The sequence below is a fragment of the Bradyrhizobium sp. WSM4872 genome, assembly GCF_055811715.1.
In genome coordinates this window covers 1-44119 of record NZ_JBVVPT010000017.1, presented here as the reverse complement: position 1 = coordinate 44119, position 44119 = coordinate 1, and the positions used below count along the sequence as shown (strand labels likewise).

General features: G+C 60.8%; 32 protein-coding genes and 1 pseudogene. 19 read left to right on the top strand and 14 right to left on the bottom strand.

The genetic code is table 11. The features are described from left to right. Positions 1–110 precede the first annotated feature (110 nt). The gene (locus AC0L3C_RS22020; protein WP_473266716.1) at positions 111–467 is read right to left on the bottom strand and encodes a hypothetical protein; all 357 of its coding nucleotides are present in this window, start codon (positions 465–467) and stop codon (positions 111–113) included. A 591-nt stretch (positions 468–1058) separates the two neighbouring features. Here AC0L3C_RS22020 and AC0L3C_RS22015 point away from each other — a divergent pair. Both AC0L3C_RS22015 and AC0L3C_RS22010 read left to right on the top strand, forming a co-directional pair. Beyond that, positions 1059–1244, top strand: coding sequence for a hypothetical protein (locus tag AC0L3C_RS22015; protein ID WP_007612798.1), 186 nt, complete (start codon positions 1059–1061; stop codon positions 1242–1244). A 130-nt stretch (positions 1245–1374) separates the two neighbouring features. Beyond that, complete coding sequence (locus AC0L3C_RS22010; RefSeq protein ID WP_007601491.1) at positions 1375–1716, top strand: phasin; 342 nt, start codon at positions 1375–1377, stop codon at positions 1714–1716. Positions 1717–1903: 187 nt separating this feature from the next. Here the strand turns inward: AC0L3C_RS22010 and AC0L3C_RS22005 are convergent, their stop codons facing one another. From AC0L3C_RS22005 to AC0L3C_RS21995, 3 genes are all read right to left on the bottom strand, one after another. Continuing rightward, positions 1904–2221 (bottom strand): c-type cytochrome, encoded by a 318-nt coding sequence (locus tag AC0L3C_RS22005; RefSeq protein ID WP_007601492.1) that lies wholly within the window; start codon positions 2219–2221, stop codon positions 1904–1906. A gap of 286 nt (positions 2222–2507) precedes the next feature. Beyond that, the gene (locus AC0L3C_RS22000) at positions 2508–3338 is read right to left on the bottom strand and encodes an alpha/beta fold hydrolase (RefSeq protein ID WP_473266714.1); all 831 of its coding nucleotides are present in this window, start codon (positions 3336–3338) and stop codon (positions 2508–2510) included. Positions 3339–3494: 156 nt separating this feature from the next. Continuing rightward, a complete protein-coding gene (locus AC0L3C_RS21995; RefSeq protein WP_473408968.1) occupies positions 3495–5291 on the bottom strand; it encodes a ShlB/FhaC/HecB family hemolysin secretion/activation protein in 1797 nt (598 codons plus the stop codon). 130 nt (positions 5292–5421) lie between these two features. Here AC0L3C_RS21995 and AC0L3C_RS21990 point away from each other — a divergent pair, with 130 nt between their 5' ends. Both AC0L3C_RS21990 and AC0L3C_RS21985 read left to right on the top strand, forming a co-directional pair. Then, positions 5422–6687: a FecR family protein gene (locus AC0L3C_RS21990; protein ID WP_473408967.1), complete on the top strand. Its 1266-nt coding sequence runs from the start codon at positions 5422–5424 to the stop codon at positions 6685–6687. Between the two features lie 60 nt (positions 6688–6747). Further along, entirely contained in the window at positions 6748–9489 is a 2742-nt protein-coding gene (locus AC0L3C_RS21985) for an EAL domain-containing protein (protein WP_473408966.1), read from the top strand. A 16-nt stretch (positions 9490–9505) separates the two neighbouring features. Here the strand turns inward: AC0L3C_RS21985 and AC0L3C_RS21980 are convergent, their stop codons facing one another. Beyond that, the gene (locus tag AC0L3C_RS21980; protein WP_473266705.1) at positions 9506–9790 is read right to left on the bottom strand and encodes a hypothetical protein; all 285 of its coding nucleotides are present in this window, start codon (positions 9788–9790) and stop codon (positions 9506–9508) included. Between the two features lie 244 nt (positions 9791–10034). Between AC0L3C_RS21980 and rocF the strand changes: the two genes are divergently transcribed. The 4 genes from rocF (at position 10035) to AC0L3C_RS21960 (ending at position 13359) form a co-directional block, all read left to right on the top strand. Further along, on the top strand, positions 10035–11012 hold the full coding sequence (rocF, locus tag AC0L3C_RS21975; protein ID WP_473280595.1) for an arginase: 978 nt from the start codon (positions 10035–10037) through the stop codon (positions 11010–11012). Positions 11013–11173: 161 nt separating this feature from the next. Next, positions 11174–12436: a sulfite dehydrogenase gene (gene soxC / locus AC0L3C_RS21970; protein ID WP_473408965.1), complete on the top strand. Its 1263-nt coding sequence runs from the start codon at positions 11174–11176 to the stop codon at positions 12434–12436. Further along, on the top strand, positions 12423–12965 hold the full coding sequence (locus tag AC0L3C_RS21965; RefSeq protein WP_473408964.1) for a c-type cytochrome: 543 nt from the start codon (positions 12423–12425) through the stop codon (positions 12963–12965). Before soxC ends, AC0L3C_RS21965 begins: the two co-directional genes overlap by 14 nt. Before the next feature lie 97 nt (positions 12966–13062). Beyond that, positions 13063–13359 (top strand): hypothetical protein, encoded by a 297-nt coding sequence (locus AC0L3C_RS21960; protein ID WP_007601505.1) that lies wholly within the window; start codon positions 13063–13065, stop codon positions 13357–13359. A gap of 6 nt (positions 13360–13365) precedes the next feature. Here AC0L3C_RS21960 and AC0L3C_RS21955 read toward each other — a convergent pair whose 3' ends face one another. After that, on the bottom strand, positions 13366–14580 hold the full coding sequence (locus AC0L3C_RS21955) for a mandelate racemase/muconate lactonizing enzyme family protein (RefSeq protein WP_473408963.1): 1215 nt from the start codon (positions 14578–14580) through the stop codon (positions 13366–13368). A 174-nt stretch (positions 14581–14754) separates the two neighbouring features. Here AC0L3C_RS21955 and AC0L3C_RS21950 point away from each other — a divergent pair, with 174 nt between their 5' ends. Continuing rightward, a complete protein-coding gene (locus AC0L3C_RS21950) occupies positions 14755–14943 on the top strand; it encodes a hypothetical protein (RefSeq protein WP_473348272.1) in 189 nt (62 codons plus the stop codon). A 154-nt stretch (positions 14944–15097) separates the two neighbouring features. Here the strand turns inward: AC0L3C_RS21950 and AC0L3C_RS21945 are convergent, their stop codons facing one another. Beyond that, on the bottom strand, positions 15098–16384 hold the full coding sequence (locus AC0L3C_RS21945; RefSeq protein WP_473408962.1) for an NRAMP family divalent metal transporter: 1287 nt from the start codon (positions 16382–16384) through the stop codon (positions 15098–15100). Between the two features lie 920 nt (positions 16385–17304). On the opposite strand from AC0L3C_RS21945, the pseudogene AC0L3C_RS21940 reads away from it, so the two are divergent. From AC0L3C_RS21940 to AC0L3C_RS21930, 3 genes and pseudogenes are all read left to right on the top strand, one after another. After that, a pseudogene (locus AC0L3C_RS21940) lies at positions 17305–17601 on the top strand (ABC transporter substrate-binding protein); the annotation flags it as partial. Between the two features lie 50 nt (positions 17602–17651). After that, positions 17652–19112, top strand: a complete 1461-nt coding sequence (locus AC0L3C_RS21935; RefSeq protein ID WP_473408961.1) for a type IV secretory system conjugative DNA transfer family protein — start codon at positions 17652–17654, stop codon at positions 19110–19112. Continuing rightward, on the top strand, positions 19096–20241 hold the full coding sequence (locus AC0L3C_RS21930; protein WP_473408960.1) for an LPD7 domain-containing protein: 1146 nt from the start codon (positions 19096–19098) through the stop codon (positions 20239–20241). The genes AC0L3C_RS21935 and AC0L3C_RS21930 overlap by 17 nt, the downstream gene beginning before the upstream one ends. A 507-nt stretch (positions 20242–20748) precedes the next feature. Here the strand turns inward: AC0L3C_RS21930 and AC0L3C_RS21925 are convergent. Beyond that, positions 20749–21054 (bottom strand): hypothetical protein, encoded by a 306-nt coding sequence (locus AC0L3C_RS21925; RefSeq protein WP_473408959.1) that lies wholly within the window; start codon positions 21052–21054, stop codon positions 20749–20751. Between the two features lie 338 nt (positions 21055–21392). On the opposite strand from AC0L3C_RS21925, the gene AC0L3C_RS21920 reads away from it, so the two are divergent. Together AC0L3C_RS21920 and AC0L3C_RS21915 are read left to right on the top strand one after the other, a co-directional pair. Further along, positions 21393–21605 (top strand): hypothetical protein, encoded by a 213-nt coding sequence (locus AC0L3C_RS21920; RefSeq protein ID WP_473408958.1) that lies wholly within the window; start codon positions 21393–21395, stop codon positions 21603–21605. Between the two features lie 63 nt (positions 21606–21668). Continuing rightward, positions 21669–21875: a hypothetical protein gene (locus AC0L3C_RS21915; RefSeq protein ID WP_106946763.1), complete on the top strand. Its 207-nt coding sequence runs from the start codon at positions 21669–21671 to the stop codon at positions 21873–21875. Here AC0L3C_RS21915 and AC0L3C_RS21910 read toward each other — a convergent pair whose 3' ends face one another. Next, positions 21876–22208 (bottom strand): hypothetical protein, encoded by a 333-nt coding sequence (locus tag AC0L3C_RS21910; protein ID WP_473408957.1) that lies wholly within the window; start codon positions 22206–22208, stop codon positions 21876–21878. It abuts the gene before it with no gap. 2561 nt (positions 22209–24769) lie between these two features. Between AC0L3C_RS21910 and AC0L3C_RS21905 the strand changes: the two genes are divergently transcribed. Further along, a complete protein-coding gene (locus AC0L3C_RS21905; protein ID WP_473408956.1) occupies positions 24770–25075 on the top strand; it encodes a hypothetical protein in 306 nt (101 codons plus the stop codon). A 1221-nt stretch (positions 25076–26296) separates the two neighbouring features. Here the strand turns inward: AC0L3C_RS21905 and AC0L3C_RS21900 are convergent. Genes AC0L3C_RS21900 through AC0L3C_RS21885 form a run of 4 tightly spaced genes read right to left on the bottom strand, consistent with a single transcriptional unit; the run spans position 26297 to position 30942 of the window. Further along, a complete protein-coding gene (locus AC0L3C_RS21900) occupies positions 26297–26890 on the bottom strand; it encodes a DsrE family protein (protein WP_473408955.1) in 594 nt (197 codons plus the stop codon). 37 nt (positions 26891–26927) lie between these two features. Continuing rightward, positions 26928–27554 (bottom strand): hypothetical protein, encoded by a 627-nt coding sequence (locus tag AC0L3C_RS21895; protein ID WP_473408954.1) that lies wholly within the window; start codon positions 27552–27554, stop codon positions 26928–26930. Next, entirely contained in the window at positions 27551–28591 is a 1041-nt protein-coding gene (locus tag AC0L3C_RS21890; protein ID WP_473408953.1) for a TAXI family TRAP transporter solute-binding subunit, read from the bottom strand. Before AC0L3C_RS21890 ends, AC0L3C_RS21895 begins: the two co-directional genes overlap by 4 nt. A 59-nt stretch (positions 28592–28650) precedes the next feature. After that, positions 28651–30942: a hypothetical protein gene (locus tag AC0L3C_RS21885; protein ID WP_473408952.1), complete on the bottom strand. Its 2292-nt coding sequence runs from the start codon at positions 30940–30942 to the stop codon at positions 28651–28653. Between the two features lie 738 nt (positions 30943–31680). On the opposite strand from AC0L3C_RS21885, the gene AC0L3C_RS21880 reads away from it, so the two are divergent. Next, entirely contained in the window at positions 31681–32043 is a 363-nt protein-coding gene (locus AC0L3C_RS21880) for a hypothetical protein (protein WP_473408951.1), read from the top strand. A 333-nt stretch (positions 32044–32376) separates the two neighbouring features. On the opposite strand, the gene AC0L3C_RS21875 is transcribed toward AC0L3C_RS21880, so the two are convergent. Then, positions 32377–33237 carry a LuxR C-terminal-related transcriptional regulator gene (locus tag AC0L3C_RS21875; protein WP_473408950.1) on the bottom strand — a complete coding sequence of 287 codons (861 nt, stop codon included), beginning with the start codon at positions 33235–33237 and terminating at the stop codon, positions 32377–32379. A 549-nt stretch (positions 33238–33786) separates the two neighbouring features. Here AC0L3C_RS21875 and AC0L3C_RS21870 point away from each other — a divergent pair. The 3 genes from AC0L3C_RS21870 to AC0L3C_RS21860 form a co-directional block, all read left to right on the top strand. Next, positions 33787–34464, top strand: a complete 678-nt coding sequence (locus tag AC0L3C_RS21870) for a LuxR C-terminal-related transcriptional regulator (RefSeq protein ID WP_473408949.1) — start codon at positions 33787–33789, stop codon at positions 34462–34464. A 382-nt stretch (positions 34465–34846) separates the two neighbouring features. After that, a complete protein-coding gene (locus AC0L3C_RS21865; RefSeq protein WP_473408948.1) occupies positions 34847–40789 on the top strand; it encodes a hypothetical protein in 5943 nt (1980 codons plus the stop codon). Between the two features lie 140 nt (positions 40790–40929). Next, positions 40930–44119 (top strand): DUF4347 domain-containing protein (locus AC0L3C_RS21860; RefSeq protein WP_473408947.1); only part of this gene is annotated, 3190 nt, incomplete at its 3' end.

Sequence of the window (44119 nt, the reverse complement as noted above, 5' to 3'; positions counted from 1 at the left end):
TGCGCCCCCGCGCCCGCGCCCCCCGCCCCGCCCCCCCCCCCCCGCCCCCCCCCCCCCCCCCCCCCCCCGCCCCCCCCCCCCCCCCCCCCCCCCCCCCACCGGTCTGCTGCTTAGGGATGCGGCAGGATCTGGTAGGTCGTGGCATAGGGCTCGACCCGGAGCGAGGCGTTGGCCAAAAGCCCGATTCTGGCCGTCGGCGCCTGCTGCAATTCGCCGTTCGGACCGCGATGCACGTTGTACTGCCAGACGGTGAGATCGCCCTTCTGCGCCAACGCGTGTGCAACGGCGCTGGCATCGTTGCCGCCGAGCGCCTGAAGCTCCTCCGTCGACAATCCGACGACGATTTCGTCCTTGATGGTGACGATCTTGAACAGGTTCATCCTGGTCTCCTGCGCCCACGCTCCTTGTATCGAGAAGGTGAGAAGCGCGACTGCGGCGCCCTTGATGAGATCGCAGCGAGAAAACATACCGTCGTCCTTTGGTGCTGGGCGCCTGAATCGATCAATGCATCGGCCACGGCGCCCGTGATCTGCGTGACTGTTTCGCCACCGCTTTGTCGTTTGCTCCTCGAAAACGGTTCACGACGCATATTTCGTCGACGATACAACCGCCGACGCCGGACTCAACAATTACGTGTATACGCTCAAGAAGCGCTAGTTCGCGTCCACCAACGTCCATTCACATCCGAAACAACACGAAACGCAGCATCGATTGACGGCGACCGAGGCTGTATGCCTGATCGATGATGCTTCTTGACGCAGGTGGGTGACGGCGGGCCATATTCCTGTTATCCGGAATTGCCGTGGTGCGATGCAGACGAAGCATCGCTGCGCCAACTGTTAGGCTTGCCGGAGGGGTTGTTTCTTGACATAGTTGCAACCTGTTCAGGTGTGCGCGTTTGCACATGTGGCTTGGCGTGCGAACACACGGGCTTCCCCCCGGGCCGAAAGGCGCGCCGTCGCCATAGCATCCGGTTATGGCATCCGGTTATGGCGTTTGGTTGTTAGTTGGGGCCTCGATGTTGGATCACGAAGTCCGATGCTTGTCATAGGTGCGAGATGAAGAACCTCAATTTCGCAGCTGAGCTGCACCTCAAGCTCGGCGCGCCTGCAAGCGGCACCGTCGAAAGCCTGCGCCTGCTCCGCGCGTTTCTGAAGCTTGCGCCCCGGCAGCGTTTCGAGGTCATCAAGCTCGTCGAAGACCTCGCCACCGAAGAAACCCTTCCCGAACACCCCCTGTCCTGAGCCAGCCTGCGCGCCGGCCTTACGTTTTCCTGCCAGAGCCGGCCGTCGGGCTACGTCTTCCCCGGGCTGGACGCTGGCAGGCGATCCGGCAAGTGTGGTATTCAGTTCTGAAAACGGGAGGAGTGCGACCATGATCGAACCGAAGCTCGAAGTTCCGGCCGAACTGCGCGACCTGGCCGAGAAGACGATTGACCAGGCGGAAAAGGCATTCGGGATGTTTTTCGAAGCCGCCACCAAATCGATGACGACCGTTCCGGGCGCGGGGGCGGATGTGTCGAAGCAGGCGCTCGCTTTCACCGAGCAGAACATGAAGTCGGCATTCGAGCATGCCCGCAAGCTCGTCCATGCCACCGACCTTCAGGAGGCGATGCGAATCCAATCGGATTTCTTGCGCAGCCAGTTCACCAGTGCCGGAGACCACATGCGCCAGATGACCGGCAGTCTGATGCAACCGGGGAAGGGCAAGTCCTGATTCTCGGTGTGTTCACGGCGCGTCCACAGATTGGACTTGCAAGGCGTGAATATCCGCCCTGGTACCGGTCGATGATGGGTCGTCGAATGGACCTCATTCGCCGCCCATCATCATTTCCGCTGATCCTTGGCGGTTCTCAGCAGGGATTTGCATCTGTCGCAGGTGTCTTGACGGATCGATCGCTCTGCTAACGCAGCGATGCGATGTAAGCCGCGATATCGCCGGCTTCGATCCGGCTCAAGGGGAAATTCGGCATCTTCGGGTGCGGGTCTAGCAGGAAAAAGGCGAGCCTTTCCGAACTGAAGTCAGGCCTGCGCGCAACGGACACGAAAGAGGGGACGTCGGCGCTCGCCTGGGTTTGGCCGTTCGCCACGACATGGCAGCTGGCGCACCAGCGCCTCGCAAGGTCGGCGCCGTGATCTGCATCGGCGGCGAGAGCGGACGACGTGCCCACGCTCGAGGCCACGGCAACCAGCAGGCAAATTCGTCTCAAATGCCGGTGCATAGAGCAACCCTGTGTGTTGTTTGCTAGCGACGCCGTCCTCATCCGCAGCACGAACCCGGAAACTGCGAGAGATCGATGCGGGCGATGATCGACCGCAGCAGCTTGCGAGCCGAACGATAGAGATGCCGGACGAATCTCGGCGTCCTTGCCGCAGGCAGGGCAAAGCTTGTCGTATCGAGTCTTTCAAGGTTTTCGATGGAGTGCGACACGTGCCTCTCCGAGATGGCGAGGCCCTTTCTATCGTGGCCGGCTCGCGGCAGCCTTGATCTGCCGCAAAGGGGCCGGACTAATAGTCGCCGGGGTTCATGATCATCGGGCTTCGTGTATCGGCCGGGGCGAGCGCGCTGCTGGCGCTGTCCCGCAGGAAGCGGTCGAGTGTCGCCTGGATCTTCTCTTTGACAGCATCGGGACCGCGATCGCTCATCTCGGTATGCTGTGCGCCAGTGTGGACAATGTCGATTCCGCGCGCCTTGGCCTCTTCTGGCGTCGGCAGCACGCCGGGATCGGTTACGAAATGCGGATCCTTCGAGCGGAACGACAGGATCTTCATGTGGTCGCTAAGCACGAAAGGCACCCGCAGATTGTCGAGCGTGATCACTTTCGACACCAGCTCCGGGTGCTGATGGGCGACATACATCGAAACGTCGCCACCGTTGGAATGCCCGACGAGCGTGATGTGGTCGTAGTCGGCGTTCTCCTGCCGCCGCTTCAACTCGCCCAAGGTGAAGAGGATGTTGGCCTCGCAGCGAATATAGACCTCGCGCCGGCCGACATATTGCTGGCCGGCCTTGGTCATCAGCGGCGGATCGCTCGGCAGATCCTGCTGGATGCTGGCGACGAGATAACCACGTGCGGCGAGCACGTTGGCGAGGAAGGAATATTCGGTGGCTTTGACGGTATTGCCGTTGCTGATGATGGCGAGCGGGAGCTTCCAGAGGCCGAGATTGGCCTTGGTCTCGTAATCGCGCCGTACAGCGATTTCGACGGCAATCGGCCGCTGGCGGGCGGCGTCGAACAGGGTCAAGACCTCATGGCGGATCGCGAACCGGCTGACGACGAAATACTGGCCAACGCCGAGGACGCAGAGAAACGCCAGAACTGCAAACACCTTTTTCATGGTTCCGTCTCAAATCACTTTTGACTGAACATGGCCATTGGGAACTCCCGGATCGAGCGATCGTGAGCAGGTTACGGGATTAAATTTAGGCAAGTCTGTGTGGCAAGGCCCAAAAAGGGCCGCATGCCGGGGGCCACAGCGCGAAGGAGAAGGGGTTTACAGACAACCGCCCTTGCCGCGTTCGGAGCAGAGCCGCAACGCGCTTGACAGAGTAAACAGGAAGCGCGGGCTGCGGCGCTCGTTGTCGGGCGCCCGGTAGCTCAGGGGGACGGCCACGCCGAGATCGGCCTGGAAATCGTCCGGCAGGAAGAACCGCACGCCAGCTCCGGCCGAGGTCAGCGACAGGCCCTCGCTCAGGCGGTAACCGTGGTTCCAGACGGCGCCGGCGTCACCGAAGGCATAGAGCTGATAGCCGGTCCAGTAGCGGAAATTGAGCTTCTGGTCGAAGCGCAGTTCGAGGGAGCCGGCAAGACCGTTGTCGCCGCTGATTTCGGCTGCGCCATAGCCGCGCCCGAAGGCAGCGCCGCCGAGATAGAATTGCTGCGAGGTGAACAGCGGCCGTGACGCCGTCTGGCTCGCAGCGGAGAGCTTGAGCGACCAGACGTCGTTGAGCGTCTGGTAGCGCGTGAACCAGAGGTTCAGCACCGAGAAGTTCGATGACGCGCCATCGCGCGACAACAGGTCGTCGTCGAAATGCGAGGCACCGAAGATGTCGAGGCCCTGGCGGTAGGTCAGCGTCGCGAAATTGGTGCCGCCGAAATGATCCTGGAGCCGGTAGTCGGCGGTCAGGCTCGCGGTCCTGATGTGGTCGTTGTACCAGGCGCCGTAAAGGTCATGCTCGGACACGTTGCTGAAGGTCGTCGCCGCGGTCAGGGTCAGCGAGGAGGATTGCGACTGCAATGGGACGACGCTGGCACGCAGCTCGAACGCCTCGGTCGTGGTGATGTCGCTGTCGAGGCGGCGCGCATCGCCCGGCCTGACCGCGCTGTATAGGACGGACCCGCCAAGACGCACGCCGTCGACGCCGACGGGTGCATCGTAGGACAGCCGTGCGAAGCCAAGCTGGCGGGGGTCGTTGGCGATGGTCGACAGGTTGACCGCCAGCGTGTCGCCGGGCGTGAGATAGGAGTTGAACGCGCCGATCGCATAGGTCTGCCACGGACCGACTGATGATGAGCCGAGATTGTCCAGACCGAACGACGAGAAGACGTGCCAGGTCTTCAAATAGACGATGAGGCGGAAGCGGCCGGTTGCACCGCCGATCTCCTCCAGTGCGGTATCGGTGATCCGGACACCAGGTCTGCCGTTGACGAGAAAGAGCTGACGTTCCAGCGTTGCCAGGCGCGACGGTTGCTCAGCCAGAACCGGCCCAAGCATCGGTCTCACGTCGAACTGCTCGGCGCCATCACCTTTCAGCTCGGTCTGCACGATGGCGCCTTCGATCACCTGGATCCGGAGCAGGCCGTCGGCAATGTCCTGCGGCGGCACGATCGCACGGCTCAAGTGAAAACCATCGGCGCGGTAGAGATCGCTGATCGCGCCGGCGATCGCGGCGAGATCCGCCTGCGAAACCTTCTTGCCGACATAGGGCTGGTAGACCGCGGCGATGCGATCGGGGGAAACGGCCCGGGCTCCGCTGACGTTGATGCCGCGCAGCACGAACTGAGGCTTGGTATCGCCGCCGGTGTTGGGCTGACCGACTGTCGGGAGTCTGACCGGAGGACGTCTCAGGGATTCCCGCTCGGTTTGGTTTTCAAAATATTTCTCTGGTTGGCGCGGATCGAAGCCCGGCTGGTTCGCCTGCTGCGCGAAAGCCTGAGGAACTCCGGCAAAAAACGGTGCCAACAGCACCATTGTGGTAACGACATGCCGCTTCCCTACGGGCGCAACGCGCCTGTCCCCGTAGTTTGACGGAGATGTGCCCGTGAAGCGGTAAGGGTTCGTTAGCCACATGATTTTTCATAGTTTTTTATGGTCAATGAACCGTTAACGCGACCGCTCCGCTGGCCGCTTCCCGATAATCCTATGTTGAGTGATTTCGGATACCCCTCAAGGCCGGCTGTAACGCGGACTGAGGATCGTCATGCTCAACAAGATTGGAATGCGGTGCGCCTTCGCGGCTGCGCTGATCGTGGGAACGGCCTCGGGCGCATCCGCCGCGGACGACGGCGTCTGGTCGGTCGGCAAGGCCACCGGCGAGGTCTGGGTGGCCACCAGCGGCGCTCAGCAAGTGTCTTTAAGTCAGCAGGAGGCGCTCAAGCCCGGCGACACCATTCGCACCGGACGTAATGGCCGCGTGCTGCTCGTCCGCGGCGAGGAGACGATCCTGATCTCTCCCAACTCGGTGGTCGGCTTGCCGACCGAGAGCAAGGAGGGCCTCTCGACTACCATCATCCAGCAGGCAGGTTCGATCCTGCTCGAGGTCGAGAAGCGCAACGTCAAGCATTTCGAGGTCGAGACGCCCTATCTCGCCGCCGTGGTCAAGGGGACCCAGTTCAGCGTCACGGTGGGCGCGGGCAGCACCAAGGTCGGCGTGCTTCGCGGCCAGGTCGAGGTCTCCGACTTCAAGACCGGACAGATCGCCCAGGTCCTGCCGGGACAGGCGGCCACCGTCTTCGAGCATGGCAAGCCCGGCCTCTCTCTGAGCGGCTCTGGCACCTTCAATCCGATCGAGCACGGCAAGCCGCGCGCCTCGAGCATCGAGCGCGTCCCCGTGCCGAAATCAGGCCTGTCAGCCCCGCGCAACGCCGCGAACGGCCATGCGATCCATGCGCTCGGTCCAATCGACAAGGGCACCAAGGCGGCCCGCGCGCTCAAGCCATCGCAACAGGCGGCCGGAGCTCACGCGTCCAAGGGCAGTGCTGCAAAGCCTGGCGTCGTGCGGATCTCGAACTCGCTCGGCGAGGTCAAGCTGAACGTCCACAAGGTCACGCACGGGCTCGCCCACGGCGGCGGTGCCGCCGGACAGGTGCGCAACGCGCACGCCAGCACCGAGACGGTTTGGAGCGACTCGAAAGCGAGCACGACGGCGTCCAACAGCACCGTCCAGACTGCGGTCACGACGAGCAGCGGCGTGACGGCTGGCAGCACCAGCTCGTCGGCTGCGAGCACGACAATAGCCGCGACCACGGCCGGTGCGTCCAGCGACGGCTCTGGGGCCGGCAGCGGAGACTCCGGTGGCAAGACCAAACCGGACAAGGGCAACTCCGGTAACGGCAATTCCGGCGAGGGTAACGGCAACAACGGTGCCACCGGTAACGGCAGGGGTAACAACGGTAACGGCAACGGGAATGGCGGCGGCAACGGCAGCAATGGTCACGGCAATGCGTTTGGCCACAACAAGCACTGAGGCGATTTCTTAGGGGATGAGGGGGCGTACCTGCAGAAGCGGGTGCGCGGGAGGATCGGAGTGAAGCGCTATCGTCCGCATATTCTAGTCGTGACCGCGCTGGCGATCGTGCTGTCCACGGGGTGGCATGGTGCGCTTCGCAACGCGCTGACCGACCTGCGGTTCACTTGGCAATCGCGTGCCGCGAGCGGCAACGTCGTTGTGGTAGCCATCGATGCGCCCTCGATCGACCAGATCGGGGTATGGCCCTGGCCGCGCCGGCTGCACGCGGAACTGTTGCACAGATTAGAGGCCGCGGGGGCGCAGGACATCGCTTTCGACGTCGATTTCAGCTCGCCATCCGATCCAGCCTCCGACGAGGCCTTCGTGAACGCATTGCGTGACGTCGGCGGCTCGACGATCCTGCCGTCCTTCAAGCAGCCGGCGCCGAATGGCGGCGCAGCTCACATCAACCGCCCCCTGAAGCCGTTCAGCAACCAGTCGTGGCCGGCGCTGGTCAATGTCGCGATCGAATCCGACGGGCTCGTTCGCCGATATCCGTTCGGCGAGAAGCTGGGCGATGCCTTGATGCCGTCGATGGCCGTCGTATTGGCCGGGCAGGACGCCAATCGGCGGCCGCCGTTCCTGATCGATTTCAGTATTCGGGCGAGCTCCGTTCCGAGTGTCTCCTATGTCGACGTGCTCCGCGGCGAAACCGCCGCTCTCGACAGGCTGAGAGACAAGAAGGTCATCGTTGGTGCGACGGCGCTCGAACTCGGCGACCGCTTCAGCGTTCCAAATGGCCGCATCATCTCCGGACCCATCCTCCAGGCGCTGGCAGCGGAATCGATCCTCCAGAGCCGGATGCTGCGCTGGACCTCCGATACCGGCATGATCCTGGGTCTCGCTGTGGTCTGCCTGCTGATGGTGTATTCGTGGCGCCGCCTCGGACCGGGAATTCGCGTCGCAATCCTGATCTCGGCCGGGGCAGTCTTCGAGCTGGTTGCGGTCCTCGTGCAAGCAAGATGGCCGTTCATCATCGACACATCGCTGTTCCACATCGCGATTGTGGCTTATCTGACGGCGGTTGCACTCGACGAAATCGATTTCCGCGGTCTCTTGGGGCGCATCGCCGAAAGCCGCTTTCATCGTATTGCGATGTCGCTCGGCGATGGCCTCGTCTGCACCGATGAGGGTCAGCTGATCACCGTGTGGAATCCCGGCGCCAGTGCGATCTTCGGCTATATGCCCGCCGAGATCATCGGCCGCCCGTTCGAAACGCTGTGCGCCGTGTCGGTGGACGGTGACGCGAGGCCGTCCATGCGCGACGCCACACGCCAGGCCCTCCTGGTTCCCGGCGGGGCGGTCGTCGTTGAATTCGAAGGACGGCGCAAGAACGGTGAAATTTTTCCGGTCGAGGCGAGCTTCTCAGGCTGGCAGGGAACGGACGGCTTCCAGTACGGAGCGATCCTCCGCGATATCTCGGTCCGCAAGCGCGAGGCCGAACGCGTCAGATACCTCGCCGAGTACGACGCGCTAACCGGTCTTGCCAACCGCAACACGCTGCATGCCGGACTGGTCGACATGATCGCCGATGCGGGGCAACGCCCTTGCGAGGTCGCGCTACTCGTGATCGGGCTCGACGGCTTCCAGAGCATCAACGACATGCTCGGCCATTCCGCCGGAGATCTCGTGCTGCAGGCGGTCGCGGGGCGCCTGAAAACCGAGGCGCGCGACGGCGCTGTCGTTGCCCGGCTTAGCGGAGACGAATTCGCCATTGCGCGCAAAGGCGGCGACGGCGACGAGCCGATCGCAGAGTTCGCCGAGCGCATCGCGCGCGCGTTCGAAGCGCCGCTTGCGACCAGCAAGCGGCAGCACCGCGTCAGGATCAGCGTCGGCGTCGCCGTCCATCCGGAAGGCGGACACAGCGCCGACGATCTCCTGAGCAACGGTCATCTTGCGCTGACCAAGGCAAAGCTGACGCGGCGCGGCGGTTATGTGGTCTTCGAGAGCGCGATCCGGCAGGAGCTCGAGAACCGGCTGACGCTGGAGAGTGAATTGGCGCTCGCCGCCGATCGCGGCGAGTTCGAGCTGTTCTACCAGCCGCAGGTTCGCCTGATCGACGCGAGCCTGGTCGGCGCCGAAGCTCTCATCCGCTGGCGGCACCCCGTGCGCGGCTACGTTTCGCCGGGAGAGTTCATGCCGGTTGTCAATAGCTCAGCCCTGTCTGAGCGGATCGGAAACTGGGTGATGGAGACCGCCTGCCGACAGGCACGCGTCTGGGAATTGTCCGGCGACAGAGTGCGCGTCGCGATCAATTTGTCGCCCTCGCAGATCCACTCCGGCGACCTCGCGCATTCGGTTGCGGAAATGCTCGAAGCGACGGGGCTCACGCCGTCGCTGCTCGAACTCGAGGTTACCGAAGACATCCTGCTTCACGACGAAGCCCGCGTGCTCGACATGTTCAAACGCATCCAGCAGCTCGGCGTCCGCGTCCTGTTCGACGATTTCGGCACTGGCTATGCGAGCCTGAGCTATTTGAAGAAGTTTCCGCTCGATGGGCTCAAGATCGACCGGTCGTTCGTGCTCGGACTGCTCGCGAACTCCGACGATGCCGCGATCGTTGGGTCGACCATCGGCCTCAGCAAACAGCTCGGACTGACGGTCGTGGCCGAAGGCATCGAGAATCGCGCTACGGCCGACTTCCTGGTGAGCATGGGATGCGAGGAAGGCCAGGGCTATTTCTTCGGCCGTCCGATGCCGGCGGAGGCATTCGAGCGGCAATTCCTCGCAGCCGAGTGCGTCGCCGTCAGTGCCGCCTGAACGGGCCCGCTCAATTCTAGCGCCGCCGCGCGACCGCGACCCCGAACAGGAAAGCAACGAACAGGCTGGCGAGCGGCGCTTCGCGCGTGATTGCAGCGACGGTCGCGAGGGGGCGGCCCGGTTTCCTCGCTTCGTCGATAGCGGAGGTCACGCGGTCGACAGCTGCATGCAGGCCACCTGCGACTTCACCGATGGTGCGGGATACGTCCGTCGCGGCATCGATGGCGCGCTCGGCCATGCCGGGATGTGAGGTGGACTGCGGGATCTCCGTGCTCAAGTGCGCGACCTCCAGGCTGATCATGTGACGGAGGCCGATACCTTTGGCTATCCGCGCGAGCGCTCGTTCTGAACAGCGGGTCGCATGACCTTTGGCTATCCGCGACAGGCGCCGTGGTTTTGACGGCGGGTACCGGCCTTGAATGAGCAATTCGGCGCGCCGGATTTTGTTCCGAGACGAGGCGTCCCCAGCGCGGACCTTCCCCGTGAAACGACGGATGCGAATCTCTGTTAGGCTGGCTCAATCTTGCTGATCTCGGGAGACAGCTGTGACCGACCCGACCACGACGGATCGAGCCCGGCGCATCGCCTTGCTCGGCGCTCCCATCGACATGGGGGCTTCGCAGCGCGGTACCCTGATGGGCCCTGCGGCGCTCCGCACCGCCGGCCTTGCGACACTGCTCGAGAGCCTGGATTTCGAAGTGGCCGATTACGGCGATCTCTCGGTGGCCGAGCTCCGGGACCTCGCAGACAGGCCCCCCGACAAAGCCAATCACTACCGCGAAATTCAGCGATGGACGCGCGTGCTGAGCCGCAGAGGTTACGAGATCGCGAAAACCGGCGCGCTGCCGATTTTTCTCGGCGGCGATCACACGTTGTCGATGGGATCGGTGAATGCCATGGCCCGCCACTGGCAGGAGCGCGGACGCGAGCTATTCGTGCTCTGGCTCGATGCCCATGCCGACTACAACACGCCGGCGACGACGATCACCGCCAACATGCACGGCATGTCGGCGGCATTCCTGTGCGGCGAACCCGGCCTTGACGGATTGCTCGGCGATGATCCGCGCGCCCCGATCGATCCCGACAGGCTCGACCTATTCGGCGCGCGCTCAATCGACAAGCTCGAAAAGGAGTTGATGCGCACGCGCCGGATCAGGGTTGTCGACATGCGCCAGATCGACGAGTTCGGCGTCGCCGTGCTGATCCGCCGCGTCATCGAGCGCGTCAGGGCCAGCAACGGCGTACTGCATGTCAGCTTCGATGTCGATTTTCTCGACCCCTGCGTCGCACCGGGCGTGGGCACGACAGTGCCGGGCGGCGCGACCTATCGTGAGGCGCATCTGATCATGGAGCTCCTGCACGATTCCGGCGTGGTCGGGTCAGTCGACATCGTCGAGCTCAATCCGTTTCTCGACGAGCGCGGCCGCACCGCGCGCACCGCGGTCGAACTGATCGGCAGCCTGTTCGGCCAGCAGATCGCCGACCGGCCGACCCCGAGCAATGCGATCGCGCCGGGCGAGTGACGGACGAGCCGTTTGTGCATCGCGAAGAAGAGAACTGCCGTCGCCGCCACCGGATTTAGATCAGTCCAGATGGAAATCGCCTGTTTTTGAAACAGGTGCGAATTGCAAATGCTCGTCGCAGAATGTTTGATGCGGATCGCGCTTCAGCCGAGGATCCGCAAATGAGTAGAACGTTCGACAAACCCGCGGGGACGACTCGCCGCCGCTTTCTGCGCGGCGGTGCTGCGGTGGCGGGTGGTACCGTGCTGGGCGCACGCGCATCGGTTGCCGCCGAGACCGACAACCTTCCACCCAACATTCCCGAATGGATGAAGGCACCGGGCGAGCCGACGGGGGGCCAGCTCTATGGCGCGCCGTCACCGTTCGAGAAGGGCGTCGTCAAGAACATCTCGAAGACGCTCAAGCAGTACATATCGGCCTCCAGCCGGACGCCATTGCAGGAGCTCGATGGCATCATCACGCCGAACGGCCTTTTCTACGAGCGTCATCACGGCGGCGTTCCCACCATCGATCCGGCCCAGCACCGGTTGATGTTGCATGGGCTGGTCGAGCGCCCGCTGATCTTCACAATGGATGATCTCAGGCGTTTCCCGTCGGAATCGCGCGTCCACTTTCTCGAATGCTCCGGCAATCCCGGCTACACCAAGCCATACGGCAAGACAGCGTCGGACCTCGTGGGTCTGGTGAGTTGTGCAGAATGGACCGGCGTCAGCCTCAAGCTGGTGCTGCAAGAGGCCGGGCTGAAGCCGGAAGCCAAATGGGTTGTTGCCGAGGGCGCCGACGCGGCTGCACTGACCCGCAGCATCCCGATCGAGAAATGCCTAGAGGACGCCATGCTGGTCTACAGCCAGAACGGCGAGCGGCTGCGCCCGCAGCAGGGCTATCCGCTGCGGCTGTTCCTGCCGGGCTTCGAGGGCAATATGAGCGTGAAGTGGCTGCGCCGCCTGCATGTGGCGGCTGAGCCGGTTTATTCGCGCGAGGAGACCTCGAAATACACCGACCTTCTGCCGGACGGCACCGCGCGTGAATTTTCGTTCTACATGGAGGCGAAGTCGATCATCACACGGCCCTCGGGCGGCCAACGTCTGAGCGCACCCGGCTTCCACGAGATCACCGGCCTCGCCTGGAGCGGGCATGGCAAGATCGCGCGTGTCGAAGTGTCCGTCGACGAGGGAAAGAATTGGCAAAGCGCGCAATTGCAGGAGCCGGTGCTGACGCGTGCTCTCACGCGCTTCCGTTTGCCGTGGCGATGGGACGGCAAGCCCGCCGTGATTCAGAGCCGTGCCATCGACGAGACCGGCTATGTGCAGCCGACGCTCTCTGAGTTGCTCGCGGTGCGCGGCGAGAACTATTTCTACCACAACAACGCGATCTGGCCGTGGCGCATCGCGGCCGACGGCGAGGTGACCAATGCGCTGGCGTGAGACTTGCGGCATTGCTGTCGTCATCTTGCTGTGTGCGTTCGCGAGCGGAGCGCAAGCACAAAGCCTGTACGGCCTCGGACGCCCCGCGACAGCTGCGGAGATCGCGGGCTGGAATATCAACATCGGACGCGACGGCAGCAATCTGCCGAAGGGAAGCGGCTCGGTCAGCCATGGGCGCGAGGTGTTCGCCCAGCAATGTGCATCATGTCACGGCGACAAGGGCGAGGGCGGGCTCGGTGACCGGCTCGTCGGTGGGCAGGGCACGATCGCAACGCCAAAGCCGATCCGCACGGTCGGTAGCTATTGGCCGTATGCGCCGACGCTGTTCGACTACATCCGCCGCGCGATGCCGCAGAACGCGCCGCAATCGTTAAGCGATGAGGAGGTTTATGCGGTCTCCGCGTACATCCTGAACCTGAATGGACTGATAGAAGCGGATGCGACGCTCGATGCCAAATCGCTTGCGGCCGTCAAAATGCCGAACCGCGACCGGTTCGTCGGCGATACCCGGCCGGATGTGAAACACTGAATGCCTTGTGGCGCTCAGGTTCCCCGCTTGGAACTTGCGTTGGCCAAGGGCGGAACTCGCAGGACCCGATTGCATTAACCTGCGAGAGGAAAAACCTATGGATTCCACGATGGCAACGGACCGCTTCGCAAATTCCATGTCCTCAGCGCTTCGCCATCCCGGCGTGATCGCGTTGATTGTGGCCGCGGTGACGATTGCTGCGATGCTCATCGTCGATCACGGACCATGGAATCGGGCCAAGACGCAGCCTGCTCACGTTGCGATGTACGCAACCACGGGTGAAGCCGCGCGCGCCGCAGGTGCCAAAATTCTCCCGACCGAACCGAAATCACCGATCGAGCCGGCGCGGCCGGGGCCGAAGACGTCCCCGACCGTCAATCCAGTGACGCCGTAAGGATGCTCAGCCCTTGCGGCCGTAGTTGAGCAATCCGCCGCTGGTCTTGGGCGGATGCGCGCGAAGGGCTTCCTCGTTCGGATCGGTGCCCCAGCCGGGCCGGTCCGGAATGATCAGATGGCCGTTCTGAATTTCAGGCTCATGCGTGAAAAGCTCGCGGTCCCACGCCAGGCGATCGATGTCGATCTCCATGATGCGCAGGTTCGGCACGGCGGCGCAGAAATGCGCGTTCATCATCGAGCAAAGATGACCGTAGAAATTATGTGGCGCAACGTTGACTTCGAAGGCTTCCGCAGCGGCTGCGATCTTCATCGACTGCCAGACGCCGTTCCAGGGCGTGTCGATGATTGCGACGTCCATGGCCTGTTCGCGGAAATAGGGCAGGAATTCCCGCAAGCCCAATAGCGTCTCGCAGGACGAGATCGGATGCGGACTTTGCCTGCGGATGTAACCGAGTGCTTCCGGATTGAAACTGTCGATCTCGATCCAGAACATGTCGAGGTCCGCAATGGTGCGCAGGATCTCCAGATAGCCCTCGGTCTTGGCGTTGAAGTTGCAGTCTAACAGGATGTCGACATCAGGGCCTGCACCGTCGCGGATCGCTTCCAGATGCATGCGCAGGTCGCGCAGGATCTTGCGATCGACGTTGATTTCGGGGGCGAAGGGCGAGCCGAAGCCCGGTCGCCAACCGGTTGGCTTGCCGTCGTCGTAGGAGAAAATGTTGGTCTTGAGCGCGGTGAACTTGTTCTCGCGGACCTCGCGTCCCATTGCCTTGACGCCGTCGAGGTTCTCGATCGGCGGCTTGTACCAGGACGGATGATTGATCCGCCACGTCGCGCAATGCGACCAATAGACCCTGACACGGTCGCGGATCTTGCCGCCGAGCAGTTCGTAGCAGGGCACACCGAGACACTTCGCCTTGGCATCGAGCAGCGCATTCTCGATCGCGCCGAGCGCCTGCGCCACTACGCCGCCGGCGGCGGGACGCGTGGCCGCGAACAGCTCTGCGTAGATGCGCTCGTGCCGGAAGACGTTCTGCCCGACGACGCGGGCGGACAGGCGCTGGATCGCAGCGCCGACGCCAGGCGAGCCGAAGCCCTCGTCGAACTCGCTCCATCCGACGATGCCGTCCTCGGTCGTCAGCTTGACGAAGTGATAGTTTCTCCAGCCGGCGTCGCAGGCGAGAATTTCGAGACTCGTTGCTTTCGACGATTTTGTCATGTCGCTCCCTGTCGCCCGGCTGGGCTTTGTTTTTCTTGTGGCGGGGTCGCAAGCCCGGCTCCAGCCACAATTGTTAGGCTAACGGCGCTGCGCAGTGAAGCCCGGCGAGGGGCGCCTGGAAGCCCCTTCCGGCCATTCTATCGGAAAGGTTCGTGGAATCCGGTGGGGACAGCCATGATCTTTCCCGGGATCGTCCTGAAAAGGGACCATGCTTTGACGTTTTTGGCCACAATCGGGATCGACCCTCCGGCCATGAAATTTCTGGCTGTGATTTCGATCCTGGCGCTGCTCACGATGGGTGGAGCCGCCATTTCCGATCAGTTTCTGACGGCCGATCAGCACGCCGCGCACGGGGTGGAATAGCGCGGCGGGCGGAGATGCTATTTGTCTTGGGGGAGACAGCGATGCTTTCGATCGACCAATTCCTGCGCTTCATCAGCGTACCGGCCGTGTTCGCGGCCCTCGTCATCGCCTCGCAGATATCGGCCGCCTTGTCGCAAGGTTAGTGAAAGGCTGGTCAGCCGATCGCGGACGCGCCGAGCAAAGCGAGCACGGCCAGCGCCATCAGCGCGGTGCCGAGCCACCCCAGCGCGACGAGCCATGAGCGGCCCTTGAAGCGGCCCATGATCGCCTTGCTCGACACGATCAGCATCATCATGGCCATGATCGGAACGGCGACGATGCCGTTGAGCACGGCGCTCCAGACCAGCATGTGGATCGAATCGATCCCGGTGAACCCTAGGCCGAAGCCGATCGCGGTCGCCGCGGCGATGATGGTGTAGAAGCCGACCGCCTCGTCGGGCTTCGCCTCCAGCGTCGCGCGCCAGCCGAAGATCTCCGCCACGCCGTAAGCGGCCGAGCCCGCCAGCACGGGAATCGCGAGCAGGCCCGTGCCGATGATGCCGGTCGCGAACAGGGCGAAGGTGAAGTCGCCGGCGAGCGGCCGCAGTGCTTCGGCGGCCTCCGTCGCCGAATTGATGTTGGTGACGCCATTCGCGTGCAGCACCGAGGCGGTGGTGAGGATGATGAAGAAGGCGATGCCGTTGGAGAGCAGCATGCCGGAGAGGGTGTCGGCCCGGATGCGCGCCAGCTCCGGACTGCCGCCGCGCTTCAGCTCGCGCAGCGGCTTGTCGCGCTTGCCTTGGTTCATCTCCTCGACCTCCTGCGAGGCCTGCCAGAAGAACAGATACGGGCTGATCGTGGTGCCGAGCACGGCGACGACCATCATGAAATAGTCGGCGCTGACATTCGTCTTCGGCCACACCGCCGCGAGCAGCGCCGTGCTCCACGGGATCTTGACGGTGAAGGCGGTCGCGACATAGGCGAACAGCGCCAAGGTGAGAAATTTCAGCACCGGCGAATAGCGCCGATAGGGCAGGAACACCTGCAGCAGGGTCGAGCCCGCCGCGAAGATCAGCGCGTGCTCGTGGTTGAGGCCGCCGATCACGAGCGACAGCGCCTCCGCCATCGCGGCGATGTCGGCGGCGATGTTGAAGGTGTTGGCGGCAACGAGCATGGCGACGAGCGACAGCACCGCCCAGCGCGGCGCGATCTGCATGACGTTGGCGGCGAGCCCCTTGCCGGTGACGCGGCCGATCCGGGCGCTGACGAGCTGGATGGCGATCATGAACGGCGTGGTCAGAAACACCGTCCAGAGCAGTCCGTAGCCGAATTGCGCGCCGGCCTGCGAATAGGTGGCGATGCCGGACGGATCGTCGTCGGCGGCCCCCGTGACGAGACCCGGCCCCAGCCTCTGCAATAGCGTCGGCGCGGATTTCGTGGGGGCGAGGGCATCGTCGGTCATGGCAGAAGGGTCTCGGTCGGCGCGCGTCCTTCACAAATGCCAGGGAGGGAACAAGGTTCCCGGGCGACGCGTAACGGGCTCCTCGCCAATTTCTGATAAAGAGAATCTCCGTTTGACTCGTCGGGCAAAACACCTGTATAAGTGCATCATCCAAGAATACCCGGTGCAGCCTTTGCGCGCATTCCGAGCGCGACCGGCCCGTCATGGCCGGCCGGGCTCAACTATGGGGCTTCCCGGCTTCTGAGCGCTGGTTTTTCGAGGCAAGCGAGTTTGAGAACACAGCCGTCAACGAGGCTCTTTTGAAGGCAGATCCTCCGACGCTTGAGGCGTACTTGGCCAAGGCATAGGATTGCAACGGAGCTTACAGAGGGACCGGTAAACCGGCGTACTGCGCAGTAGACTTGTGGTCTAGTCCTTCCGAGCAGCGTCGAACAGTGATCCTACTGACCGCAGATTGGGCCCTCGCCAAATGCGACGGCTGATGGATCCCATAGCACGCGGCCAAAACTATGAAAGCCCAGCAAGAGTCGGCCGAAAAAAGGCCGAGATCAATGACCTCGGCCTGTAGTGAGGGAGGATTCGCTGGCATGAACGCCAGCAATGCTTTTTCGCTGAACCGGTGCACCGTGTCTGTCACCCTCGAAGGTGACGGCGAGCGCGCCGCCCCGCTGATCCAGGCGCTCGCACACAAGCCATAACGGAGCACCAAGTCCAATCGGACACATCGTCTGTATCCGAGCAGCTCGTTCATGGGCGTATGGTTGCGCTGCAAATGATGCCCTCCGCAAGATTAAACTTTCCATAAAACACGCAGGTCGTGACCGGTCCATAATCCGGACAGGTTTCTGTCCCTTTCCCGGGTGACAGAAGCATTCCCAGGAGCGGTGTAGGCAACGTCAAGGCGGGGCATCGTTTGCGGGATGCGGCTGCCGAGCGAGGAGGTTGCTTTGCACCTCTTTTCATTTATTCGATTCACGGCGGTTTCGCTGGCAGTTTGCGCGTCCCCCTGCGCGATCGCGCAAATCTCTGACAATGTAGTCAAGATCGGCGTCCTAACTGACATGTCTGGGCCAGGTTCGACATCGACAGGGCAAGGTTCTGTCACGGCGGCTCAAATGGCAATTGACGACTTCGGTGGAAGCGTAATCGACAAACCGATCTCGATAGTAGTTGGCGATCATCAAAATAAGCCCGACATCGGCGTAAACATTGCAAGGGCGTCGGCTATGTCATTCCAAACCTGCTCAATTGGCCGGATTCAGTTGTCGTGCTGGATGTGAAAAAGGAGAACTGGGATCGCTCGGCGGGATTTCGTGCAGCGCATGGGCAGGAGGTCCACCTGTTCGATCCGCTCGAGGAGAGCGGCCGCACGGCGCGCTATAACCCGCTAGGTTATGTGCGCAGCGATCCCGCCGATCTCTATGACGATCTGCAGCGCATCGCGGTGATGCTGTTTCCGGCCGAAAGCCGCGGCGACCCGTTCTGGTTCGAGGCAGCACGTTCTGCCTTTGTGGCGATCGGCGGCTATGTCGCGGAAACGCCGGGCTTGCCTCTGACGATCGGCGAGATTCTGCACCAGCTATCCGCGGCCAGCGACCTCAAATCCCATTTTGAGAGGGTTATCGCGGCTCGCAAGTCGGGTCCTTCACCACTGTCCCGTCACTGCATCACAGCGTTGAACGACTTCCTCGCAGCTTCCGAAAACACCATGAACTCGGTGCGCAAGACAGTCACGGCGAGGCTCGGTCTCTGGCTCAATCCTCGCATCGACGCGGCGACTTCGACCAACGATTTTGATTTGCGGCAGCTGCGGCAACGGCCGATGTCGATCTATCTCGGGGTCACGCCAGACAATCTCGACCGTATGGCACCGCTTCTCAATCTGTTTCTCCAGCAGGTGGTCGATCTCAATACTCGCGAACTGCCGGAGCAGAACTCCAAACTCAATCGCAAGGTGCTGCTTCTGCTCGATGAGTTTCCGGCGCTTGGCAATGTCAATGTGCTCGCGAAATCAGTGGCGTTCATCGCCGGATACGGCATCCGCCTCCTCACCGTGATCCAGAGTCCGGCTCAGCTTCGTGCAATTTACGGGGTGGACGCCGCCCGTAACTTCATGACCAACCACGCCGTCGAGGTCGTTTTTGCGCCAAAGGAACAGGATGTAGCCAATGAGCTGTCGGAGCGCATTGGCTACGACACGGTGCAGGCGCGCAGCCGGAGCGGACCAAAAGGGCTTGCGACGCGCTCGACCAGCGAGACCATCTCCGAGCATCGTCGCGCCCTGATGTTGCCGCAGGAATTGAAACTCTTGCCGAGATCCAAGGCCTTCATCCTAGCCTCCGGCCTGCCGCCCGTTATCGCCGACAAGATCGTGTATTACGAAGACAAGGCCTTCCTCCAGCGTCTGCAGCCGGCGCCCGCCCCGGAGATGCCCAAGGGCCGCTCGAATGCGCTGATTGAGGCGGAAATCAAAGAGCTCCGGTCCGAAGTCGCTGAACTCCGCACGGTATTTCGGTCGCGACCGATGAGCGACGAGGAGGTCGCCGATCCCTCGACGATCCCTGCCGGCGCCAGTTTCGATTTCGGCGATGTGGATGTGGACCTGGAGGGGCTCTCGGAGAAAGAGTTAAAGGTTTGGACCCTGAACTACATCGACGCGCAGGCAGTTCCGCCGGTGCGGCGGTCCAGCCGCAAGCAAAGCGGACAGCAGCATGAACGAAACGCATAAGGACCGGGAGGACTTCAGTCTCGAGCGGCAGGATCGCAGCGGGCGCGCTCCGTATAAGGAAAGTCCGTCCAACGAACCCCAAACGAAGTCGCCGACCGTCGACCAGGACGCGCTTCCCGAGCGTATCCGCCGCAAATACTACGTGCTGGCAAATGAGCCACGCGAAGATCGAGCTCGCGGGGAAATGCGCCTTTATGCCGACGCGCGCGGCGAGTATCTGGCATTCAAGGCGACCCAAGATCGTCTGGTTACGCGCCTGGCCGCCGCGGAAGTCATTCGCGACATGGTCAGCGTGGCGCAACATCGGCAATGGGATGTATTCCAGGTCCGCGGCTCCCTCGAATTCCGACGCGAGGCTTGGCTTGAGGCCGGCTCGCGGGGTCTGGAAGTACAGGGCTATGAGCCGACCGCCCTCGATCGGCAGGCACTCTCGGATCGCCAAGAAGTCTGGAACCGAACACACCCTCGTACGTATGAGCCGGAGGTTCGCTCAGTTGCCGACGACGGCTCGCCCACCGCGAGGCTCGACTACGACAAGGGCATTTCGGGGCGTCTGATCGAACTCGGCCGGGCACCCTACGGCAACGACAAAACTGCCGAGGTATCGACCTACGTAGCGATCGAGCTCGACAACGGTCAGCGGCATAACGTCTGGGGCGTAGGCCTGGAGGACGCGGTCGCCGAGAGCAAGGCGCGGCCCGGCGACCAGATCCATTTGCGCCGCGAGGGGGTCGAGCGCGTCGTCAAGGCGATCAAAGTCATCGATGCCGCAAGCGGAAGTGCCCGAATCGAGCGGCGGGACGTGGCGCGCAACCGCTGGAGTGTGACGGCGGAGATTTTTCGAACGACTGATCGAGGCACAGCCGCTCGCGATCCAGACCTGGTCGCGGCGCAATCGCAAATGGTGATAATTGAGAAGGCGGTGGAACGCGCGTTTCCAGAGAACGAGCGGGCGCGGAGAAGTATCACAGAGGCAGCAAAGGAGCGAATTGCGCAGCACCTCGAGCAAGGTCATTCGTTCCCGCGAGCGACAGTTTTAGCCCGCACTCAGGAGCGCCACCCCAGGAGACCCGAAAAGGACGCGGGCCTTCATGAAACGCGGCTACGATTGAAGGAACAGGAACGCTGACTGTTCAGGATTGAAGCCGCTGAGCCTTAATCAGCCGGTCCCAGGTTCGCGCCTGGTGCGCCCACCAAACAAATCAAGACCTTTGCGAGAGAAACCGTTTGCCCGGGCCACGTTGCTGGGCGTGCGTGGAGGAGGGCGTGCCGCGCTGGTTCCGCCGGCTCTCGGACACCACCTTCGATCGGACGGCCTGCTTGAGGAAAGAGCGCCAGGTTTCCGGAATGACCGTTGTGTCCGACACTGTTGGGCTCCGGTCGTCAATGCGCAAGCGATATGATTCGGTTTTGACGCACCTTAACCGCCGTAGGGCGGGCGGTAAGCGATGGTGTAGTCTCCATACCGCGTTCCGAGGGCCACCGTGGCCGCCGGCCGTGATGACGCATCAGCCCGATAGCGGCGGTAGGGATGCCTAGCACAGTTGGGTGCGCCGGCTCATGGAGCTTGGCTGAGGAGACGAGGTGCCAAGTCTATGCATCTGACGACTGCGGCGCCGATGGCATGCCGGTTCGATCACTGCATCTTCTGCCCGAGGTCTCTCAGCAGCGTGTGGAGAAAGTCGCTGGCATGGTCGTATTGTGCATTGCCCTTCGTGATTTGACGGACGTGTGGATCCATTGCGCGACCAACGGTTTCGGAGCCGAGCAACTCAGCTCTGTCCGACCACTGCTGCAGCAACGTATCCGGTATATCGTCCGCAGATCCGAACATCCGCAAAAGCGAATGTTCGGCCTCGGGCTTGTGGTCGTGATGAGCCTTGGCCGCATACAAAGCGAATAGTCCCCGGAAGGCATCACGGGAAACGGCAGGTTTTCCCATCGCAATGTCCCTGAAACAATTACGTTCTCAATAGGCGCAAGTTTGACGCGGCCGTTCGGGAAAAGCTAGAAAAAACTAAAGTCCTATGCCCTTTCGTTTTCGAAGAGTTTGCCGTTGGACTGAGCAATGCCAACCCGTCAATGATCGTGACCTATTTGAACGATGGCCTGGTTGGCCATTTGAGGCGCCTCTGGCTCTTGTCGCTCCCAGCCGCTCCATTTGTGAAGCACAAGCCGGCGGAGGGGCCGGCTTGTAGAACCTAGCGCAGATGTTGCGGCCACCGCGGCTTGCACTAAGCTTCATTCGATTAGATCCGAATTCTTTTGTGGAGTAGCGTCATGTCGAGTGCGATTGAGTTGATTGTGGATGGCTACGCAAGAGTGAAAGACCGCCAGTCGCTTGAAGAGCTGAGAATCCATCGCCGGCGACTTGCCGGAGACCTGAAAGCCTGGGCGGGCTTTGACTGCAGGTTGTCGATTGCGCAGATCGAGCAGGACATCGCGGCAATCGAGGCGGGCCTGGAAATGTTGTCGGGGCCGGTCGGCGGTTAAGCTAAAGGCGCCAACCCGATGGCGGCGAGCGCACAGCGAGGGCAAGTGCTGCGATCGTTCGTCATGGCTGCCCTCGTACTGGTCTGGGGATCCTCGTCCGCGCTCAGCCTGACGTCGGAGGAGATCATCGCCAAGCTTCGCGCCGCCGGCTATTCGCACATCCAGGAACTACCAGCCGGAAAGATAAAGACCTACAAGGCCGTCAAGGAAGGCACCGCGCGCTCGCTAATCGTCGACAGCACCGGCCACATCGCAGAAGTGGCAAGGTAGCTAGATGGGCAGACGTAGCCAGACGTCTTTGCTGGACAGCGTGCCTGTTGGGGTCGCAATCTCCATATCTACAACACGAAACGAGCCATGACTTTCGTAAACGTAGCGAAGGTGCCAGACCGGGCCGGGCTCCGGCGAGATGGCGAAGTCGTCCAAGGCAGACGCAACATATCGAACGGCATCGCGTCGCTCAACCGGGGCGGAGAACATCGCCTCTATGAGCGCGGCCAGGCTCATGCCGCCGACCAGCATGGTTCGTGCCGTTTCGTCGCCGTAAGTAAGCCGGAGCGCAGTCACGACTGCCGCAATAGCGTCGGGGTTCTTTAGAGCCACGGTAGATCCGTTCGCCCAGCAAAACCATAATGCGGATTCCGCCCGTTTCGTGCAACCGGCATCGATTCGCGGCCAACTATCTCAATGCCTAAATGCCCAGGGCGAGCCGCTCCTGCGAAGCTCGATCAGCGGAGCAGACGGGAAAGCTGCGGCTGGAGACGCTTGAGCCGTTCTCACGGTCCTCCGACTACGAGGCCAGGGCGTCCCTTGAGGGGGCGCTCGGCGGTCCACGCTGACCTGACGTGCGGCGAAGGCCGCAGCGGGAGGTTAAATCGCTGCGGCCCACGCGTCGTCAATGAAGCCGGGTTAAAAACACCAAGTGAAATATGCAGCCAGCCCGGTAGCAAAAATTCTGCCGCACCTTTGTCTGTTTTGCAAACACAATTTCGGTGGAACCGAAATCCACCTAGCAGGCATTCTGTTCCGAGCGGCGGAACAATTCTGATTTTTCTGCCGCTGCGAAGCGAGGGGGCGCTGCACAGAGACCCAGTCAATCTAGCCGGTGGGGACCCGGCTACTGGCATTACGCCGATAGGACCGATTGCGGACGCAAGAGTTGCCTTGAGTCCTCAGCCCCTCGCTGAGATTAAGCTTTCCGGCGGGTTCTTTTTGACTGTGCGGGACCGAGCGCGTTCAATCCATAATGTTGATGGAGACGAGCGTGATCAGTTGGCTGTTAGTCATCATTATCGCGGCCAGCGTTGCGGTCCTGATAGCTCACGCGATTGACGCCATCCGCTCCTGAAGACGAGCGCACCGGCGGAAAGTGGCACCTCATTTGATGACAATTTAGGGACGCGGCATCAGTCCGGCTTGCTTGTAGCGATCGGAAGTGGAGACGGTTCTGGAGTGATAAGGATTGTCGCTAAAGCTTATCAGTCTGCCTTAAGATGGATGGGCACGGGTGTAGAGGTAAAGGCAGTCCTACGAAGTCGAATGCCCCGGGGGGCGAGCTGAGTTGGCGGTACCCAGCTTTGCTAGCGAAGCACGCTTCGTCCTCGGAAGCCGAGCCGTACTCGGGGCATTCCTCCGGCATCCCGAGCGCGTTTACTGGGCTCACCGGCGCGGTCGTAGGCAACCACCGTCCCTGCTTTCTTTACGCATTCTTTGCAGGTCGGCAGTCACCATTGGATTCCCAGCAGCGCTCGCACTCACTAGCTCGCTTGCGTTCGAAGAAAAGCCGTGGCATCGAGCAAGGTGGGCCTGAGCTCCCTTCAATACCAAAGAGTTCGTCTCGTATCGGCGCACACTCGACTATTTCCTCGAGCCCGGCTGCATGCCAACAGTGGACCTATGTGAACAGGGGCCTATCGGGCATGCGACCTGCCCCTTTATCGATAATGTCGATGCTGGCTGTGGGATTGCTAGCTTCACTTCGCAGGCGGTCGGGAAGAAATGTAGGCCTCCATACACGCCGGCGTCGTGACCTTTACGAGTTCGTCAAAGCCAAGTTAGCGCGTGATATTGCCGTTCTGGTATAACCTTGATCAATTTGACTCGGCCGGAGTATTTCTCACCAGGCTTCGGCTTAGGCGAGGACCGACCCTTCAAGAGCCTCGCGCATGTCCTTGAGCAGAACGTGCTTCTTCATGGTGAGGATTTTCAAGGTATCGGTCGGATCCATGCCAGCTTAACGAGCAGCGCCTCGGCGCCCGCCTCAGGCTATTTCGTTAATAGCACGCAAACTCTCACCAGGCGCTCCAAGAAACATCTTCATGGTTTACGGATTGTTCGCCATCCATTGGCGGCGTCCCCGATCGTGGAAATCACGTGAGCGTAGGAGGCGAGCGGCCCAGTACATGGCCGCACGAGCCATTTTTCAGCTGCTCCTGACAAGTCCGCATCGAAGCCGTACGACCTGGACCTAAATCGGAGTCAGATGCTCTTCGACGTCCTTACGCTCGTTTGGGAAAATGATCGATTTGGCGCTCCCTATGTCGAGCGTAATTGAGTTGATCGTCGACGGGATCCCCGTTCTGACCGAGGTCTGTTCTGATCGGCATAAGATCGCAAAGTGAGGGAAGACACCGCCGGGGCTGGCTTGGCAGTACCTTCCCTCAGACAGCCCGCCAAAACATCCCGGCGACCTGTCCCACAGAACAGGATGACGCCATGTCCCAGCAAAACAACGCAGCGCGGGTTGCGCTACGGCTTACAGTTGCCATTTCCGTTCTCACCCTTGCGAAAAGACATTAAGCTTCCGTAATTGCGAGCTTTTCAAATCAGATTTCCAATGCCGTGGGGCGCCAATGAACGTTTTCAGCGAGCGTTTGCAACGTATTAGGACCAAGAACAAAAACTGCTTGAACAATGCTCGAAATAAAGCGCTTGCGCGAACTTGTTGCGGTAGCACAAGCCGGGGCGCGAAACAGCCCTCAGCACGTGCGTGAATCAGACCTTGGCCTGATCGCGCACGCCAGCGTCACCACTTCATTTGACCTCTTTCGAGGGTGAGGTCTTATGCGAGTACCTTTGCCCACCTGGGCCTCCCCGCTTGTATCGCTGTCTCGAGCTGACTCGCGATCCCCACATGTGCGTATCAACGCCCCTGAAGTCTCTAATTGTCCAGACCGAAACGGGTGCCCAGCTGCGTCGCGTTTGCCCGCAACCTGTCGGCATCGAACCTCCGAGCCGTCGAATTCCCCGCCACCGGAGGCCAGCGCGCCAGCCGACGGCGCAATCCGCAGGGGCACCCCTGCACCAGGGTTTCCATTGCCGTGACCGTGCAGGAAAACTTCACCTGGGTGAAGCGCTTCGCATCCTACCTCGACGAGGTCGTGTTACTTCGGAACGGCGTGGAAGCAGTTCGCCTCCTCGCAAAGCTATTGGAGCTCGCCGTGCAGCAAGCCGGGAGTGCGCAGCAATGAGCAAGCTTATGCAATTCCCCTCCGGTGGCAAGCGCGCTTCCCCCTGGGATCGGCAGCAGGGACAAGCCTTTCGCGATTTGGAGGGTCCGCTGTCCGTTTGCGTCCGAATGGCCGGTATCGCTGCGCGCAAAATGTCCGATGCTGACGGCGGTCACGATGAGCAACTGGTCTTCGCGGTCCCTCACACGAGGATCTGCTCAGCTCCTACGTTGCTAGCTTTAAGGAGATATCATGATACGCCGGTACAGGAACCACCGAAAGCGCGACCGCCAATGGCTGACGGACCGCAGGCAAAAAGGGGCGCTGAAACAAGGAAGGCCGCAGCAGGGGTACCGCTGCGGCCTTATTGTCAAAAAATCCGGGTGAAAAAGGTCTAAGTGAAATATGGAGCCAGCCCCGGTATCCTTAGAAGAGCACTGCATTGTTTCAGCCGTGCTTCGTCGCGAAAGAAACTGCTGTTCCTTTCGAGGAACTTAGCTGCGCGCAGTGATGCAGCAGAGGGGGAGAGAAGGCCCCCGGTTCACGCTGGCCAGCCTGTGTGCTACTTTCGATCGCTAAGCGACCGGTGCCCGCCGGTCTAAAATCTCAATCAACTCCCGTCGGCTCATAAGGTCGGCGGGCTTTCTTATGGCAAGTGGAAATTCGCGCATGCGACCAGCTGCGCCTTAGTCGATCGATGCCAGGCCGAAGAGCAAACAGCGCGCCGCCTGCGACAAGGGTGCTCCATCCTCCCCAAGTCAGCCAAGCGCGGATCAGTGCTGGGCTTAAATCGAGCAGCGCGAAGGACATGAAGATGTTGTTTTGCATTGCATCGAACCTATTGGATGTCGGCGGGGATCTCCGACGTTTGGCGGCATCGGGAGATCGTAGTCAGCAGCCGCTGAGACCAATGAGGATAAGCAACGTCGGTTCACGCTGGCAGGCCTGATTGTCATTCGGCATGCAAATATTGCCCGTCTAAGCCGGGGGATTGGCCTCCAAAATTTGCAAGCCGATTGACAATCAGCCCAGAGCATATCGATCGTCATTCGTGAGCGCATTTGGCGCCGTTGTCCCAGCCGCGGCTGTGGAGGGATAGTTTGAATGGTAGCCAAAGGCCGCAACAGGGGCGGTCGAAGGAGGTCTGCCTGATAGTGCTTTAGGAATGCTCGCGCAGAAGGCCATATCGTGGCTGGAGGTGACGTGGCTGATTGGGTAGACGGTTGATCGGGCCTCGCCCGCTCACGGCTTCACATAGGTCCATCCCTTTTCCTGCAGTTCCATCACGCGCACGACGCCTGACGTCACCACCGTCGCCTGCTTGACAATCGGTATGGACTTGTTCTCGCTCCTTTGCATCTTCTCCTGGGTATTACCGCAGGCCTTGAACGACACTTCGGGGGCACTAAGGGCCATCTCCTCGATGCGTGCCTTCACCGGCGACGTATCCTCGCGGAGCATGTGCAGGCCCGGACCGAACGTAACCACTTCGATCTTCACCTTTTCGTCGAGCCCTTTGTAATATTCGGTCACGTTCGTCGCGTTGTTGAGCGCGAGATTCATGGCAGCAGGATCATTGGTGTTTACCTGCAGGATCAGATGATGCTCCTTCCCCTTCGGAGCCGTCGGATTGTGCATGCGCGCGAATGCGGATCGCTTCGCTGTCTCGGCCGCAACTCGCGGCTTTTCCGATTTCCGAGCGTCGCTTGCTCGGTAAGTCGGTGACTGGTCATTCGCCACCCAGTATTTTTGCTGGGCCAGCGTGCATGATGTGGAAGCCGCCACAGCGATGGCACCCGTCACAATCAACTTAGCAACAGTTCCAAAATAGCGCATCAGACATCTCCACCTGGAAAATCAACGCACACCATTCTCAATTGTTGGGCCTTGCAACAGCGAGCGGCCATTTACAGATCGCAGCCATCCTCGCGCGCATGGCATCCAACCCTGCGAGGGAAAACGTTGCGCCGTGGCCGGCGCCGGTGCGGGGCGAAAGGTGGACAACAAGGTCCGCATTATTTGGCAGTGACTGCAACAAACGAACAACATCGCCTGCGAGCGCGACGCCAGAGCCCAACACCGGCGCGGTTGCCGCGACCTGCACCGACTCGCTCGCATTAATGCGATAGGATATCGCGTAGTCGTCGCTCCGTGAGATGCCGGGCCCCGCGAGAGACAATTCGGTCCGCCCGCCGCGACAGCGGATCGACAGCTTTATGGACGATTCGACTGAACCGACGCGCGGCGATATCGTCGCGCTCGCGATCGGTGAATAGTCTACAGGCGATGTCGTCTCGCTGATGGTCCAGTTTTCGGCTCTCGACGTTTCGCGACTGGGCGCGGCGGTATGCGACAGCTTGTCGAGGCACTCCATACGCGCCTCACGTCCCATCTGAGAGCAGGCGCGAAGCTGCGCCATGGGATCATCCGCCCCTTGCGCCAAAGCAATCCCGCTAACGAAGGCGACTGTACCGAGCAGCGGGGCGGCGAGCCGGGTCATTGTGATGCCTGTGCGGTGCGCGGCTGACGATCGAGCCATGCCTGCGCGGCAGGAAAACGCGGGAGACCGGGCACCGTCGCTCCGAGGTTGATCGATTTCCACTTCGCGTCGAAGCCCGGTCCCTGCAGCTTGTCGACACGCGAGAACAGATAATCGACGAAGCGTGCAACGCGCTGGAAGCGGTTCGTATTGGCCGGCCAATTGAAGGCGACGAGCGCGGTCGGTACGGCTATGGTGGCCACGCGATCACCTTGCTTGATCAGGTTTGGGTAATCGGCCGCATCGAGAGTTGCAGGAAGATAATAGTCCTCGAACCTGCTGTCATACGGGACGGGCAGGAACTTGAAGCCCGGTTCAAATCGGCCTTTCACAAATGCATCGACCGGTTTCGAGGTAATGAAGACGACGGCCGCAATCTCGCCCTTCCGCATCTGGTCGAGTGCGACCTGATGCGGAATGAACGTCTTCTCGACCTCGATGCCGAGGCGACTAAAGATCAGCGGACCTGAATAGGCCGCTGCCGTACCTCGGTTGTTGAAGTTCACTTTCTTGCCGGCGAGGTCGCTGAAACTCTGTATCTCCGGTCGAACGAAGATCTGCAGTTCAGAGGGGAACAAGTTCAAGACATAGGCAATCCGTCGCTGGATGTCCGGCACTTGGCTCTTGTACTCCTCGAGCGCGTCGGAATTGATGATCGCCGCGTCAATGCCGCGCAAATACAGCAGCGAATTCAGATTTTCTGTGGCGCCCCGTGTCACCACCGGCAGAACGTGCAGATTGTCCCCATCATCAACCACACGCGCCATCTCCGCGGCTAGGCGGATCGGCGCGCCCTCGAGAAGACCGCCGGCGAGGCCCACGGTCCAGGCGTTCATAGCCAGAACTTCAGGCTTGAGCTGGAACCGTTCGGCCTGAATCGGACGAGGCTTGGTCGGCCGTTGCGGCTCCGCATCCGCCGGGAACGGCTGAAGGGCCAGGAGGAACGACGCTAGGCACGCAAGCAGGAGCCGCGAGCGCAATCCGAAAGACCTTTTCATCAACCAGCTCCTTTGCACAACACCCCATTAGCGCGTTCGTCCTTGCCGCAACGACCCCTCTATCGACGCAGCGCCTCAAATCGCGCCTTTGCCTCATTGATTCCTCCCGCCTCGGCCTTCGCGTAGAGATGGCGTGCCTTGATCACATCGCCACGCGTTCCATACGTTCCCCAGCTCGAGAGGGCCAGTGGATCGTAGGTTTCTGCGAGCGCGAAACTTGCCTGGGCACTGCCCATCTCGGCCACGCGTTCCAGCACGATCCGTGCACCACCGACGTCTCCCCGCTCCAGCAGCAAGCGCGCCCGCGCCATCAGTCTCGCTTCTTGCACACCGTCATCAGGTTGGACTTCGGCACTACCTGGATTTCGCGCCACCGTGGCCGGATCCGGGGTTGGTCTCGCCTGCGCGCGCGCCGGCTCCTCCTGCACGAATCGGCCAGGTGCGCCTGTGGCGACCACCCGCGGCGCTACAGGCGACACCGCCGTTGCGAACGCACCGATATCACGGCGCGCCGATGCGAGATTCTTCTCCGATTGCTCGGTCCTGCCGCGCTCCAGCTGCAACATGCCGCGCTGCTCGACAGCCGATTGCCGCGCGGCTTGCTTCATCCCTGCCACTTGCGCGTTCGCTTCGGCTAGGAGCTGGGCCTGGGCATCGAGTTCGCGACGTTTTGTCGTGAGATCAGCAGCCAGTTGCTCAGCCCGCTGCCGCTCTCGTTGGAATGACTGCCGCAATTCGGCAGCCTCTTTTGTCTCTGCCTGTTTGTGCTGTGCCGCTTCGTCGTTGGCCTTGGCCGCTTGAGCCTCATATGCGTAGATTTTGGTGCGCGCCGTCGAGAGATCCTGTGCCATTGCGTCGGCTCTCTCGTGCTCCTTCTGCATCAATCGGCGCAGTTCGGTCGCGCCAACTTCCGTCGTCTGCCTTAGTTTGGCGAGCTCGTCGCCCGCCTTCGTCGTCAGCGCCATTTGGCCTTCCGCGTCACGACGAGCCGCCGCAAGGTCCTGCTCCAATCGCGCAGCTCGCTGGCGCTCCTGCGTCAGCGACTTCTGTGAATCCGATGTGCCGCTCTGCGAAGCCTGCTTCAGCTTCACTGCTTCATCGCTTGCTTTTGCCGCCAGAGCGGTCTGGGTTTCCACGTCGCGACGGGCCGCCACGAGGTCCCGCTCCAAGCGAGCGGCCCGCTCGCGCTCCTGCGCCAGCGACTTCTGCGAATCCGCCGCGCCGCTTTGCGAGGCCTGCTTCAGCTTCACCGTTTCCTCGCTTGCCTTAGCCGCCAGTGCGGTCTGCGTTTCCACGTCACGGCGAGCCGTGGCGAGGTCCTGCTCCAAACGAGCGGCCCGCTCGCGCTCCTGCGCCAGCGACTTCTGCGACGCCGCCCCGCCGCTTTGCGAGGCCTGTTTCAGGTTCACCGCCTCATCGCTTGCCTTGGCCGCCAGTGCGGTCTGCGTTTCCACGTCACGACGAGCGGTGGCGAGGTCCTGCTCGAAGCGAACGGCCCGCTCGCGCTCCTGCGCCAGCGACTTCTGCGACTCCGCCCCGCCGCTTTGCGAGGCCTGCTTCAGCTTCACCGCCTCATCGCTTGCCTTGGCCGCCAGTGCGGTCTGCGTTTCCACGTCACGACGAGCCGTGGCGAGGTCCTGCTCCAAGCGAGTGGCCCGCTCGCGCTCCTGCGCCAGCGACTTTTGCGAGGCCGCGGTGCCGCCCTGCGAAACCTGCTTCAGCTTAGCCGTTTCATCGCTTGCCTTGGCCGCCAGTGCGGTCTGCGTCTCCACCTCGCGACGAGCCGCCGCAAGATCCCGCTCCAACCCCGCGGCCCGCGCAAACTCTTGCTCCAGCGATTTCTGCAGTTCCGCTGCGTGCAAATCCGTTACGCCGGCTTGCGAGGCCTGCTTCAACTTGGCTGCTTCCTCGCTTGTCTTGACCGCCAGTGCGGTCAGGGTTTCCATGTCACGACGATTCGCCGCAAGGTCCCGCTCCAACCGTGCGGCCCGCGCGTGCTCCTGCTCCAGCGACTTCTTCAGCTCCTCTGCCGCTGCGCCGTTTTGCGAGGCCTGCTTCAGCCGAGCCACTTCATCGCTTGCCTTGACCGCCAGTGCGACCACCGTTTCCACGTAGCGACGAGCCGCCTCAAGGTCCTGCTCGAGCCGCGCGACTCGCGCACGCTCCTCCCGTAGCGACTTCGGCAAGTCTGCCGCACCGCCTTGCGACATTTCCTTCAACGATGTTCTCAGTTCGGCGACTTCGCTTTGCAAACCACCTTGGACCCGAACAGACTCCTCGCGCTCCTTCTTCAGCGAACGGTGCAACAATTCAAGATCTCGCCGCGCAGTCGCGAGCTCGCGGGTGAGCATCTCCTCTCTTTGCTCTTGTTCTCCACTCTGATGCGTCTCGCCAGTGTTGCCCGTCTTGGCCGGTTTAAGTTGCTGGGAATTGCCCGCGATACCATTGGATTGCGTAGATTGCGCGTGTGCTCCGTGCCCCGAATCCAGCGTATCTGAAAGACACATCACCAAGAGGCTGGCTGCGAACCATGGGGAACCAGCAGGACTTCTCGTCATCCTGTGAGGGGGTGGCACTTCATCCGACTTGACGCGCGAGCCGTTACTCTCACAAGAACTCCCGCCATCCTTGCGAATGACGATGCTCTCGTGGCTCGGCGCGTCCAGTATCACCTGTCGCATGGTGACATGGCCCATTCTGATATGGCATCATAGGACCAGCCGGCTTCCGGATACTATGCCTCGCATGGACGACCCTGCCTACCTCCTTTGAGCTAGGCTGCTGGCATCGAGATCGACCGCGAATGGACGCAATGCCAACGCCGGCAATAGGATTTATCGGGTTGATGCCGCCGATCACGCCACGCGCGTTTCCAATCTTGCTGTCATCATGGGCTAAGAAGTTCTGGTTCTGCTGATCGGACCGATTGCGGATTGCTCTTCTTCTGGAAGCTTTCGATTACAGGGGTTGCTGATCGCGATCAGAGTTCTGCGCTTGCGGCTGGTCCTCGTCTGCCATTTCTTTATAAGTCGTGGGTCTCTTTGAGGGCTCTAACAGCTCCGGCCTCACAGTACCCCCGGAATGAGAGAGTGTTCACGGGTCAGGCGTTTCGAAAGAAGCCTACGGAGGATCCAGACGCCATCCATCCGCGGGGAAAGTGCGATGCATGGCGCAATCGTATTGCTGAGCGTGGTGCATTACGTATGGAAAAAGGGAAAACCTGCACCATGCCCGATCCGCCACTTAACATGAGCGACGACATTCTCGATCTCATCGTGTTGGAGTGCGGGGTTCTGGCTACTCAAGAATCTCCTCATGAGCTTCTGGGGACAGTTATCCTTGTCACTCAGAAGGGGCGCTATGAGTTCCTAATTGACGAGGAAGCGGGTAATCAACTCGTACAGAAGCTGAGAGAGTTGCTGCGCCGAGACCAGCCAAATCCCGGTGGTTAACGCTTCATAGGGCCTTAAGCATTCTCGGTGGCTCAACCTTGGCCAAATCGTCGTGGGCTAAACTATACCGACATTTTGCATTCCCTCTCAGGGCTGGTAAGTCGCCGCCTGCGCTCATTTAGCCAGGGGGCGTTTTTACTGGCGGACAGAAACCCAGACCGGCGCGAACACGATGGGGTCCCTTGCGGTGTCCCTATTTCTTATTCATCGGCGGCGAAACGTCGCCCGGCTTTTCTGAGTTTCGATCCGCCGTTCTGTTCGATCTATCCAGTGAATTACGGTTGCACTGGTCCGATCCCGCGGGCCGGACAGACCGCGACGTGGCGCCGCGGCTTAATTGTCTCGAAATGAACGTCCGAGACGGCGCATCTTAGGGTTTGCTAGCGGCGCGGGCACCTTCATCGGCGACTGCTCGCTATTGGAAGCGACCTTGATCGTACCGAAGGGCCGCCTGCCAACTTTAACGGTCAGAGTCGAAGTGCAGGCAACGTCATCTCTGGGCCGCGCTGGAAGCGAGTGGTTCATTCCCCAAATCGCCGCCTGGGTCCGGTTCTGAACCCGGATCTTGCGAAGGATCGCCTTGACGTGAACCTTTACGGTAGCCTCGGCGACAGCGATCTTGCGCGCGATGGACTTGTTGGAGTCGCCTTCGATGAGACATTGCAGGACCGTCCTCTCGCGGGGCGATAATTGCTGCGCGAACTGGTCGTCTTCCGTGATGGCGAGCTTGGAGCCGCTCTTGTGTCGCTGCTCCAAAGCTTCGCATAAACCGCTTTCCGCCTCGAGTTCAAGCGACATCAGAGATGCCTGGGGGAAAACGGTTTCGCCCATCATCAGTAGCTCAATGGATTTGATGAAGACGTCGCGCGTCATGACGTCGGCGAAGTAGCCGTGCGTGCCCGCGCGAAACGCGGCAATCATCTCGTCACGCTGATAGTGATTGGTGATCACCGCAATACGAACTCCTGGATTGCGATCCCTCAGGAATTCAAGCTGTTCGATCATCGAATCGAAACAATCGTCGGTGTGCACGATCAAAGCCAACTGTTCGTCAGCCTGCTCCGACAGATCATCAACACTTGATACAGAAGTCAGACTACGAAAATGCGCGGATCGCAGAATTCCAGCGATACCCTCTCTTATCAATACGTTTCGGCCAATAAGAATCGTTGCGATAAATTGTCGCTTAAGCATACCAAGTCTCCCAGCCCTTGACGCAATGACAACCTAGACGGGGCAGTCGACAACGGAATCTCTATATTGAGGGGACCGCGGCCTGTGCTTGAACTCAGTAATATCGATCTTTGAAACCAGATCTTAGTTCAGAGGATGATCTCTCCGCAAAATTGCAGCTGCCGTGTCTTTACATCTCCTTCTCTCGGGCGATGGAACTCGCAGGCGTCGCATCGCCATTGCTAAATGTTGCAATGCCTTTTCTGAATGTTAAATTCAAATTGCCAATATCTCTATATATCTTTGGGTATAGTCTTTTTGACTGGTTAATCTATGCTGCATCAGCGAATTGATCGCGAGTCGCTCAGCAATATTTGGGTGACCGTTCGAACGTTAAAGAAAGACGAGCGGTTGCGTACCGCTACCACCTTGATCGCTGAGCGACGCTTGGTCCCTGTATTGATCGTACTGATGTCCTTCGGCACGCACCGAAGAAGAACAAGAACAATTAACGAAAATAAGGGGGTGGGGCGCGGTTCCCTACTCTCGGGGAGGCGAGGAATCGTCTGAATGGATCGGATAAGTGTCGTAATAGCGGACCGGCATCCGGTGGTGCTGAGTGGCTTGAGTGGTTTGCTCGAGGCCCATCGTGATTTTTGCATCGTCGCATCCTGCAGTGATGGTGCACAATGCATCGAGGCCTTGCGCAATTTCAGGCCTGACATTGCTATCGTCGATGTCGCGCTGCCTGGATTGCCTAGCTTGGAGCTTATTTCCATTGTGAGCTCGGAAGGAATTCGAACACGACTGGTGTTCTTTGCTGCATCGCGACAAGATCGCGAATTGGTCCTGTCGTCTGCGATCAATGGTCACAGCATCTTCTTGAAAGAGATGGCGCCAGATGCGCTCCTGCTGGCCCTTCGCCGAATCGCAGAGAGACGCAGCCTCTCGGCTCGATCTTTGTCCGAGCATTCGGTTCCCCCTGAACCGGGTTTGCAGAATGCTTTGGCAACGCTAACTGGTCGAGAGCGCCAGATCGCGCGTCTGGTGTCGGAAGGATTATCGAACAAGGCAATAGGGCGTCGGCTGAATATTACAGATGGCACGATCAAAGTGCATCTTCATCACGTCTTCCAGAAGCTCCATGTTTCTAGTCGCACGGTGCTGGTTGCCCTTGCGATCGCGCGGCCTGCCAACGCGAGTACGCTTGCTCGAAAGAAAGGGCGGCCACGGGCTCGCCGCAACTAAGTAGCGTCATCGACCAGCGGCCTGTCCTTCGGCTCCGCCCGTTTCATCCAAGTCGACGACGTTGCGTCACGCGGAGGCCGGGCATTTTCTCTGACAGTCTAAATAGGGATCGATGCAGTAGCATCCTAGTGGCGCGAGGTGGGAGATTGATTGCATCTCTCTCGCCGCAGCTGGCGGGAAACTCTGACGCGCAACAGGGTTTCTCGTTGGACACGCTCGCCCCTTTTGAATTGTAGTGATGCTGTCGATTTGGAGGCGGTTGGTCAGTCGCGAAATCACTAACATTTCGATCGATTGGGCGCCTTGCGAATACGTCGCGCCGCGTCACGCGAGTTCGCGAGACATTTCGTCGGCGTGATGATTTAGTTTAAGGAAGCGCTCCATGCCGATAAAGATCGGAAATCGGATCACGCTCGACGGCGATTTCAGTGATTGGACGCCGGCTGATCTCGTCGAGCAATCGCTCAACAGCGTGACGAATTACCAAGTCTTCGGCGCCCTTGCGGATGACGACGCGCTAGGCAAGACCTATGTCATTGGTATCCAAGCAGCGGTCGCGAACGATCCGACCCTCGCGGCATTCACATATATTTATCTAAACACAGATCAGAGCAGAGCGACCGGCTATAGTCCGTTCGGCAGCGTCGGGGCTGAGTACTACGTGCAGTTTGGGCCCGACTCGAACAACGTGCTCCAGCCCTACCTTTACCTCGTGGAGTCCACCGGCGTTGCCAGCCAACTCAACGGCGGAGCGCCGCTCAACTTCGCGACCTCTGCCGACGGCGAAAGTGTCGAGATCGCAGTTCCACAAGCGCTCCTGACACCATCCGGCGGGGCTGCACCGACCTCAATCAATTTTGCGACCCTCATCAACAATAGTGTGGTTCTGCCGTCAGACTTCAGTAGCGCCACGCCCCAATACACAATCGTCGATCCCTCCGTCGCGGCAAGCAGCCCAGTCACGATCGGAGGCCTAACGCTCGATGGTCAGTTTGCGGACTGGCCGGCGGCAGACCTTATCATGACGCCATCGAACACGGTGGCCGGGTATCAGGTCTACGGAGCGCTCATTGATGACGCTACGCTCGGCAAAAACTACGTGGTCGGTATCAGTGCAACCGTATCGAACGATCCGGCGATCGCCGCGAATACATTCGTCTATTTGAACACCGACCAAAACAGGACGACGGGCTATGGCCCGTTCGGCAGCGCTGTAGGAGCGGAGTACTACGTCCAGTTCGCCGCCGACCCGAGTGGCGTAATCCGGCCTTATCTCTACTCGGTGGACTCCGCCGGTGTTGCGACCCAGCTCAATGGTGGCGCGCCGCTCAGTTTCGGCGTCTCCGCCGATGGCGAAAGTGTCGAGGTTGCGATTCCACAGGCACTACTGATGGCATCTGGTGGAACCGCGCCCAATTCGATCTCTATTGCTGCTCTTATCAACAACGGCGCGGCCGCTTTGCCTGGGGATTTCAGCAGCAGTGCGCAATATGTCATCATCGACCCATCCGTCCCGACAACTCCTCCGGTAACGATCGGAAGCGTGATCACTCTTGACGGTCAGTTTGCAGATTGGCAGGCGACCGATTCCGTCGAAAGGCCGGGCAATTCGGTCGCAGGTTACCAGGTCAATGGCGCCCTGATTACCGATGCCACGCTGGGTAAGACTTACGTCATTGGCATTGAAGCGACCGACGCCGCAGACCCGGTCATCGGAGCAAATACCTTCGTCTATCTCAATACGGATCAAAACGCCGCATCGGGCTTCAAGGTGTTCGGCAGCAGCATCGGTGCTGAATACTATGTGCAGTTCGCGCCCGACGCGAGCAGCAACAACGCCCTTAAGCCATATCTGTATTCGGCAGCAAGCGGCACGCCCACCTTGCTAAACAACGGAGCGCCGCTCAACTTTGCCATGTCGGCCGATGGCAAGAGTGTCGAATTGGCCATTTCACAGGCATTGTTGACGCCCTCCGGCGGCTCCGCACCGCACTCGATCAATTTTGCCGCCTTGATCAACAATGCGATTGGATTGCCGGGCGACTTCAGCGGCACGCAATACACCATCACCGATCCCTCTACGTTGGTACCGGTTGATCACACGATCAAGAAGGTTGCGATCATCTATTCGGCGACAACGGCGGCCATGTATTTCGGGGGCGCCGGCAGCGGCGGCGAGTCGGGTACCGGATCGGTCCCTGGCGCTAGTGGAGCGGGGCAGACCGCATATTCCGACCTGTTCATGGCTGCGCAGCATCAGGCGGCCGCGGCTGGCGTGTCCTACGACCTCCTGACGGAGGCCGATCTGACCAATGTCGCCAAGCTCTCGCAATATAGCGCGCTGATTTTTCCGAGCATGGAGAATGTTCAGTCCAGTCAGGTGTCCGCGATCGTCAACGCGCTGACCAGCGTGGTCTACGACTACCATGTGCCCATCATTACAGCGGGCAATTTCCTGACCAATGACCAGAGTGGCGCACCGCTGCCCGGCAATTCCTACGCCAACATGCAATCGCTGCTGAACGTCACGCTCGGTCAGTTCGGCACCGGGACGTATTCTGTGACGGCGAACGCGGATGCGCTGGCCGGCAACAATTCCGTGGTCTCTGGCTACGCCGCTGGCGAATTGATCGGCGGTGCCAGCGGCCAATTCGCCGGCCAGCCGGCGGGCTACTATACCAACACCGGCTATCTCACCTTCAACGGTGTGTCGCAGCCCGCCACGGTGCTGGCTGATATCAACGTTCAGGGCGGAGGGTCAGTGGCTGGAGTGGTGCAAACCACCACAGGCGGCACCAACACGGTATTCTCGACCACCGGCCTGCTCGGCGACAGTAACTTGCTGCAACACGCGATTCAGAACGCCGTGTTCGGCACGACGCCGAGCCTGACGCTCGATATCTCCCGTATGCAAGGCGTGCTCGCCTCGCGCACGGATCTGGATCAGTCGCAGTTCCCGTCCGATGTCTCGCCTGAAGGCGGCGGGGTGGGCATCTATTCCCAGTTGATGCCGATCCTGCAGCAATGGAAGCAGCAGTTCAATTTCGTGGGCAGCTACTATGCCAATATCGGCGACGACTCCAATCCAGCCAACGAGAACCTCACCAATTGGGCGGTCTCCAGTGCCATCTACAAGGCGCTCATGGCAATGGGTAATGAGATCGGCTCGCATTCCTATACGCATCTAATCAATCCGCCGGCCTTCGACGCCAACGGCAATCCGGTGCCGACCACCGTGATCAACGGCGAGACCGTCTCCACCTGGAATGAGAACACCAACACGCTCTACACCACGGCCCCTGCCAATGCGCCAAACTGGACGTTCGCTTACGAGTTTGGTCAAGCGAAGGCGATTCTACAGCAGCAGCTCGGCATCACGCTAGCCGGCGCGGCCGTGCCGGGCGCCAATGACTGGATTGCAACGTCCCAGCAGATTCTACCTTACTTCCAGAGTGCGGCGGGCCTCACGGGTTACGTCACCGGCGGCTGGACCGGCGTGGGTGCGGGCTATCCCAATGCCTTCGGCTACATCGATCCGAGCAACACCAACTCGGTCTACATTGCGCCCAACGTCACGTTCGATTTCACGGAGATTGGGTTCCAGCACAAAACGCCGGAACAGGCGCTCGCGGATTGGCAGACATTGTTCGGTCAGCTCTCGTCCAATTCGCAGGCCCCGATCCTGGTATGGCCGTGGCACGACTACGGACCGACAGACTGGAACACCAACGGCACGAGCGCGGACTCGGGCTACAACACGCAGATGTTTACGGACTTCATCTCCTACGCCTACGACCAGGGCTATGAGTTCGTCACTGTCTCGGATCTCGCCGCCCGCATCGCCGCGCAGCAGAAGGCGACCCTCAGCGAGACCACCAATGGCAACGTGATCACCGCGACGATCACGCCGGATCCGACGGCGCCGGATCTCGGTTCAATGGCATTGAACGTTACCAACGGCGCTGGCCAAATCATCCAGAACGCGGGCAACTGGTACGCGTTCGACAACAATAGCATCTTCCTGCCGCGCGGAGGCGGAACCTTCAACGTCACGCTGGGAACCAGCCAGGATGAGGTCACACATATCAACTATCTGGCGATGCGCGCGGACCTGCTCTCCGTGACCGGCGACGGAACTAACCTGGCGTTCGCCATGACGGGCGACGGCGAGGTTGATGTCCACGTCCAGGCGTCGGACGCGAACATCATCTCGATCCAGGGTGGCCAGACGGCGACACTCTTCGGATCCGATCTGGCACTGATGTTCAATGACGGCGCGCTGGCGGTTGATCCAAACGGGCCACAAGGCCTGGCACTCAGGCATGACATCACGATTACGAACGCACTCGCCGCGGTCGCCTCGAGCGGCAACGATATCATCTTCGGCAGCTGGACCAATGACACGATCAATACCCTGGGCGGCAACGACGCCATCACGGGCGGCGGTGGTAACGACATCATCGATGGCGGAACCGGCACCAACATGGCGGTCTATTCGGGCCTCCGAACCGACTATAGTTTCACGCTGAATGCGGACGGCAGTGTCATCGTGGTCGACACGCGCGATGGCTCGCCTGACGGCACCGATACCGACATCAATATCCAGAACTTCCAGTTTGCCGACGCGAGCATCGTGCCCAAGGCCCAATTGCCGTTTTCCGCTATCATGGGAACGGCGGGCAATGACACCCTGACGAGCTCCGCCGTCATCCCGGCAACAGGTCAGACTGTCTATGGACTGGCGGGCAACGACACGCTGACGGCCAGCGCCGGAGGCAACGTTACCCTGAACGGCGGCGACGGAAATGACACCCTGACCGACGTCGGCGCGGCCGCTGCGGCGACCATCGTCGATACCTTAATCGGCGGTGCTGGTGACGATACGTACGTCGTGACGCGGGCCAATGATGTCATCGTCGAAACGCTCAACGGCGGCACCGACACCGTTCGTACGAATCTTTCCAGCTTGGTGCTGGCTGCTAACGTGGACAATCTCGTCTACACAGGCACAACCGGCATTACCCTCACTGGCAATGCGCTGGCCAACACGTTCAGCGGTTTCCACGGCTCGACCACATTCAATGGAAGCGACGGCACGGACACTGCCTTGTTCACAGGAGAATTTGGCCAGTACACCAAGACCAGGAATGCCGACGGCAGCATCAAGCTTGTCGATGCGAGGACGGGCTCGCCGGACGGCACCGCGACCTTCAGCAACGTTGAATTCTTCCAGTTCAGCGACGGGCTCGGCCTGACGGCTGCGCAACTAGGTCCGGCGACTGTGATTAACGGAACGCCCGGCAACAATACTCTGACGAGCACGGCCGCGGGCGCCATTATTTCCGGGCTCGCCGGCGATGACACGATGACGGCCGGGGCCGCCAATCAGATCCTTGATGGCGGAGCCGGAAACGATACCCTTCGAGACAATGGCAAGACCGGCGTCATCTTGTTTGGCGGGGCGGGCAACGACACGTACGTCGTGACCAGCGCCGGCACTGTCGTTACCGAGCTCGCGGGCAATGGCACGGACGCCGTGCAGACCTCCCTTTCAAGCTATCAACTTCCCAGCACTATCGAGAGCCTCACCTACACTGGAAGCGGGGCGTTCGCCTCGACCGCGACCGCAACAGGGCAGACGATTGCTGGCGGCTCCGGTGTCGATACGCTGAGCGATGGTGGATTCGGCAGCATCACGCTCCGAGGCAATGGCGGTGCAGACAAGTTCTTCGTGACCAATGCTGCCACAACGGTTGTCGAGACAGGCAGTTCAAGCTCCAGCGTAACGACCACGCTGTCCAGCTACACTCTGCCAAGCAACGTTGCGAACCTGACTTACAATGGATCCTCCGCCTTCACCGGCACTGGCAATTCCTCGGCGAATACCATCACAGGCGGCGTAGGGAACGACACGCTGTCCGGCGGTGGCGGTGCGGACACGCTGGTCGGCGGGGCCGGAAACGACAAGCTGACGGCCGGTGGGGGAGGCGTGGATAATTTCGTGTTCGCGCCGATAAATCCCACCACGGTGAATGGCGTCTACAATGCCGGTTTCGGCCTCGATGTGATCACCGACTTCAACGCCAATCCGCTCAGCTCCGATCACGACGTCTTGCAGCTGTCCGCGTCGATGTTTGCCGCGGGCACCACTGCATCGGCGATCGCCAATGGAACGGCCCATAACGTAGCGGGCGGCTTGGTCAGCGTCCTGCAGTCGGGGTCGAACGTCGTCATCACGGTGGATCCCACCGACACGATTACGCTCAATAACGTTACGCTTACGCTGCTCAAATTGGGCGCCTCGACCGACATCCATCTCGTGTGATCGAAAGAAAAGAACCCGTTCGACTTCTACCTGAATTCATTATCTCCCGCGGTTGTCAGTATTTTCTCGCGTTGCATATTTTCATGCAGCGCCCGTAGTCGACGATTTTCGTTTGCGTTACAAATTTGGGGGTCACTTAGATGATCATTGCGCAGCATGAGATTGCTTTCATCGACCGTGACGTGGACGACCTGGCCGCATTGCTGGCAGGTTTGCGGTCAGAGGTCGAGCCAATCGTACTGTCGGCCGACGCACCCGCTCCGCGGCAGATGGCGGCGGTCCTGAAGCATCGGTCGGAACTTTCTGCCATCCATCTGATTGCGCACGGCGCGCCCGGACAAGTGAACTGCGGGTCGAGCGCTCTCGCACTTGAGACGATCGAAAACGACCACAACGATCTTGCGATCATTGGCCGCGCCCTCGGTGAGGGCGGCTCGTTGCAGCTGTGGGCGTGCAACGCGGCGAGGGGAGAACGCGGCGCGGCGTTCGTCGATGCGTTGGCTCGTGTGACGGGTGCGGAGGTGTTGGCAGCTACCGGTTTGGTCGGCGCCACCGCCCTTGGAGGCGACTGGGAGCTTCGCGCGCGATCGGGTGCAAGCGAGGTCCGGACGCCGCTGACTGCGCATGGAATGGCAAATTATGCGGCCGTAATGGTAGCCAAGGTCTGGACGGGTCTCGGCGGCAGCACGGGTAATCCGAGCAACGGCAGCTGGAGCTTAGGTATTAACTGGAGCCCAAGTGGCGTTCCCGCGGCCGGTGATGACGTGACGATCGGTGGCAACTCGGGCGGCAGCTATACCGTTACCCTTGATGTCAACTCCGCTGCACTCAACTCACTTACGATCAGTTTTAACAATGGCGCGACGCTAGGGATCGCCAGCGGCAAGACACTCAACGTGACCAATGCCATCAGCTTGAGCGGGACCAGCAACAGCATCGCGATGACGGGTGGCACGGTCAACGCCGGCTCCCTCGCGCTGACGACAATTACTTCCAACGTGACGGGTGTGGGCACGCTGAATATCTCCGGTCACTATACCGGGACAGGCAAGTTGACGGCAAGCGGTGGCACCCTCGATGTATTCGGGACGGTCGACAGCGGCGTTGTGCTGTCGATTGCTACCTCAGCTCCTTCGAACCTGAAGCTTGAAGGCACCGCGACGTCCGCGGCTGCGATTGCGCTTACCAATACCAACCAGACGCTGGAAATCGGCGCCAACGGCAGCTTGACGATCAATGCAGCGCAGAGCGTCACCAATGGCGCCGATATCAAGCTCGACGGCGGTACGCTGACCGATTCGTTCGGTGTTACCATCGGCACTGGATCGACGTTGAATGGCTCGGGCATAGTGGCGGCGAACGTCGGGGCCGGCACCGGTACGATCACAGCCAGTGGCGGCGTTCTGAATCTGACCGGCACGGTGGTGGCCAATGGCGGTCCGGTATTCACAATCGCGACGAGTTCAGCCTCAACGCTGAAGTTTTCGAGCGCGGCGACGATGGCTGCGATATCCATCAACAATGCGAATCAGACCTTGGAGATCGGCGCCGCCGGTAGCCTGACAATCACCGGAGCAGAGAGCATCACGGCTGGCACGATCCAGCTCGACGGCGGCACGTTAACCGATGCGTCCGGCCTCACGATCGGCAGCGGGGCGAAGCTGATCGGATCGGGCACGGTTGTAGCCAATATCGCAGCCGGCAGTGGTACAATCACCGCCAGCGGCGGCGTTTTGAACGTGACCGGAACAGTAGCCAGCGGCAACGTGTTGGCCATTGCGACCGGGTCAGCGTCGACGCTGAAGTTCTCCGGTACGGCGACCGCTGCGGCTGCGATTGCGATCAACAATGCCAACCAAACGCTTGAGATTGGAGCCGGTGGCAATCTGACGATCGGCTCGGCCGAAAGCATTACCAACGGCAAGATTGTATTGAGCGGCGGCACGCTGACTGACGCTGCTGGCGTCACCATTGGTAGTGGTGCGACGCTGAGCGGCACTGGTACGGCAGGTGCGATCACGCTTTCGGCCGGAACGATCACCCAGACCGGTGGCGCGCTCTTATTGACGAGTGTCACCGGAAATGGCTCTGTAAATGGCACCATCACCAATGCGGCAATCATCGCCAAGGGTGGTACGCTCGATCTCTTCGGCTCGATTGCCGGAACGAGCACGCTTGCTATTGATTCCAGCCTGGCGGCTACGCTGAAGATCGATGGGACGGTTTCCTCCGGTGCGATTGCGATCAGCAATGCCAACCAGACGCTGGAGATCGGCGCCACTGGCGCCCTGACGCTGGCCGCCGCGGAAAGCATCACGAACGGCAAGATCCAGCTCGACGGCGGCACGCTGACCGATGCATCCGGCCTGACGATCGGCGCCGGCGCGACATTGATCGGAATGGGTACAGTAGCGGGGCCTGTGAATGGCGTCGGTACCGTCACCGCCAGCGGTGGGACTCTGGCGTTCACGGGCACTGTCGATGCCGCGAGCGCGACTTCGTTCCATATTGCCAACATCGCCGGTTCAGTGCTGAAGTTCAGTGGTGCCGTTGGCACCGCCTCGATTCATCCAACAGTTACATTTGATGGCGGCCAGGGCGTTCTTGATCTCTCGTCCGACACGCTCCCGAATTTCCACGCCACGATTGCCAATTTCACGAATGGCGAAGGCATCAAGGTCAACGGAGCTGCCGCCGTCGTGCTCGACTCATCGGGCACCTTCATCACCGTTTACGACGCGGCTCACAATTCTCTTGGAACCCTCGCCCTGTCGACCTCGTATGTCGGCAGTGAGTTCGCCGTCTCGGGCGGCACTATTTCAGTAAACGCGGACACGACGACGCCGACCGGCGGAACACCAGACCTAGTCGCTGCGTCCGACTCCGGTTTGTCGCCCAGCGACGACATCACCAATGTGACCACAGCGACGTTCAGCGTCGCGCTCAATGCGACGGTCGCGGTTGGAGACACCGTTCAGTTGCTGCTCGGCGGCTCGCCGCTGGCCCATCCCGTGACGCATACGGTCACATTTGCCGACCTCGCTGCCGGCAGCGTGAACCTCACCGTCGCGGCACAGGATCTGGGTACGGATGGAATCAAGTCAATTTCGGCGAAATTTACCGATTTGGCCGCACACACATCGACGACCTCGGCATTGGCGGTCACGCTTGATACCACCATCGCAACCCCGACGTTGGCACTGACCAGCGATACCGGCAGTTCGAACGGCGATCACATCACCAAGAGTGGCATGCTCACGGTGAGCGCGGCTGCGGCCGACGTCACGCGCGTGTACACGGTCGACGGCGCGGCTTCGGCCAGCTATGCTG

Coding starts and splice junctions, on each gene's coding strand:
- AC0L3C_RS22020 (WP_473266716.1), bottom strand. CDS start 467: ATGTTTTCTCGCTGCGATCTCATCAAGGGCGCCGCAGTCGCGCTTCTC.
- AC0L3C_RS22015 (WP_007612798.1), top strand. CDS start 1,059: ATGAAGAACCTCAATTTCGCAGCTGAGCTGCACCTCAAGCTCGGCGCG.
- AC0L3C_RS22010 (WP_007601491.1), top strand. CDS start 1,375: ATGATCGAACCGAAGCTCGAAGTTCCGGCCGAACTGCGCGACCTGGCC.
- AC0L3C_RS22005 (WP_007601492.1), bottom strand. CDS start 2,221: ATGCACCGGCATTTGAGACGAATTTGCCTGCTGGTTGCCGTGGCCTCG.
- AC0L3C_RS22000 (WP_473266714.1), bottom strand. CDS start 3,338: ATGAAAAAGGTGTTTGCAGTTCTGGCGTTTCTCTGCGTCCTCGGCGTT.
- AC0L3C_RS21995 (WP_473408968.1), bottom strand. CDS start 5,291: ATGTGGCTAACGAACCCTTACCGCTTCACGGGCACATCTCCGTCAAAC.
- AC0L3C_RS21990 (WP_473408967.1), top strand. CDS start 5,422: ATGCTCAACAAGATTGGAATGCGGTGCGCCTTCGCGGCTGCGCTGATC.
- AC0L3C_RS21980 (WP_473266705.1), bottom strand. CDS start 9,790: ATGATCAGCCTGGAGGTCGCGCACTTGAGCACGGAGATCCCGCAGTCC.
- soxC (WP_473408965.1), top strand. CDS start 11,174: ATGAGTAGAACGTTCGACAAACCCGCGGGGACGACTCGCCGCCGCTTT.
- AC0L3C_RS21965 (WP_473408964.1), top strand. CDS start 12,423: ATGCGCTGGCGTGAGACTTGCGGCATTGCTGTCGTCATCTTGCTGTGT.
- AC0L3C_RS21960 (WP_007601505.1), top strand. CDS start 13,063: ATGGATTCCACGATGGCAACGGACCGCTTCGCAAATTCCATGTCCTCA.
- AC0L3C_RS21955 (WP_473408963.1), bottom strand. CDS start 14,580: ATGACAAAATCGTCGAAAGCAACGAGTCTCGAAATTCTCGCCTGCGAC.
- AC0L3C_RS21950 (WP_473348272.1), top strand. CDS start 14,755: ATGATCTTTCCCGGGATCGTCCTGAAAAGGGACCATGCTTTGACGTTT.
- AC0L3C_RS21945 (WP_473408962.1), bottom strand. CDS start 16,384: ATGACCGACGATGCCCTCGCCCCCACGAAATCCGCGCCGACGCTATTG.
- AC0L3C_RS21930 (WP_473408960.1), top strand. CDS start 19,096: ATGAACGAAACGCATAAGGACCGGGAGGACTTCAGTCTCGAGCGGCAG.
- AC0L3C_RS21925 (WP_473408959.1), bottom strand. CDS start 21,054: ATGGGAAAACCTGCCGTTTCCCGTGATGCCTTCCGGGGACTATTCGCT.
- AC0L3C_RS21920 (WP_473408958.1), top strand. CDS start 21,393: ATGTCGAGTGCGATTGAGTTGATTGTGGATGGCTACGCAAGAGTGAAA.
- AC0L3C_RS21915 (WP_106946763.1), top strand. CDS start 21,669: ATGGCTGCCCTCGTACTGGTCTGGGGATCCTCGTCCGCGCTCAGCCTG.
- AC0L3C_RS21900 (WP_473408955.1), bottom strand. CDS start 26,890: ATGCGCTATTTTGGAACTGTTGCTAAGTTGATTGTGACGGGTGCCATC.
- AC0L3C_RS21895 (WP_473408954.1), bottom strand. CDS start 27,554: ATGACCCGGCTCGCCGCCCCGCTGCTCGGTACAGTCGCCTTCGTTAGC.
- AC0L3C_RS21890 (WP_473408953.1), bottom strand. CDS start 28,591: ATGAAAAGGTCTTTCGGATTGCGCTCGCGGCTCCTGCTTGCGTGCCTA.
- AC0L3C_RS21885 (WP_473408952.1), bottom strand. CDS start 30,942: ATGCTCACCCGCGAGCTCGCGACTGCGCGGCGAGATCTTGAATTGTTG.
- AC0L3C_RS21875 (WP_473408950.1), bottom strand. CDS start 33,237: ATGCTTAAGCGACAATTTATCGCAACGATTCTTATTGGCCGAAACGTA.
- AC0L3C_RS21870 (WP_473408949.1), top strand. CDS start 33,787: ATGGATCGGATAAGTGTCGTAATAGCGGACCGGCATCCGGTGGTGCTG.
- AC0L3C_RS21865 (WP_473408948.1), top strand. CDS start 34,847: ATGCCGATAAAGATCGGAAATCGGATCACGCTCGACGGCGATTTCAGT.